Annotated in this window: 37 protein-coding genes; 18 read left to right on the top strand and 19 right to left on the bottom strand. The window is 65.1% G+C overall.

Annotated features, from left to right (window positions below):
• From D779_RS19835 to D779_RS19820, 4 genes are all read left to right on the top strand, one after another.
• A partial coding sequence (locus D779_RS19835) for a coiled-coil domain-containing protein (protein WP_043757793.1) occupies positions 1-934 on the top strand: 934 nt, incomplete at its 5' end.
• A gap of 84 nt (positions 935-1,018) precedes the next feature.
• Complete coding sequence (zipA, locus tag D779_RS19830) at positions 1,019-1,894, top strand: cell division protein ZipA (protein WP_043757790.1); 876 nt, start codon at positions 1,019-1,021, stop codon at positions 1,892-1,894.
• Positions 1,891-4,167, top strand: a complete 2,277-nt coding sequence (gene ligA, locus D779_RS19825) for an NAD-dependent DNA ligase LigA (protein WP_043757787.1) — start codon at positions 1,891-1,893, stop codon at positions 4,165-4,167. Before zipA ends, ligA begins: the two co-directional genes overlap by 4 nt.
• Entirely contained in the window at positions 4,164-4,436 is a 273-nt protein-coding gene (locus D779_RS19820; protein ID WP_043757786.1) for a hypothetical protein, read from the top strand. The genes ligA and D779_RS19820 overlap by 4 nt, the downstream gene beginning before the upstream one ends.
• Positions 4,437-4,504: 68 nt before the next feature.
• Here D779_RS19820 and D779_RS19815 read toward each other — a convergent pair whose 3' ends face one another.
• The 3 genes from D779_RS19815 to D779_RS19805 form a co-directional block, all read right to left on the bottom strand.
• The gene (locus D779_RS19815) at positions 4,505-5,359 is read right to left on the bottom strand and encodes a peptidylprolyl isomerase (RefSeq protein ID WP_043757783.1); all 855 of its coding nucleotides are present in this window, start codon (positions 5,357-5,359) and stop codon (positions 4,505-4,507) included.
• 78 nt (positions 5,360-5,437) lie between these two features.
• Positions 5,438-5,737, bottom strand: coding sequence for a YciI family protein (locus D779_RS19810; protein ID WP_043757780.1), 300 nt, complete (start codon positions 5,735-5,737; stop codon positions 5,438-5,440).
• Between the two features lies 1 nt (position 5,738).
• Positions 5,739-6,413, bottom strand: coding sequence for a septation protein A (locus D779_RS19805; protein WP_043757778.1), 675 nt, complete (start codon positions 6,411-6,413; stop codon positions 5,739-5,741).
• 212 nt (positions 6,414-6,625) lie between these two features.
• Between D779_RS19805 and D779_RS19800 the strand changes: the two genes are divergently transcribed.
• Complete coding sequence (locus tag D779_RS19800) at positions 6,626-7,969, top strand: alanine/glycine:cation symporter family protein (RefSeq protein WP_043757776.1); 1,344 nt, start codon at positions 6,626-6,628, stop codon at positions 7,967-7,969.
• Positions 7,970-8,032: 63 nt separating this feature from the next.
• Here the strand turns inward: D779_RS19800 and D779_RS19795 are convergent, their stop codons facing one another.
• The 6 genes from D779_RS19795 to D779_RS19770 all read right to left on the bottom strand — a co-directional run bounded on the left by D779_RS19795 (position 8,033) and on the right by D779_RS19770 (position 13,911).
• Positions 8,033-8,347: a BolA family protein gene (locus tag D779_RS19795; RefSeq protein WP_043757774.1), complete on the bottom strand. Its 315-nt coding sequence runs from the start codon at positions 8,345-8,347 to the stop codon at positions 8,033-8,035.
• Between the two features lie 136 nt (positions 8,348-8,483).
• Positions 8,484-9,332: a hypothetical protein gene (locus tag D779_RS19790; protein ID WP_043757771.1), complete on the bottom strand. Its 849-nt coding sequence runs from the start codon at positions 9,330-9,332 to the stop codon at positions 8,484-8,486.
• Between the two features lie 92 nt (positions 9,333-9,424).
• Positions 9,425-9,997 (bottom strand): ankyrin repeat domain-containing protein, encoded by a 573-nt coding sequence (locus D779_RS19785; RefSeq protein ID WP_043757769.1) that lies wholly within the window; start codon positions 9,995-9,997, stop codon positions 9,425-9,427.
• Between the two features lie 187 nt (positions 9,998-10,184).
• Entirely contained in the window at positions 10,185-11,867 is a 1,683-nt protein-coding gene (locus D779_RS19780) for a sensor domain-containing diguanylate cyclase (RefSeq protein WP_198295758.1), read from the bottom strand.
• Between the two features lie 353 nt (positions 11,868-12,220).
• Positions 12,221-12,955 carry a hypothetical protein gene (locus D779_RS19775; protein WP_232424252.1) on the bottom strand — a complete coding sequence of 245 codons (735 nt, stop codon included), beginning with the start codon at positions 12,953-12,955 and terminating at the stop codon, positions 12,221-12,223.
• A 20-nt stretch (positions 12,956-12,975) separates the two neighbouring features.
• Positions 12,976-13,911, bottom strand: a complete 936-nt coding sequence (locus tag D779_RS19770; protein ID WP_043757764.1) for a hypothetical protein — start codon at positions 13,909-13,911, stop codon at positions 12,976-12,978.
• A 319-nt stretch (positions 13,912-14,230) separates the two neighbouring features.
• Here D779_RS19770 and D779_RS19765 point away from each other — a divergent pair, with 319 nt between their 5' ends.
• From D779_RS19765 to D779_RS19750, 4 genes are read left to right on the top strand one after another with little or no spacing between them, the layout of a single operon-like run.
• Positions 14,231-14,698: a MarR family winged helix-turn-helix transcriptional regulator gene (locus D779_RS19765; protein WP_052348310.1), complete on the top strand. Its 468-nt coding sequence runs from the start codon at positions 14,231-14,233 to the stop codon at positions 14,696-14,698.
• A gap of 9 nt (positions 14,699-14,707) precedes the next feature.
• Positions 14,708-16,750 carry an FUSC family protein gene (locus D779_RS19760; RefSeq protein WP_043757809.1) on the top strand — a complete coding sequence of 681 codons (2,043 nt, stop codon included), beginning with the start codon at positions 14,708-14,710 and terminating at the stop codon, positions 16,748-16,750.
• Entirely contained in the window at positions 16,747-16,956 is a 210-nt protein-coding gene (locus D779_RS19755; RefSeq protein ID WP_043757762.1) for a DUF1656 domain-containing protein, read from the top strand. Before D779_RS19760 ends, D779_RS19755 begins: the two co-directional genes overlap by 4 nt.
• Before the next feature lie 16 nt (positions 16,957-16,972).
• Positions 16,973-17,860, top strand: a complete 888-nt coding sequence (locus tag D779_RS19750; RefSeq protein ID WP_043757806.1) for an efflux RND transporter periplasmic adaptor subunit — start codon at positions 16,973-16,975, stop codon at positions 17,858-17,860.
• Positions 17,861-17,875: 15 nt separating this feature from the next.
• Here the strand turns inward: D779_RS19750 and D779_RS19745 are convergent, their stop codons facing one another.
• The 4 genes from D779_RS19745 to D779_RS19730 all read right to left on the bottom strand — a co-directional run bounded on the left by D779_RS19745 (position 17,876) and on the right by D779_RS19730 (position 24,088).
• Complete coding sequence (locus D779_RS19745) at positions 17,876-19,345, bottom strand: hypothetical protein (protein ID WP_043757759.1); 1,470 nt, start codon at positions 19,343-19,345, stop codon at positions 17,876-17,878.
• Positions 19,346-19,348: 3 nt separating this feature from the next.
• Positions 19,349-20,689: a ParA family protein gene (locus D779_RS21355; RefSeq protein WP_052348307.1), complete on the bottom strand. Its 1,341-nt coding sequence runs from the start codon at positions 20,687-20,689 to the stop codon at positions 19,349-19,351.
• Positions 20,690-20,700: 11 nt separating this feature from the next.
• Positions 20,701-21,087, bottom strand: a complete 387-nt coding sequence (locus D779_RS19735) for a hypothetical protein (RefSeq protein ID WP_043757757.1) — start codon at positions 21,085-21,087, stop codon at positions 20,701-20,703.
• Between the two features lie 160 nt (positions 21,088-21,247).
• The gene (locus tag D779_RS19730; RefSeq protein ID WP_043757801.1) at positions 21,248-24,088 is read right to left on the bottom strand and encodes a valine--tRNA ligase; all 2,841 of its coding nucleotides are present in this window, start codon (positions 24,086-24,088) and stop codon (positions 21,248-21,250) included.
• A 422-nt stretch (positions 24,089-24,510) separates the two neighbouring features.
• Between D779_RS19730 and ppdK the strand changes: the two genes are divergently transcribed.
• The 4 genes from ppdK to D779_RS19710 all read left to right on the top strand — a co-directional run bounded on the left by ppdK (position 24,511) and on the right by D779_RS19710 (position 32,651).
• Positions 24,511-27,279: a pyruvate, phosphate dikinase gene (ppdK, locus tag D779_RS19725; protein ID WP_043757755.1), complete on the top strand. Its 2,769-nt coding sequence runs from the start codon at positions 24,511-24,513 to the stop codon at positions 27,277-27,279.
• A gap of 694 nt (positions 27,280-27,973) precedes the next feature.
• Positions 27,974-29,749 (top strand): N-acetylglutaminylglutamine amidotransferase, encoded by a 1,776-nt coding sequence (locus D779_RS19720; protein WP_043757753.1) that lies wholly within the window; start codon positions 27,974-27,976, stop codon positions 29,747-29,749.
• Between the two features lie 47 nt (positions 29,750-29,796).
• Positions 29,797-31,545: an N-acetylglutaminylglutamine synthetase gene (gene ngg / locus D779_RS19715; RefSeq protein WP_043757750.1), complete on the top strand. Its 1,749-nt coding sequence runs from the start codon at positions 29,797-29,799 to the stop codon at positions 31,543-31,545.
• On the top strand, positions 31,542-32,651 hold the full coding sequence (locus tag D779_RS19710) for an osmoprotectant NAGGN system M42 family peptidase (RefSeq protein WP_043757747.1): 1,110 nt from the start codon (positions 31,542-31,544) through the stop codon (positions 32,649-32,651). Before ngg ends, D779_RS19710 begins: the two co-directional genes overlap by 4 nt.
• 45 nt (positions 32,652-32,696) lie before the next feature.
• Here D779_RS19710 and D779_RS19705 read toward each other — a convergent pair whose 3' ends face one another.
• Positions 32,697-33,494, bottom strand: a complete 798-nt coding sequence (locus D779_RS19705) for an inositol monophosphatase family protein (RefSeq protein ID WP_043757744.1) — start codon at positions 33,492-33,494, stop codon at positions 32,697-32,699.
• An 88-nt stretch (positions 33,495-33,582) separates the two neighbouring features.
• Between D779_RS19705 and trmJ the strand changes: the two genes are divergently transcribed.
• The 4 genes from trmJ to D779_RS21350 all read left to right on the top strand — a co-directional run bounded on the left by trmJ (position 33,583) and on the right by D779_RS21350 (position 36,440).
• Entirely contained in the window at positions 33,583-34,392 is an 810-nt protein-coding gene (trmJ, locus tag D779_RS19700; protein WP_052348306.1) for a tRNA (cytosine(32)/uridine(32)-2'-O)-methyltransferase TrmJ, read from the top strand.
• Between the two features lie 5 nt (positions 34,393-34,397).
• Positions 34,398-35,195: a serine O-acetyltransferase gene (gene cysE, locus D779_RS19695; RefSeq protein WP_043757741.1), complete on the top strand. Its 798-nt coding sequence runs from the start codon at positions 34,398-34,400 to the stop codon at positions 35,193-35,195.
• A gap of 64 nt (positions 35,196-35,259) precedes the next feature.
• The gene (gene iscR, locus D779_RS19690) at positions 35,260-35,742 is read left to right on the top strand and encodes a Fe-S cluster assembly transcriptional regulator IscR (RefSeq protein ID WP_043757738.1); all 483 of its coding nucleotides are present in this window, start codon (positions 35,260-35,262) and stop codon (positions 35,740-35,742) included.
• Positions 35,743-35,882: 140 nt separating this feature from the next.
• A complete protein-coding gene (locus tag D779_RS21350) occupies positions 35,883-36,440 on the top strand; it encodes an iron-sulfur cluster co-chaperone HscB C-terminal domain-containing protein (protein ID WP_232424251.1) in 558 nt (185 codons plus the stop codon).
• Between the two features lie 50 nt (positions 36,441-36,490).
• On the opposite strand, the gene D779_RS19680 is transcribed toward D779_RS21350, so the two are convergent.
• Positions 36,491-36,919 carry a rhodanese-like domain-containing protein gene (locus tag D779_RS19680; RefSeq protein ID WP_043757735.1) on the bottom strand — a complete coding sequence of 143 codons (429 nt, stop codon included), beginning with the start codon at positions 36,917-36,919 and terminating at the stop codon, positions 36,491-36,493.
• Between the two features lie 239 nt (positions 36,920-37,158).
• Between D779_RS19680 and D779_RS19675 the strand changes: the two genes are divergently transcribed.
• Positions 37,159-38,160, top strand: coding sequence for a lysophospholipid acyltransferase family protein (locus D779_RS19675; protein WP_232424250.1), 1,002 nt, complete (start codon positions 37,159-37,161; stop codon positions 38,158-38,160).
• 75 nt (positions 38,161-38,235) lie between these two features.
• On the opposite strand, the gene soxZ is transcribed toward D779_RS19675, so the two are convergent.
• From soxZ to D779_RS19655, 4 genes are all read right to left on the bottom strand, one after another.
• The gene (gene soxZ, locus D779_RS19670) at positions 38,236-38,547 is read right to left on the bottom strand and encodes a thiosulfate oxidation carrier complex protein SoxZ (RefSeq protein WP_043757732.1); all 312 of its coding nucleotides are present in this window, start codon (positions 38,545-38,547) and stop codon (positions 38,236-38,238) included.
• Between the two features lie 56 nt (positions 38,548-38,603).
• Positions 38,604-39,077 carry a thiosulfate oxidation carrier protein SoxY gene (gene soxY, locus D779_RS19665; protein WP_043757729.1) on the bottom strand — a complete coding sequence of 158 codons (474 nt, stop codon included), beginning with the start codon at positions 39,075-39,077 and terminating at the stop codon, positions 38,604-38,606.
• 261 nt (positions 39,078-39,338) lie between these two features.
• Complete coding sequence (locus D779_RS19660; RefSeq protein ID WP_043757725.1) at positions 39,339-40,829, bottom strand: beta-barrel assembly-enhancing protease; 1,491 nt, start codon at positions 40,827-40,829, stop codon at positions 39,339-39,341.
• A 202-nt stretch (positions 40,830-41,031) separates the two neighbouring features.
• Positions 41,032-41,686, bottom strand: a 655-nt coding sequence (locus D779_RS19655) for a vWA domain-containing protein (protein WP_043757720.1), incomplete at its 5' end; no start/stop codon positions are given.

Genomic DNA, 41,686 nt, shown 5'->3' with positions numbered 1-41,686 from the left:
CGCGCAGCTGGCGCTGCGCGTCGAGGTCGAAGAGGCATTGGGCGAGGCACGCAACCGGCGCGAATCGCTGGATGCCGAGGTGCGGTCTCTGGAGCAGGAGCGCCAGAAGACGGAGCAGGCGCTGCAGGCCAGTCGCAGCGGGCTCGATGGTCTGCGTCTGGAACGCCAGGAGCGGCTGGTGCGGCGCCGGACCCTGGAGGAACAGCTGGCCGAGGCCGGGACGGTCCCGGCGGCCGTGCTGGAATCACTGGATCCGAATGCCTCGGAACCGGTCTGGCAGGAGGAACTGGTCAGGGTCGGGAATCGGATCCAGCGTCTCGGAGCGATCAACCTGGCGGCGATCGACGAGTTCAAGGAGCAATCTCAGCGCAAAGTCTATCTCGATACCCAGCATGACGACATCTCCCGCTCGCTGGAGACGCTGGAACAGGCCATTCGCAAGATCGACCGCGAGACCCGCACCCGCTTCAGGGAGACCTACGACCGGGTCGATCACGGCTTTCAGCAGCTCTTTCCGCGCCTCTTCGGCGGCGGTCACGCCTATCTGGATCTCACCGACGAAGATCTGCTGGAGACGGGCGTCAGCGTCATGGCGCGTCCCCCCGGCAAGCGCAACTCCAGTATCCATCTGCTCTCGGGCGGGGAGAAGGCCCTGACGGCCGTGGCCCTGGTGTTCGCCATCTTCGAACTCAATCCGGCACCCTTCTGCATGCTGGACGAGGTGGACGCGCCGCTGGACGACGCCAACGTCGGGCGTTTCTGCGAGATGGTGCGGTCCATGTCGGACCGGGTCCAGTTCATCTTCATCAGTCACAACAAGGTGACCATGGAGATCGCCGATCATCTGATCGGCGTGACCATGCACGAGCCCGGAGTCTCTCGCCTGGTCGCGGTCGATGTGGACGAGGCGGTACGGATGGCGGCCGCCTCCTAGTGCCGTCCGGGGCGATACAGTCATGGCGAGCGTTGATATACTCGCCCGACATTCTCCAAACCCATTTGCCAACCAGAATTCAGAATGGATGCCAGCACTATTCGTTTGATCCTGATCGTTGTCGGCGGCCTGCTGATTCTCCTGCTTTATCTGTGGGAGCGTTATCGAGAGAAGCGCGAGCAGGAAGGCGACGAATACGATGATGAGGATGTCACCGGAAGCGCGGGCGACGCCCCCTACGGCGTGCGTGCGGGCAAGCGGGATCCCGAGCTCGGCTTCTATGACGATGACGAGGATTCGCAGCAGAGCGACTGGTCCTATCTGACCCCCAGGTCCGCCAGGGATCGCGACTCCGATGCCTTCGACGAGGGGGCCGACCGCATCGACCAGGACGAGCCGCTGCGTGCCTCGGTCGCGGATTCCAAGACCTATGCGGAACCGGAACCGGAGCCGGAACCCGATCCGGAGCCCGAACGACCGGTGGCCGCGGACTCCGAGCCCGAGCCGCGCGAGTCGGCCGACTCGATCGAGCCCCTGCTGGTGCAGCTGAGCGTCAGCGCGCGTCGTTATCCCTTCAAGGGTCGGGACGTGCTGGAGGTGTCCGAGCGGTGCGGTCTCTATCCGGGAGACATGGACATCTTCCACTGTCTCGACGAATTCGACGACCAGACCCGCATCTATTTCAGCATGGCGAACATGGTGAAGCCCGGCACCTTCCCCCTCGACGCCATGGATACCTTCTCCACTCCGGGTCTGATGCTCTTCGCTCAGCTCGAGGGCCATCCGGAGGACATGACCATCCTCGACGAGATGATCGCCACCGCGCGCAAGCTCGCCCTCGCCCTCAACGGCGACGTGCTCGACGACCGGCGGCGTCCGCTGACGGTCGGCAAGGAGGAGGAGATGCGTCAGGCCGTGCTCGCCAACGAGGTGCGCTGGGCCAAGGTCGCCCTGAGGTGAGCGCGACGTCCGAGGACCGTCGGCGCGCCGAGTCCTTGCGCGAACGCATCCTCTATCACAACCACCGCTACTATGTGCTCGACGATCCGGAGGTTCCGGATGCCGAGTACGATCGTCTGGTCCGCGAGCTCAAACAGCTCGAATCCGAGCATCCGGATCTGGTCACGCCCGACTCGCCGACCCAAAGGGTTGGAGCGGCCCCGCGCCCGGAGTTCCGCGAGGTGCGTCACGCCATTCCCATGATCTCGCTCGACAATGCGATGAGCGACGAGGAACTGGTGGACTTCCATCGCCGCGTCCTGTCCGGACTGCCGGGGTCGGACGATCCGCTCTATGTCGCCGAGCCCAAGCTCGACGGTCTCGCCATCAGTCTGCGCTACGAGGGGGGCGTGCTGGTGCTGGCCGCCACCCGTGGCGACGGGACCCGCGGCGAGGACGTCACCCATACGGCGCGCACCATCCCCAGCATCCCGCTATCCCTGATCGGCGAGGATCGGCCCGAGGTGCTCGAGGTGCGCGGCGAGGTCTACATGACCCGCGCCGGGTTCGAGCGTCTCAACGCCGAGATCCTGCAGCGGGGCGAGCGACCCTTCGCCAATCCGCGCAACGCGGCCGCGGGCAGTCTGCGCCAGCTCGATCCCAGGGTGACCGCCAGGCGTCCGCTGAGATTCTGCTGCTATGGATGGGGCGAGCTGTCGGTGTCGCCCGAGGCGACTCAGCAGGCCATGCTCCAGCGTCTGGCGGCATGGGGCATCCCCATCTCGCGCGAGCTGAAGGTGGTGACGGGGCTGGACGGCTGCCGGGACTATTTCGAAGGGCTGGGACGACGACGCGAGTCGCTGGACTTCGAGATCGATGGGGTCGTATTCAAACTCGACCGGCTGGCGGATCAGGTCCGGCTCGGTGCGACCAGCCATCATCCGCGCTGGGCCATCGCCCGCAAGTTCCCCGCCCAGGAGGAGATGACCCGGGTCGAGGCTGTCGAATTCCAAGTCGGACGGACCGGTGCCGTGACCCCGGTGGCGCGTCTGCAGCCGGTCCAGGTCGGCGGCGTGACCGTCTCGAACGCGACCCTGCACAACATGGACGAGGTGGTGCGCAAGGACGTCCGGATCGGGGATACGGTGGTCGTGCGCCGTGCCGGAGACGTGATCCCGGAGGTGGTGCGTGTCGTCGCCGAGCGCCGTCCGGCGGACGCCCGCCAGGTGATGCTGCCGAGCCACTGTCCCGTTTGCGGATCGGACGTGATTCGTCCCGAGGGCGAGGCCGTCGCCCGCTGCACGGGCGGTCTCTTCTGTCCGGCCCAGCGCAAGGAGTCGCTCAAGCATTTCGCCTCGCGCAAGGCGATGGACATCGACGGGCTGGGCGACAAGCTGATCGAGCAGCTGGTCGATCTCGATTGGATCCACGAGCCGGCGGATCTCTATGGGTTGACCCGGGAGCGCCTGGTGCACCTGGAACGTATGGGCGAGAAATCGGCCGCGAACCTGGTCGCCGCGCTCGAGCGCAGCAAGGAGACCAGCTTCGCCCGCTTCATCCATGCCCTGGGGATCCGCGAGGTTGGGGAGACGACCGCACGGGCACTGGCCGAGCGCTTCGACGGCATCGAGCCGCTGATGCGGGCGCGGGTGGAGGATTTCGTCCAGACCCGAGGGGTCAAGGGGGTCGGTGTCGAGACGGCGAATGCATTGCACGCCTTCCTCGCCGAGCATCCGGACCTCGAGCTCTCGGGCGATCTGACCGAATGGCTCGCCGGGCTCGGTATCCGGGGGCTGACGCGCGCGCGCGCCGAGGCGCTGGCCGAGCGCTTCGGTGATCTGGACGCGTTGCGGGCGGCCGAATTGGAGGATCTCTATCTCAACAGCCGCCGTCTGGTGGAGGGCGTGGGGCCGGTGGTCGCGGCTCACATCGCAGGTTTCTTCGCCCAGGACCACAATCGCGAGGCGATCGGGCGTCTGCTGGCGGCCGGTGTCCGCTGGGACTCGGGTTCGGAGACCCGCGATCAGGCCCCCGCCCAGCCCTTGGAAGGGAAGACCATCGTCATCACCGGCAGCCTCAGCCAACCGCGCGATGCCATCAAGTCGAGGCTGCAGCAATTGGGCGCCAAGGTGACCTCCAGCGTCTCCAGGCAGACCGACTATCTCTTGGCTGGAGAGGATGCAGGCTCCAAGTTGGACAAGGCGCGCGGCCTGGGGGTCGAGATCCTGGACGAGACGGCCCTCTCCGCGCTCATCGACCGGCTTTCCCAGACCAACCCCGGGGTGACGTCATGACCGAACTGACCAAAGAGCAAGAGATCCTGATCGCCATGCGCAAGACGCTGACGTCCATCGTCAGGGACGTCACGCCGCCCCCCGGGATGCGGCATCCCTTGTCCGACGGCACCATCCAGGAGGTTCGGGAATGTCTGGGCATGATCGCGGCGCGCGAGAAGGAGTTGGCCGACGAGCAGGGGAGGGGCGGGGAGCGCCCACGTTACGCGGACGAGCCCCAGACGGTTCAGCTGGTCCCCCTCGACGGGCTCAAGCGGCGCGATAACTGACGCGATGACGGCTGTCGTCGCTCTGACTGGCCGGGAGACCGTGCGAAACGGCCTCCCGGCGGGTCGGATTACTTGTCTTTGGCCTCTTCGCCGTCGATCTCCTTGATCTTGACCACGTCCTCGTTGAGCTCGACCATCGCGTTGTTGCGCAGGTCGGCGATCTTCTCGGCGATCATCTGACGCTTGACGGCGGCGGTCAGGCGCGGCTTGGCCTCCTCGAAGGTCGGCGGCTTGGCCTTGCGGGTCTCCTGCAGATTGATGACGTGCCAGCCGAACTGGGTATGGACCGGCTCCTTCGAGTAGTCGCCCGGCTCCATCTCGGCGACCGCCTCGGCGAAGGGCGCGACCATCTGGCTCGGATCGAACCAGCCCAGTTCGCCGCCGTTCTTGGCGGTGGGGCCGAGCGAGTTCTTCTTGGCCAGTTCCTCGAAATCGTCGCCCTTGTCGAGCTTCTTGATGATCTTCTTGGCCTCGTCCTCTTCCTTCACCAGGATGTGGCGTGCCTTGAACTCGGTGCGGCTGGCCTGCTCCTTGAACTGCTCGTAAGCCTCCTTCAGCCGGTCTTCGCTGGGTTCCATCTCCTCCGCCATCTTGGTCAGGGCCGCATTCGACATGACCTTCATTCGGGCCAGCTGGAGCGCGGCGACCACGCTGCGATCGTCCTCCAGCTTGAGCTTCTCGCCCTGCTGCGAGGCGACGACCAGGCCCATGAATTCGTCGAAGGCCTGCTGCTGGAGCTGAGGCGAATTCTCGGCGCGGGTGCCCTGCATCCGCTCCATGTAGAAGATACGGAAGACGTCGAGCGTATAGGGGGTACCGTTGACGGTGGCGATCAGGGTATCGGGGGAATCGGTATCCTCCGCGAAGCAGGGTGCGGAGGCCAGCAGCGCGAGCGCTACCAGTGAGAAACGGGCAGTTTTCATGACTAGATCGTCCTTATCGGAAAATGACTAATGTATCGGAAAATTACGGGACCCGTGTCCCGGCGCGGGGCCGGGGCATCAGGGGAAGACTTGCCGGAAGGGCTTGACCGAGACCGTCCGGTAGACGCCGGCCGCCACATAGGGATCGGCGGCCGCCCAGGATTCGGCCGCGCTCAGGTCGGAAAATTCCGCGACGACCAGCGAGCCGGTGAAACCGGCATCGCCCGGATCCGGGCTGTCGATGGCCGGGTGCGGTCCGGCGAGTACCAGCCGGCCCGCGTCCTGCAATGCCTGCAGGCGCTCAAGATGGGCCGGGCGCGCCTGTCGGCGGGCGCCGAGGCTGTCCGGGTGATCGACTGCGATGATGGCGTAGAGCACGTCAATCGGTCTCCAGGGTCTGGGGTTCTTCCTTCACGTGGCGGGCCAGGTAGAACGCCTGGGCGATCACGAAGAGGATCGTCATGCCCATCATACCGAAGAGTTTGAAGTTCACCCAGGTCTCCTCGCGTGCCTGGGCGTCGTTGCAGAGTTCCAGCAGATGGCCGCTGTAGCTGGTCGCGCACTTGGTGAGGTCGACGGCGTCCTGCCCGCTGGCGCCGATCAGCGTCTGCTGGGCGGCGAAGAATCCGCTGCCGATGTAGACCACGAAGAGATTGGCCAGGCCGAGGAAGACGAAGAATAGGGTCCAGAGCAGATTGAGGCGCCTCCAGATGGGTGCGGGGATCTCGATGGCGTGTCCCATCATGCGCTGGATCAGCGGGCGTTCGCCGACGAACTGGCTCGCCAAGAAAGCGGTGGCGAACAGCCAGTTGACCAGGGTCGGCTTCCACATCACGAAGATGGGATCCTGGAGCGCGATGGTGAGTCCGCCGAAGACGACCAAGAGCCCCAGGGTCGCCAGATGCATCTTCTCGACCCTTCGATGCCGCCACCAGGACCAGCCGACCTGGACGGCGGAGGCCGCGATGGCGGTCCCGGTGGCCACATAGATGCCGGCCAGCTTGTAGGCGATGAAGAAGAGCAGGATGGGGAAGAAGTCGATCAGGAGTTTCATATTGGTGCCGTGTCCTCCGATGAGCTGGCGAGCTTAAGGTGTGCCGCTGACGAGGTAAAGGGCGGGCCGATCCGCGAGGACGGATGGATGGCGAAGGCGCGCTGCGCACGAACCGGGCGATTTCCGGCGCGGCGGGCAGGCTGTGAAGGTCTCGTTCCCCCTTGTATAGTGATTCGCGCTGCTATGACTCTCTCGAATCCTGGAGGATTTCAGTGGAATTGATTACCGCTTGGGTGAATATCTTGAACGGCATCGTCTGGGGGCCACCGATGTTGGTCCTCATCCTCGGTGTCGGTTTCTTCCTCATGCTGGGTCTGCGGCTGATGCCGCTGATCAAGCTGGGGTACGGTTTTCGCATGCTGTGGCGCGGTCGCGTCAAGCAGGGCGATGGGGACATCCCCTCCTATCAGGCGCTCATGACCGCGCTCTCCGCGACGGTGGGCACGGGCAACATCGCCGGCGTGGCGACCGCCATCTTCCTCGGCGGACCGGGCGCGCTCTTCTGGATGTGGTGCACGGCGCTGGTCGGCATGGCCACCAAATACGCCGAGGCCGTGCTGGCGGTGCACTATCGCGAGGTCGACGGCAAGGGCAGCCATCTCGGCGGCCCCATGTATTACATCAAGCAGGGGCTGGGCAGTAAATGGCTGTGGATGGCCACCGCCTTCGCGGTGTTCGGTCTGTTCGCCGGGTTCGGGATCGGCAACACGGTTCAGGCCAATTCGGTCGCGCATGTCGCCTCCGATACCTTCGGCATTCCCCTGTGGGGCACGGGTGTTGCGATGGCGGTCTTCGCCGGCCTGGTTCTGATCGGCGGCATCAAGCGGATCGGCGAGGTCGCGGGCGCCCTGGTGCCGCTCATGGCGGTCATCTATCTGGTGGGCGGTCTCACGATCCTGGCGATGCATCTCGATCAGATCGGGCCGGCCTTCGACCTTATCTTCACCCATGCCTTCACGCCGATCGCGGCGAGCGGCGGATTCGCCGGCGCGGCCGTGGCGGCGGCCATCCAGTTCGGCGTGGCGCGCGGCGTCTTCTCCAACGAGGCCGGTCTGGGAAGCGCCCCGATCGCCCATGCCGCCGCCCAGACCAGCGATCCGGTCGCCCAGGGCACGGTCGCCATGCTCGGCACCTTCATCGATACCATCGTCATCTGTTCCATCACCGGGCTGGTGATCCTGGTCTCGGGTGTCTGGGATTCGGGGGCGACGGGCGCGGTGCTGTCGAGCAGCGCCTTCGAGACGGCACTGCCCGGCTTCGGCGCCTATATCGTCGCCATCGGACTGATGCTCTTCGCCTATACGACGACGCTCGGCTGGAGCGTTTACGGCGAACGCTGCGCCCAGTATCTCTTCGGCGAGGGCGCCGTTCTGCCGTTCCGGGTGATCTGGGTCCTGGTGCTGCCGCTCGGGGCCATGGCCCAGCTGGATTTCGTCTGGCTGGTGGCGGATACGCTCAACGCGCTCATGGCGCTGCCGAACCTGGTCGCGCTGCTGCTCCTGAGTCCGGTGGTGTTCCGTCTGACGCGGGAATACTTCGCCGCCAAGCCCGCCTGATGCATGCCGGGCCGCCGCGACGGGCGGCGGCCCGGCCGTGCCGGAGGGGCGGGGCGGGCGGTGTCAGGCCGTCTGCGAGCCGCCGAGACAGGGTGGGGATTCGGGCACGCCTCCCTTGGCTTCCCATTCCTCGGGTGTCCAGGTGTGCATGGTCAGTGCGTGGAGTCCTTGGGCGAATTCCTCGTCCAGCAGCTGGTTGACGAGACGGTGGCGCTCGACCATTGCGATTCCCTCGAATGATTCGCTGACCACCAGCAGCTTGAAATGCGACTCCGCATCCGTCGGGACGGCATGCATGTAGCTCTCGTCGACGATGTCCAGATGCACGGGGGCGAACCCCTCCTGCAGCAGTTCCTCGATCCGTTCTTTCCGACTCATGGTGTGACGACCTCCGCTCGGTGTGCCCCCAGGGCATGAAATCGACGCCCGGTTCCGGTCCGCGCCGTCCGATACCCAAGGAATGAGTGCCTTGCCCGGCAACCCGGGCGATCGCCTCATCCGGGGGGATGGATTGTCATGACAGCTCGATGTGCTCCGTCACCAGCATCTGGTGTGCGATTCCGATCAAATCCTCCAGTGGGTCGACCAGCTCCTCGCTGGCGAGCCTGAGCCGGTCCATTCCCTCCGCCCGGCCGTAGAGAACGAGCCGCAGATGCTCGCTGGTGCGCACATGGCATTGTAGATCACTCAGGATATGGGCGAATTCGCTGAAGGTCGGGGTGGTGCCCAGTGCGCGGAACAGATGCGTGAAGGCGTCGAACAGCGGCTGGGTGTCGGCCTCCAGCCCGAACTGATCCGGTCGGTAGATGACCTCGCGCTCCGAGAGCCGGCTGACCCAGACGCGGAAGCTCGCCTTCTGGAGTGCGTGATAGAGCGGATCCTCCGAGATCAGGAACAGCAGCAGGTGGTGCGGATTGGCCTCGTAGCGGCCGTCGCGCACCTCCCAATAGGCGTTGCTGGCCAGACGATGGATGCGGATGTGCTCGCGGAAATCGGCGGCCTGGAGCTGATCCAGGATCAGGACGATGGGGTCGCCTTCGCTCTGGGCGCAGGCCTCGCTGACGATGGTGTCGAGCGGGTCGATCGGCGGCTCCTCGCGCCCCATCTCGTCCTTGCTCGGGGGGAGGATGACGGCCGGAAGCGGGGGCTTGCGGTCGGTGAAGTCGTGATAGAGCACCTGCCCGATGCCCAATGCGTGGGCCAGCGCGGTGGCGAAGGCGGTCTTGCGGCGCTCGCCGTCGCCCTCGACGTTCAGGGTGCGTATCCCCCGGGTCGGGCTTTCGAGCAGGCAGCGAACCTGGAATTCGTAGTCCTCGTTGGATTCGAACCCTTGCTCGGCCATGCGTTCGCGTAGGTTTGACATGCTCGAAGCATAACCCCGGCGACCCGCATGCGCAGCCATTCCTGGATGGAGGGCGTCGCTCTTGCCATCCTCCACCCCGGTCTAGCCTCGTCTCAGCCGGCCGATTCGAGCTGCTTCAGGATCTCCGAATGGCCGCCTTCACGGGCCCAGTCCGCCGCGGTCTTGCCCGAGAAGTCCTTGAGGGTGCGGTCGGGGTGATGGCGAAGCAGGGTCTCCACGGTCCTGGCATGACCCTGCTTGGCGGCCCAGATGAGCGCCGTCCAGCCCTTGGTCGATTCCTGATGATCGATCATGGCGCCGCGCTTCAGCAGCAGATCGACGATATCGGCATGGTTGTTCGAGGCGGCCAGCATCATGGCGGTATAGCCGCCCTTGTCCTGGGCGTCGATCTTGGCGCCGACCGAGATCAGCCGCTGGACCACGGGCATATGGCCATTGAGCGCGGCCTTCATCAGCGGGGTCCAGTTGCAGCTGTCGCGCACATCCGGCTTGCGGTGGCGTGCCAGCAGCTGATCCAGCGCATTGAGGTCGCCGCGCTCGGCGGTATCGAGCATGGCCTGGGTCGTTTCGTCCGGTGGGGCGAAGCTGCCTTGGTCGGACGAGCCGCAGGCATGGAGACAGGTGGCGACGAGGGTGATGAGTACGAGTTTGATGGGTGTGTTCATACGAAACATTCTCGGGGTCGTCACGAAGACCGCCAATGAGAATGCTCAAGATCTCAGTGTGCCGATCGCGAGGTCGCCGCGCTCTCGGTGCTGGGCAACCTTCATTGGTGCCGCTCCGATGGCGCTCCATCTCCACCGAGCGCATGCGGACCCTCTCTCCGGTGGAGAAGTAAGCTGAAGTAGGCGTTCAGCTGCGCACGACCTGATTTCTGCCTTGATTCTTGGCCCGATACAGGGACTCGTCGGCCGCCGCCACGAGCTGTTCGGCGGTGACGCCTTCATGGGGATTCGCCGCGGCGACTCCGAAGGACATGGTCAGACGATCGCTCGTCTCGGAATTTTCGTGTTCGATCGCCAGATCTTCGATGGCCGAACGGATTCTTTCGGCCGTGGTGAGGGCGCCCGCGGTATCGGTATTCGGGAGCAGGATCAAGAATTCTTCACCGCCATAGCGGCCGGCCAGGTCGCTCGGACGATGGAGGCACCGCTCGATGGTTCGTGCGACCTTGATCAGGCATTCGTCACCGCCCTGATGGCCATACTGATCGTTGAACTTCTTGAAATGGTCGATATCGCATAGGATAGCGGCCATGGAGCGGTTCTCCCGAGCGAGTCTTTTCCATTCATGGCGCAGACGCTCATTTAGAAGCCGCCGGTTCGCCAAGCCGGTCAAACCGTCCTTTTTCGCCATTCGTTCCAGTTCGGCATTGGCCTTGCGAAGTGCGTCCGTGCGTTCGGCGACAGCTCGTTCAAGCCGTTCTTTGGTTCGTCGTTCGGTTTCGATCAATTGTTGCTGGAAGAGCGTATTCTGATTTTGCAATAACCGGACCCGGTAGGCCAGCGCGAGCGAGAGCGTCGTGAATTCGGCCAGGGAGCCTGGCATATACAGATAGCGCAAGAGCTGGTTGTAGGGGATCAGGCCCATCAGCAGCAGGGCGAGCACGATGATTCCTGAGAAATAGAGCCCCATGCTCAAGAGGTAGTAGCCGGCGAGGGTGATGTTCTTCATCACCGCATAGATCCCGAGTAGCATGAAGAACAGATAGGCGGGAAACGCGAAGAAGGTAATATAGTGGTAGTAGCGGATATCGATATAGCTCGCAACCCCAAGAGCCGTTGCCGTGCCGGCGATAGCGACCAGTACTTTGTCGATTTTCGGGAGGTTGATCGGGGTTTGGAGGAGCTGTCTGGTGAATAGCGCGAGAAATACGATGACAAGGATGACGACCGGGTTGAGCTGGTAATGCGTGCTTTCGGTCGCGCCCAGGTAGAGGTCGAAGCCGCTATAAATGAAGACCCAGCTGATATAGGACGAGCCGTGCAGTACGTAATACAGATAGAGTTTTTCGCGCAATGCGAAGAATAAGAATAGGTTATAGGCGACTAGCGCGGACGTTGCGCCGAAGTAGAACATGTAGCAGGCTGTCTGCAGGAGTTCCCAGTTCAGAAATGCTTCCGGCTCGTCGCAATGAATGCTGATCGTGATCATTCCGTAGTTGGAATGAAGCTTCAGGTAAATGGTTTTTGTCTCGTTCGGTTCGATGTCGACCGGGAAGATTGGGTTGCGATTGTGGATCGGGCGGTTCTCGATCGGGGTCGAGAGCCCCGCCGACTGGGATCGCCATCCATCTCCCTCTCGATAGTAGATGCTGGCATCCTTCGCGAATGGTTCGTCAAAGCGCAGGATACGGTTGACGGGTTTGTCCGAACTGTTCCTGAGTCGAAAGATGAGCCAATAGTCGACGTTGGGGGATTTGATATATATACGAGAAGGTGTCAGGGTGCCGGCCGGCCCATCACCGCTGACTTGGTCGGACGCAATCTCGCCGATCGTCAGGCTTTCCGACGGATCCATAATGACGTAAACCATGAATCGGTCTGGTGCGATTCCCGCGGTCGACGCCTCATAAGTGGGTATCGGGCTGGTGCTCGAAATGTCCGTGCCGGCAATTCCTGTGCAAGCCATCAGAAACAGGAGGACCGATACGATGGATCGCGCGAAATGCAAAATCGGATTGCCTATTTTCGTTTCGAATATCTGCGCGGGTGGATCGCAGGTGACGTTGGGAAAATGTCGTCCTCGATCGGAATCGTCAATGGCACGAGACCGGTGGAGCGAGGGGCGCACGCGCGTGCGACGCTGCCGGGATGCCTTCGCCGGCCTGAAGACAGGCTGACGGCAAGTCGGGCATTTCTATTTCTGGGGTTCGCTCTGAGGCCGCATCAGCGGCTGCTGGTGCAGTCTCCGTGGCGGCATTCGACGCCGACCTGAGTGCCGTCGGCGCAGAAGACACCGTGTCTCTCCCAATCCGGACCCGAGGCCATGAGCTGGGTCGGGCGATCCGTGAGCTCGCAGCCGCGGCTGATCGCATAATGCTCCGCCGCGTAGGACCAGACGCCGGACGCGCCGGAACGGAGCGGTGCGGCCGAGACGACGCGTCCCGGATCCCGGGTCCCGGCCGGGGGCGCGATACCGTCTCCCTCACGCTGGGCGTCCCATTTGGCCCGCAGCGAGGCGAGGGCGCGCATGAGGTTGTCGCGGTAGCGGTCGGTGACGTCCGTCATGCGCTCCTCGTCCGTTTCCGGCCAATCCACTTCCTGGGCGCGCAGATAGACGCGCACCCCGGTCGATTCCTCACGGAATTCGGCGAAGATGCGCAGCAGCTGTTCGATGGTAAGGATGCCTTGGTCCTCGCTGCCGACCAGCGTCTGCTCGAAGATGGCCTGGGTGGGCGCGACGCTGCGGATCGTCCAGCCGCGGTCCGCCGCGCTCTCGACGGTGAAGCTGCGCGCCTCGCCCAGACTGGCGTCGAACAGCAGCATGTCGGGAGGTGAGAGTGCCAGGACGAGCGCTGCATGCCAGCCCAGGGTCGATAGGAGGATCGCCCGGCATGTCTTGATCCAGCTCCAGCGGGCGATCCGGGAGGGCGTTCGGCGGCGGAGAGAGGCGCATGGCATGGCCTGTTCCGCCGCGTCCCTCATAGCAGACTCTTGCAGATTCCGTCTTGGCATTTCACCAGGAAGCTGTCGCTGCCGGCACAGGGAACCTTGTGCACCTCTCCGTCCCGCCGGGACTCGATCAGCTGCGAGCCGCTGCCTTCGACCTCGCAGCCGTGCTCGCGGGCATAGTCCTCCGCGTTGGCGGCCATGGTCAGGCGGCGAGATCCTCGATTGCTGGATGGCAGCCGCATCATGTCGTTCGACGGCGCTGAATAGCTGTAATCCGGGGGGGGCGTGCCTCGATCCGAGCTGAGGGCCGCCGTTGCATCCACGACCGGCGCGGCACCCGCTGCCGAGCGGCGTGGCTCGGGCGTGGGGCGCGTCGCGGCCGCCGTCTCCGGGCTCGGAGAGGCTTCATAGGTGGTCGGTGGGGGGCTCCCGGCCTCCGTGGCTGCGACGGCCGATGCGGCGGCCCCATCGGGCGTGGCCGCCTCCGACGGCGAGGCGTTGTCCGTCTCTTGCTTGGACTTTCCCTCGTCCCAGGCGCTCTTCCAGCCCGATGCGGGCGGTGCGGCGCGGGCGAGACGCGCGCGGTGCTGCCTCCAGCTGTCGGCGAGCGAGTCGAGCGACTGGTCCAGGACGCCCCTGAAGTCGTCGGTGTAATCGTTTCGTGTCGATTGCGCCGCTCCGCTGACCGGCGAGACCAGCTCGGCCTTGGTGGCGACGGTCACCCCGCCCTGCTGCTCGACGAAATAGGAGGTGACCTCCAGGGTCGCTCCGGGCGGCAACGGCGCGCCAGTCGGCAGTGTCTGACCGTCCGTCGGGCGCTGCAGAATCAGCCGGCTGTCGTCGGATTCCGCGATCGTCCAGCCCTTGCTGCGGGCGGCCCCCATCGCGAGCGATTTCACCTCGGAGCGCGTGGCGCCGGGCAGCGTCTTCTGCGGCAGATCGCCGATCTCCAGCGTTGGCCCCATCGCGGCCTGTCCCGGAGTGGTCCGGGCGCCGGCGCACCCCTGCAGAAGCCAAGTCGTACATGCCATACAGCAGACTGTGGCGAATAAGCGCAGCTTCACCCTTGAGGTCCTCGAACAGTGAATTTGGATTGAGCGGCAGACGTCGTTCGGCGTCGAAAGCGGACGGATTCGGATCGGATGCCGATCCTAGCACAGAGCGGCATTCGCTGAAGCGGCGTTGCGTGACGACTTCGGGGCGTCGCCATCAGACGCATATTTGACAGATAGTTAGCAAGCTAATTATCATGTGTCCAACGCAATCATTTCGGGCTATGTCATTGTGAGTGAAGAAAGGCGGGAGCTGGAGCGTTTGCTGACCAGCGGGATCGTGAGGCTGTCGCGGGTCTATCGCAAAGAGGTCAACCGGCAGCTCGCCAGCTATGGGATTTCGGATGCCCAGGCGGTTCCGGTACTCACTATCGCGCGCTGCGGCGGCGGGATGCGCCAGAACGAACTTGCCGAGGAGATCGGGATCGTCGGACCCTCGCTGGTACGTCTGCTCGATCAGCTCTGCGCCCACGGGCTGGTCGAACGGCGCGACGACGTTAGCGACCGTCGCGCCAAGCGGCTGCATCTGACCTCTGACGGCGAGGCCCTGGCCGCTCGGGTCGAGGAGGCGCTGGCCGAGATACGCGGAAGTCTGCTGTCACCCGCATCCGATGCCGATCTGCAGGTCACGCTGAGGGTGCTGGCCGTCCTGAACGAAGAACTCGCCGCGCGGGCGGAGGATTCCAGGGCCGAGCGCTAGGTGTTCTCGATGCCCAAGATCTCCGCATCCAGTCTGCAGTTCGCCTTCAACACCTTCCTGGCGGCGATTCTCGCGCTCTATCTCGCCATGAGCATCGACCTGCCGCGTCCCTATTGGGCGATGATGACGGTCTATATCGTCAGCCATCCGCTGGCGGCGGCCGTGCGCTCCAAGGCGATCTACCGGTTCCTGGGGACCCTGCTCGGCGCCGTGGGTGCCGTGCTGCTCATCCCCGCCTTGGTGCAGGCGCCCGTGCTGCTCTCCCTGGCCATGTCGCTCTGGGTCGGTATCTGTCTGACGATTTCGGTGATGGACCGCTCGCCGCGCGCCTATGTGCTGATGCTGGCCGGCTACACCATCGCCCTGATCGGCTTTCCGGCGGTGACCGAGCCGACCGGGATCTTCGATGTCGCCGTCAATCGGGTTCAGGAGATCCTGCTCGGCATCGTCTGCGCGACCCTGGTCCACAGCCTGCTGTTCCCGCGCCCGGTCGGCGAGACCTTGCGCGCGCGCATCGGCGGCTGGCTCGGGGAGGCGGACGCCTGGGCGCTCGATCTGCTGCGCCAGGGGGCCGGATCGCCGGTCGAGGATTCCGCGGTCGAGCGGGATCGCGTGCGGCTGGCCGGTGCGGCCAGCGACATCCAGCTGATGGCGGTCCATCTGCCCTTCGATACCTCCAATCTGCGCGAGACCACCGCCGTGGTGAGTCTGCTGCGCGATCGTTTGCTGATCCTGATCCCCGTTCTATCGAGCCTGTCGGACCGGATCGCGGCGATGCGGCGGGTCGACCCGGAACTGGACCCCGAGATCCGGAGCCTGCTCGGCGAACTGGCCGATTGGGTCGAGTCCGGGGCCGGGCTCGCCGCCGCCCGTCCGCTGCTCGCGCGTCTCGAGTCCATGGCCGAGGCGACGGACGCCCATGACTGGCACCGGGCGACCCGTCTCGCGCTGATCGTGCGTCTCGGCGATCTGGTGAAGGCGCTGGGGGAGGGGCATGCGCTGCTGGCGCACCTGCATGCGCCGGACGGACCGCTGCCCCGGCCGCTCGGCGAGCAGGTCGCGGTCGCCGTCGACCGGCCGTTGCACCGCGATCCCGAACTGGCCCTGCTCTCCGGCGCGGCCGCCTTCATCAGCATCATGCTCGTCTGTCTGGTCTGGATCGGATCGGGCTGGGAGGACGGCAAATGGTCCGCGATGACGGCCGCCATCACCTGCTCGCTCTTCGCCGCCATGGACGATCCGGTGCCGGCCATCCGTGCCTTCGGGGTCTATCTGCTGGTCTCCCTGCTGCTCGCCGGTCTCTATCTGTTCGTGGTGATGCCGGCCATCGGCAGCTTCCCCATGCTGGCCCTGGCGCTGGCGCCCATGCTGCTCGGGATCGGGGTCATGATCCCGGATCCCAGGTTCGCCTTTCCGGCGCTCTCGACCATCCTCAACGTCGTCAACATGCTCGTCATTCAGGATCATTCAACGGCCGATTTCGGGCGCTTCCTCAATATCGGCCTGTCCCAGTTCTTCGGGGTCTTCGCCGCGGTCTTCGTCACCCGCTCGCTGCGCTCGATGAGCGCCGAGGTCAGCGCCAGGCGTCTGCTGCGCCAGACCTGGCGTCACCTCGCCCGTCTGGCCAGCGGGCGCGAGGAAGGAACGGCGATGGATTTCGCCTCGCGGATGCTGGATCGTCTCGGTCTGCTGGCGCCCAAGCTGGCGAGCGCCGGGAACACGGATCTCAAGGGCGTCGACATCCTCAGGGAACTGAGGGTGGGCATGGATGTGGCGGCCCTGCGCGGTCTCCGTCTTCCCGAGTCCGCGGCACGCGACCTGGACCATCTGCTCGACGCGGTGGGCGAGCGTTATCGGAGGCTCTGGCTGGATGGCCGGGCCGCGGACGAGGGGTCTCTGCTCGATCGGTTCGATCGGCTGCTGGAGCGCTCGGCACATGGGACCTCGGGGGGGCTCGGCACGCGGGGCGTCAGCGCCCTGGTCGGTCTGAGACGCAATCTGTTCCCGGATGCCTGCAATGCCCCCCTGGTTCATGCGGGAGGTGCCTCATGATCGGCGAGGTCGATGTCTTCGGCGTCTTCCTGAGGTCCGAGCTGGTGACCAGCACTGCCGCCCTGATCCTGACCTTCGGCGTCAACCGGATACTCATCCGGCTCGGGGCCTATCGCCATATCTGGCACCAGGCGCTGTTCGAGGTCGCGCTCTTCGTGATCCTCTGGTTCCTGGTGGTCGAACTCTCATCCTCCTGGATCCTATGACATGACGGAGCGTCGCGTGTTTTCGAAGCAGTTTTTTCTCAAATCGAGTCGCTATCTGGTGACGCTGTCCGTGGTGGCCCTGTCCCTGGTGGCCGGTTACAGGCTATGGGTCCATTACCAGATCGAACCCTGGACGCCGGATGGGCGCGTGCGGGCCGATATCGTCAAGATCGCGCCGGACGTTTCGGGTCTGGTGACCAAGGTCTTCGTCACCAACGATCAGCTGGTCCACTCCGGGCAGCCGCTGTTCCAGGTCGATCCGGATCGCTATGTCCTCGCCCTGCGCCAGGCGGCGGCCGAGATCATGGCGCGACAGGCGGCCCTGGATCAGGCCAGGCGCGACGCGTCGCGTGCCCAGGCGCTCGGCGAGATGGTCTCGAAGGAGGATCGCGAGGAGAGCCGCTCCAAGCAGACCCAGGCCGAGGCGGCCCTGACCCAGGCCCTGGTGGCGCGCGATCTGGCCGTGCTCGATGTGGACCGCACCCTGGTCAAGGCGCCGGTGGACGGCGTGCTGTCCGACCTGGGGCTGCGGATCGGAAACTATGTCACCGCCGGTCGGCCCGTGATGGCGCTGATCGATGCCAATTCCTACCGGGTCGAGGGCTATTTCGAGGAGACCAAGCTGAGCCGCATCTCGATCGGCCAGCCGGCGGAGGTCCGGTTGATGGGCGAGAGCCGTGTCCTGAAGGGACACGTCCAGAGCATCGCCACCGGGATCGAGGATCGGGATCGCGCCGCGAGCGACAACCTGCTCCCCAACGTCAACCCCACCTCCAGCTGGGTACGGCTGGCGCAGCGGGTTCCGGTGCGCATCAGCCTGGATGCGCTGCCGGATCCGATCACTGATCTGGTTGTCGGGCGCACGGCGACGGTGGTGGTGCTGGATGATGCTCAGCGCCCGTGAGTCGCTGGATGCTCCTCATCGGTTGGGCCTGACGCCACCCCTCCTCAGCAGCTTCGCCGCGACCCGATAGATATCGGGGACATTGATGCGTCCATCGGCGCGACGCTCTGCAACGCCGATGCGAATCAGGGCGCGAAGTAGCGCTGTCAGTCGGTCCTCGCCTGACTCGCTGAATTCGATCGGTTCCAGATAGGACTTGCTGGACTCGGACAATGCAGGGACCGTCTCCGCCTCTCGCCAGCGCGTTCGGATGTCGTCCTCCGGGCAAGGGACCCTCAGATCGGCCAAAGGCTCCAAGATCGTTTCGATCCATCTATAGTCCTCCTGGAGGTGCTGAAGACGTAGATCGGATGCGGCCTGTATCCCGGCTTGAATGCCCTTGTGATTGATGACCAGAGGAGAGTCTGCGGGCATGCCGCGATAGTTGGCGGCACTACGCAGCACCTCGAGAAAACTGCGTGGACTCACTCGGCCGAGCCCGTCAGCTAGATGTTTGTAGAGCCAAGTGTAGGTACGTCCCTTGGTTCTACTGGATCCCATGTAGTGCCCTGCCAGCGCGATGAAGATGGCCTCTTGTTTCGATTCCTGGTCCTTGAGTGGGGCGGGGAGTCCCATCCGATCGATATCGCCGAGGTCGACTCCGGTCGTGCGCTGTACGAGGTTCGCGAACGGGAGTTGGGCATCCGGGTCGTTGGCGAGCAGGGTGAAGAGCAGGCCATAGAGATCTCGGCATTCCCAGTTCAGATCGACCCTGGCGCCTTTGCTCAACAGCTTGGATGCGTCGGGAAAGACCACTAACCCTCGATCTTCGGCCTGATCGATTCGCATGAAGATCTTGGGCTTGATGGCGCGATAGGTCTGCATGGCCAAGGCGGTTTGCAAAAGGGCCTTGGTGCGCTCGCGGATGACCTCCCAGTTGTCACCGAGTCGATCCAATGCATCGAAGATGACGAGCACCTGGCGTCCCTGGGACAGGATCGCCTCGTCCGCGCGTCGCGTCATCTCTTGTGCCCGCTCGGCATCTGCATCCACCCAGGCGACCAATCCGTCTCTGCCGCCGAGGCTGGCGGGGATGTCCAGTTCGATGAAGCGCGAGAGGCCACGCAATATCACTGCCCGCCACACCTTGATGGGGGCGTATCCGTCGCGAAGGATCAGCTCGTCCAGTATCTCGCTGTTCGGGGCGCCGCCCGAGCCGGTGTCGACCCCGGCGAAACCCAGTGAGACGTCGCACCGATCCAGTCTCAGTCGGGGATAGCTTCGCGCGACGAATGCGCGTGTGCGTTCGTCGAGCAGGCTCGCCGACCAGAAGCTCTTTCCCGTTCCTCGCCCTCCGATCACCATGACACGCTCGGGGTCTAGGGCAGCTTCATGGCCCGCTGGCGTGTAGATCTGGGTCAGCTCCGGCGGGCGAGTGGCGTCATGGCTCGGTGCCGGAGTCAACCCGGCCAGCGCGGCGCGCAGGATGCGGGGGGCATCGTTCATGACTCAGCTCTCCGGAACGAGCAAAGAGTTGACCCCTTCGAGCAGAGCCCGGTAGGTTCGCTCATAGAGCGCAGGCGTCAATTGCGCGGGCTCGGAGAGCGGGTCGACGTCGAAATAATTCGAATCCCGCAGGACCGGCCAGGCGAAATGGGGCGCCTCCGGATCGTCGATGGATGCCTCTGGGAGGCTCGTCTCCGCAGAGGGGTTTCCATCCTCTCCCGGGAGAGGTATGTCCTGGTAGAGATAGTCCTGAAAGATGCTGTATGCCTGGTCTCTGAATGCCTGCTGTCTGTCGAGATCGGCGGATGCCTTGGCGTGGACGGTGCGCAGGCGATACAGCCAATCGTCTGCCTCGCTGCGCGGGAAGCGGGCGAGGTGGGCCAGCAGATAACGATAGCCGGCGAATGTCTGGGGCGTGTGCTCTCCGAACAGGAGGATTTGGGCTCCAAGGCCGAGGATGGCCGCCGCCGTGCTTTCGTTGAGTCCGGCGCGCGCGTCGATCAGGATCGCGTCGTAGCGCTTGAGATCAGACAGCGCGTCGATCAGACGTCGTGTCTGATCGAGAAAACTCAGGGTTCCGGTGCCTTCTTTCTCTGGCTGCTCGAGATAGGCACGCGCGATCTTGGCGAGGATGTTGGCCGGGTGTCGGTGACCGGTTTTGCCCACTGCTGGTGCGACGTCGATCAGCCCTCGCCCGGCCCCGAAATCGCTCGCGGCGATCATGTCGAGCAGGAAGTCCCGATCAGTCCCGTTGATCGCCTGCTCCACGTACCAGTCGAGCAGGCCGAAACGGGGCAGCGCCTCCTGCGTCAGCAGCATGGTGCCGATTCCAGGGGCTTCTAGGTCCAGGTCGACCACCAGGACCTTGCGGCCGCGTCTTGCCAGATCGGCTGCAACGACGGCGAGCGCGGTCGACCGCCCGACGCCGCCCTTGAGGCTGGCGAAGACGATGCGGGGGGCTGCGGGTGCATTGACCGAGGGCGCGGGGGCTTCGAGCCAGTCCTGACCGACGATGCGCTGCTCCATGACGCGGATCGGGAAACGCCCGCCTGGTGTCGTAACCTCTTCCAGATAGACACGGCCATGACGCGAGAGGGCGGCGACGCCCGGCAACTGGGGCGTGAGAACGACGCCTCCGCTGCGACAATAAGCCGGCAGGCGTTCGGCCAAGGTCTGTTCGGCGTGTCTTGCCGTTTCCTGGGGAAGCTCCGAGTCTGTGATGAAGGCGAGGTGCCCGGATGCATTCCGAAGCACTGTGCCGGCCTTGAGGACGTCCCCGCCAAGCGTGTCCAAAATGAGGGAGGCGAAGACATCGAGACTCTGGTCGAATCGAATGGTTTCCATGGGTGACGCGCTCATAGACGGTAGAGGCATCCGATGGCCGCGTCGGCATCTCCGCGCCAACGCTCCACCTTGTCGGCCTCGATCGATCCGTTTGGGGCGTAACGCATGCGTACGTCCCAGAGCTGCATGAAATTCTCCCGTTCGAGCAGGGTGCGCAACGGACCGGCCATGCGTCCCGAGATGGACTGGAGCGCGAGAACCCGAAGCCCGGGGAAATGAGCCCAGATCGCGGGATCATCGGTCATGACGCCGGCTTCTCGCATGAGGTGCTTGATCGCGCATTCAGCCGCGAATCCGAAATGGTATCCGGCGGCATCGAGGCGACGATTGTCCATCAGGAGCTTGCCATCCTGGTAATGACGCGTGGCGGATTGCTCGAGATGGACATCGTAGGCCATGTTTCGTCGCTCCTGTTACCGCGAAACGGTCGGTCTGTCGGTTGGGTCGAGGTACGAGGCCCAACATGAGTCAGCATGTCGGGCCTCCTCGCGTCGGCCCAACCTACCGCTCGTTTCTTGCTTCGGAGGTGTCTTCCATGAGCCTTGGTGTCGCGCCCCTTTACAGCGCCGCGATCTTCTCACGCTGGGCGCGCAGGTTGTCGATCGCCGCGGCGTGCTGGGCGAGCTTGTCGCGCTCTTTCCGGACCACGGCCTCGGGCGCCTTGTCGACGAAGCTGGGGTTCTCCAGCTTCTTCTCGGTGCGGGCGATGTCGTCGGTCAGACGGGCGATCTCCTTGTCGAGCCGCTTGAGTTCGGCCTCCTTGTCGATGAGTCCGGCCATGGGGATGAGCAGCTTCATGCCACCGACCAGGGCGATGGCCGACTCGGGGGCCTCGGATTCGTCGTCGAGGACGGTGATGGACTCGGTGCGGGCCAGGAAGTCGAGATAGGGTCGGGCGGTCTCGAGCCAGATCCGGTCCTGATCGGAGGCATTGGCCACCAGGACGGGCAGGGGCTTGCCGGGGGCGATGTTCATCTCGCCCTTGATGCGGCGAATGCCCAGGATGCACTGCTTGACCCAGTCGATCTCGGCGACGGCCTGCGGATCCGCCGATTCGGGGTCCGTTTTCGGGAAGGGGGCGAGCATGATGGTGTCCCCTTCGGCGCCGGCGAGGGGCCTGACCTTCTGCCAGATCTCCTCGGTGATGAATGGCATGATGGGGTGTGCCAGACGCAGCAGGCCCTCGAGCGTCCGTACCAGCGTGCGGCGGGTGCCGCGCTTGGCCGCGTCGCTGGCGCTGTCGCCGGTGAGCACCGGCTTCGAGAGCTCCAGGTACCAGTCGCAGAACTCGTTCCAGGTGAACTCGTAGATGGCCTGGGCCGCGAGGTCGAAGCGATAGGTCTCGATGGACTCGGTCACCGTGTCCGTGGTGGCGTCGAGGCGCGCGCGGATCCAGCGGTCGGCGGCGCTTAGTTCGATCGGCTCCGACCCCAGTCCGCAGTCCTGGTCCTGGGTGTTCATGAGGACGTAGCGCGAGGCGTTCCACAGCTTGTTGCAGAAGTTGCGGTAGCCCTCGGTCCGCCCGAGGTCGAACTTGACGTCGCGTCCGGTCGAGGCGAGCGCGGCGAAGGTGAAGCGCAGGGCGTCGGTGCCGAAGCCGGGGATGCCGTCGGGGAACTCCTTGCGCGTGGCCCTGGTGATCTTGTCCGCGAGGTGCGGCTGCATCATGCCCTCGGTGCGCTTCTTGACCAGCGACTCCAGGTCGATGCCGTCGATCAGATCGATGGGGTCGAGGACATTGCCCTTGGACTTGGACATCTTGTCGCCGTGGGTGTCGCGCACCAGGCCGTGGATGTAGACCTCGCGGAAGGGGACCTCGCCCATGAACTTGAGGCCCATCATGATCATGCGGGCGACCCAGAAGAAGATGATGTCGAAGCCGGTGACCAGGACCGAGGTCGGATAGAAGGTCTTCAGACGCTCGGTCTCCTCGGGCCAGCCCAGGGTACTGAAGGGCCAGAGTGCCGAGCTGAACCAGGTGTCCAGCACGTCGTCGTCCTGACGCAGCGCGACCTCGGGTCCGAAGCCGTGCCTCTCGCGCACCTCGGCCTCGGAGCGGGCGACGTAGACGTTGCCCTCGCTGTCGTACCAGGCAGGGATGCGGTGTCCCCACCAGATCTGGCGGCTGATGCACCAGTCCTGGATGTTGCGCATCCACTCGAAGTAGGTGTTCTTCCAGTTGTCCGGAACGAAGCGGATGTCGCCCTTCTCGACCGCCTCGATGGCGGGATCGGCGAGCGGCTGCACCCGGACGTACCATTGGTCGGTCAGATAGGGCTCGATGACGGCGTGGGAGCGGTCGCCGCGCGGCTGCTGGAGTTTGTGGTCCTTGACGTTGGCGAGCAGACCGAGTTCTTCGAGGTCGGCGAGGATGCGCTTGCGCGCGGCGTAGCGGTCCAGACCGATATAGGCGGCCGGGATGAGCTGACCCTCTTCAGGCTCGTTGTCGCGGATGGCGGCATCCGGGGTGAAGATGTTGATGAGTCCGCCGTGCGGCTGGTCGGCGATCGCGGTCTCGTCGCGATGGCGCAGCCACACCTGATGGTCGTTGAAGTCGTGCGCCGGGGTGATCTTGACGCAGCCGGTGCCGAGCTCGGGATCGGCGTGCTCGTCGGCGACGATGGGGATGCGCCGCCCGGTCAGCGGCAGCTCGACGAACTCGCCGATCAGGTGGCTGTAGCGCGCGTCCTCGGGATTCACCGCCACCGCGCAGTCGCCGAGCATGGTCTCGGGACGGGTGGTGGAGACCACCATGTAGAGCGGCTCCTTGGCGCCCTCGGGCTGGACCAGGGGATAGCGCAGATCCCACATGTGGCCGTTCTCCTCCTCGGAGAGCACCTCCAGGTCTGACACGGCGGTGTGCAGCACCGGGTCCCAGTTCACCAGCCGCTTGCCGCGATAGATGAGCCCTTCCTCGTAGAGCCGCACGAAGACCTCGCGCACCGCCTCCGAGAGTCCATTGTCCATGGTGAAGCGCTCGTGCTCCCAGTCGAGCGAGGAGCCCATGCGCCGCAGCTGGCGGGTGATGGTGCCGCCGGACTCGGCCTTCCATTCCCAGACCCGCTCCAGGAACTTCTCGCGCCCGTAGTCGTGGCGCGTCTTGCCCTCGGCGTCGATGAGTCGCTCGACCACCATCTGGGTCGCGATGCCGGCATGATCCGAGCCGGCCTGCCACAATGTGGACTCGCCATTCATCCGGTGATAGCGGACGAGTGCGTCCATGATGGTGTCCTGGAAGGCATGACCCATGTGCAGGCTGCCGGTGACGTTCGGCGGCGGGATCATGATGCAATAGGATCCGTCCCCTTCGGTCTGCGAGGGGACGAAATAGCCCTGTTCTTCCCAGAAGCGGTACCAGTTCTTTTCCAGGGTCTGTGGGTCGTAGTTCTTGTCCAGCATGGTGCTCGGGCTCGTGGTCAGGCGCATGAGAAAACAACCGAGTATAACCGAAGGGTCAGCCAGGGAAATGCCATCATGATTCCGGCCTTGCCTCGGGGCCCGAGATGACGTACGAAGGGTGCCGGAGTGGATATCCGCCGATCGGCCTCAATCATGAGGGGCAGCAATAAAGAGGCCGATTGAAGGGTACGGTCCGGCGTCAGGTTTGCCAGAATAGCCTGCGTTCGATCCTCCGTTGCGCCCTGAGGGAGTCGTAGGGGACCGTCCATGGTCTATGTCGATTCGGAACAGGAAGAGTGAGGTTTCCCGGTTCCTCCGTTTTCAGCGGCTTGCGGCCGTCGAAGGCGGCGATGCATCCCGCATCGCGCAGGGGGTCTCGTTTCCCCGTCAACCACAACGATGAGAGAGGCTTAGCTCGAAATATGGACAGCACCAAGCAATACGTCTTTGCGTTCGAGGAAGGGGATGGTAAGAACAAGAAGCTGCTGGGGGGCAAAGGGGCCAATCTGTGCGAGATGACGCAGATCGGTCTGAATGTGCCTCCCGGATTCGTGATCTCGACCGAGGCATGTCTGGAATATCTGGACACCAGCGAGCACGCCCTGCCCGCCGGCCTGATCGACGACGTTCATGCGCAGATGCGTGCCCTGGAGGAGAAGACCGGCAAGGGATTCGGCGATCCGGAAAATCCGTTGCTGGTCTCTGTGCGCTCGGGCTCGGCCATGTCCATGCCCGGGATGATGGATACCATCCTCAACCTGGGCCTGAACGCCGAGACCCTGCAGGGCGTGATCGCCGCCACCGGCGATGCGCGCTTCGGCTACGACGCCTACCGCCGCTTCATCCAGCTCTTCGGCAAGGTCGCGCTGAGCGTGTCCGACGAGGCGTTCGACAAGGAGTTCGAGGCGATCAAGGAGGCGGCCCACGCCAAGCAGGACGTCGACCTCTCCGCCAACGATCTCAAAGAGGTCAGCGAGCGTTTCCTCAAGGTGGTCGAGGAGGCGACCGGGCACCCCTTCCCCTCGGATCCCTACAAGCAGCTGGAGATCGCCATCAAGGCGGTCTTCAACTCCTGGATGGGCCGTCGCGCGGTCGACTACCGCAAGCAGTTCCACATCACCCCGGAGATGGCCGACGGCACCGCGGTCAATGTGGTGACCATGGTCTTCGGCAACCGCGGTGACGACTCGGCTACGGGCGTGGCCTTCACCCGCAACCCCGCGACCGGTGAGAACAAGCTCTATGGCGAATATCTGATCAACGCCCAGGGCGAGGACGTGGTCGCCGGTATCCGCACGCCTAAGCCGATCGATCGGCTCAAGGTCGAGATGCCGGACCTGGCGGTCCAGCTCGACGAGCTGCGCGACAAGCTCGAGAGCCACTATCGCGAGGTGCAGGACTTCGAGTTCACCATCGAGCGCGGCCAGCTCTATTGTCTGCAGACCCGCAACGGCAAGATGAACACCGTGGCCATGGTGCGCTCCTCGGTCGAGATGGAGGCCGAGGGGCTCATCTCCAAGGAAGAGGCCCTGCTGCGCATCCAGCCGGACTCGCTCGAGCAGATGCTCTTCCCGCGTCTGGACCCGACGGTCAAGGCCGAGGCGGTCGCCCAGGGTCTGCCGGCGTCGCCGGGCGCGGCCTCGGGCATCGCGGTCTTCGACGCGGATCGTGCCGAGCAGTTCGGCAAGGAGCTGGGGCGCAAGGTCATCCTGGTGCGCGAGGAGACCAAGCCCGAGGACATCCACGGCTTCTTCGCCTCCGAGGGCATCCTCACCTCGCGCGGCGGCAAGACCTCGCACGCTGCCGTGGTGGCGCGCGGCATGGGCAAGCCCTGCGTCGCCGGCGCCGAGGGCATCAGCGTCGACGTCAACCGGCGCGAGGCGCGGGTCGGCATCACCAGCTTCAAGGAAGGCGACGTCATCACCATCGACGGCACCTCGGGCAAGGTCTATCTGGGCGCCATCCCGACCGTCGAGCCGGACTTCACCTCGGAGCTGAATACACTGCTCGGCTGGGCCGACGAGGCGGCCAAGCTCAAGGTCATGGCCAACGCGGACACGCCCAACGATGCCCGCAAGGCCCGCCGCTACGGCGCGGTCGGCATCGGTCTGGCGCGTACCGAGCGCATGTTCAACGACGTCGAGCGGCTGCCTATCGTCATCGAGATGATCGTCGCCGAGACCCCGGAGCAGCGCCAGGAGGCACTGGACAAGCTGCTGCCGCTGCAGCGCAACGACTTCCGCGATCTCTTCGAGGTGATGTCGCCGAACCCGGTCACCATCCGTCTGCTCGACCCGCCGATCCACGAGTTCCTGCCCGACGAGCACGTGCTCGAGCGCGAGCTGTCCGAGCTGCGCGTCCTGGCGCAGAGCGCGCGCGGGGTCAGCGTCCTGGCTGGTGCCATGGGTCTGCTGCACGCCTCGGAGAGCCTGAGGCACGAGGTGGACACGGCCCGGCGCATGGTCGATCCGGCCGTGGTCGAGGAGGCGATCGCCAAGAAGGAGGCCATGCTCCGCAAGGTGCGGGCGCTCTACGAGACCAACCCCATGCTGGGGCATCGCGGCGTGCGGCTCGGCATGACCTTCCCCGAGATCTATCAGATGCAGGTGCGTGCCATCCTCGAGGCGGCGGCCGAGTGCGTGAAGGCGGGCATCGAGGTGCATCCCCAGATCAAGGTGCCCCAGGTCTGTACCGCGCAGGAGCTGCGCAAGGTGAAGGCCTTCGTCGACAGCATCCATGCCGAGGTCGCCGAGCGTTACGGAAAGCCGGTGGCGTTCAAGTTCGGCACCATGATCGAGGTGGTGCGGGCCTGCATGCGGGCCGAGTCGCTGGCGGAGGAGGCGGAGTTCTTCTCCTTCGGGACCAACGACCTGACCCAGGCGGCCTTCTCCTTCTCGCGCGAGGATGCCGAGAACAAGTTCCTGCCGCTCTACAACCAGTCGGGGATCCTGCAGGACAACCCCTTCGAGGTGCTGGACGTCAAAGGCGTCGGCAAGCTGATGCGTCTCGCGGTCGAGTGGGGACGCGAGGTCAAGCCCAACCTGCATGTCGGCATCTGCGGCGAGCACGGCGGCCATCCTGCGTCCATCGCCTTCTGTCACACGGCCGGGCTCGACTACGTCAGCTGCTCCGGACCGCGCGTGCCCGTGGCGCGCCTGGCCGCGGCCCATGCCGCTCTGAAGGCCGATTGATCCAGCTGATCGGCACGGATGTCGCGGGAGGCGCCGAGTGACGGTGTTTCCCGGATGCGCCATGGATGGCGGTTCGTCGGAATTCTCCCGACTCCCTCGTCTCCCGCAATAGGCCGCTCGGCTCGATCCGGAGCCATAGTGGAGTGCGGTAAGTCGGACTCCCTTCCTCTCGACACCTTCGGCAGACCCTTTGTTCGAAGCGTTTTCGTTTCGTGTTTTCTGGCGTCTTCATTCGGCCGAGCCGCCGGTTCCGAACGGGCGTTTCCGGGATGCTTGGTCGTCAGTCGAGTACTTGTTCCTCGGTGCTCGAACCCCATCTGCTTCGAGCTGAAACGAGGCGTTTATTCTGGCCCCGCTGTTCGACGCATTCTGGACCCATTCGCCAGGGTCGGTTAGTATCTATAGAAAATATTTAGCGAAATCTTGAATTGCGGACGAAAGGCCCTGCGCTGTCAGCCGATCGGTCCAGCCATCTCTCTCGTGTCTTGCGTCGTTCACCCTGTTTGCGGCGCGGCCCGAATCGGCGATTCGGGTCCTTGAGGCCGCGCGACCTCGATGCCTCGTCCGTCGAGTGCATGCGAGCTTTGCATCGATGATTGGCCGTTCATCCGAGCTCCGGTTTTACACCGATCGGTTGCCGTGGAACGCTTCGCCCGACCAGCTCTTCGCCCCACTCCAAGCAGGAGAAGCAGTCATGTGCGGTTTTTGCGGTGAGATCCGCTTCGACGACAACCCGGTCGACCTGGGCGCCCTGAGCGCCATGAACGCGTCCATGACGCCACGCGGACCGGATGGTCACGGCATCTGGCAGCAGGGGGGCATCGCACTGGCGCATCGGCGTCTCTCGATCATCGACCTCAGCAACCATGCTGCCCAGCCGATGGTCGACAGCGAGCTGGGGCTCTCCGTCGCCTTCAACGGCTGCATCTACAACTACAAGGAACTGCGTGTCGAGCTCGAGGGACGGGGCTACCGCTTCTTCTCCCACGGCGATACCGAGGTGGTGCTCAAGGCCTTCCATGCCTGGGGCTCCAGCTGTGTCGACCGTTTCCACGGCATGTTCGCCTTTGCCGTCGCCGAGCGCGACAGCGGCCGTCTGACCCTGGTCCGCGACCGGCTCGGCATCAAGCCCCTCTACTGCGCCGAGGTGTCCGGCGGACTGCGCTTCGCCTCGACCCTCCCGGCCCTGCTGGCGGGCGGTGGGGTCTCGACCGACATCGACCCGGTCGCGCTCCATCACTACATGCACTTCCATGCCGTGGTGCCGGCTCCGCACACCATCCTGTCCGGGGTGCGCAAGCTGCCGCCGGCGACCATCCGCACCATCGAGCCCAATGGCCGCCGGAGCGATCGGCTCTATTGGGATCCGCGCTTCGCGACCGGCTCCGATGAGAAGAATCTCTCCTACGAGGACTGGCAGGAACGTGTCCTGGACGCGCTGCGCACCGCGGTGAAGCGGCGTCTGGTCGCCGACGTGGACGTCGGCGTGCTGCTCTCGGGCGGTCTGGACTCCAGCCTCATCGTCGGGCTTCTTGCAGAGCAGGGTCAGAGCGGATTGAACACCTTTTCGGTGGGGTTCGAGACCGTGGGCGAGGAGGTCGGCGACGAGTTCCAGTATTCCGACATCATCGCGGCGCACTACGGCACGCGTCACCACAAGATCCGGGTCGACTCGGCCTCGCGTCTGCTGCCCGAGCTGCCCAACTGCGTGCGCGCCATGGCCGAGCCCATGGTGAGCCACGACGTCATCGGCTTCTATCTGCTGTCCGAGGAGGTCTCCAGGCACGTCAAGGTGGTCCAGAGCGGTCAGGGCGCCGACGAGGTCTTCGCCGGCTATCACTGGTATCCGCCCATGGTCGGCAGTCAGGATCCGGCGGGCGACTATGCCCGCGCCTTCTGCGACCGTTCCCACGAGGAATTTCTGCGCGCGGTCGATCCGCGTTTCCACGGCGCCGATCACAGCCGTGCCTTCATCGCCGAGCAGTTCGCCCGCGCCGGGGCCGAGGCGCCGGTCGACAAGGCGCTGCGCCTGGATCAGGGCGTCATGCTGGTCGACGATCCGGTCAAGCGCGTGGACAACATGACCATGGCCTGGGGGCTGGAGGCGCGGGTGCCCTTCCTGGATCACAAGCTGGTCGAGCTGGCCGCGCGCATCCCGGATCGCTTCAAGCTCTGCGACGATGGCAAGGGCGTCCTCAAGGCGATCGGCCGGCGCATAATCCCGAGCGAGGTCATCGATCGGCCCAAGGGCTATTTCCCCGTCCCGGCACTGAAATACCTGCGTGGTAAGGTGCTGGAGACCGTCACGGATCTGGTCCATTCGTCCCGCGCCCGCGAGCGCGGACTCTTCCAGCCGGCCTATGTCGACGAGCTGCTGGCCGCGCCGGACGATCACATCACGCCGCTGCGGGGCTCCAAGCTGTGGCAGGTCGCGCTCCTCGAGATGTGGCTGCAGGAGCACGGGGTCTGAGGCCTGAGGGTTATCCGATCAATGCGAGCGACACAGGACAGGCGATCATGATTATGAAAGACCGCATCCATCACCGTCTCGAACGGAGCAGCGCGCCCTCGGTCAAGAACTGGGACCGGAAGCCGCGACCGGACCAGGAGACGGGTCATGCGGCGACGGTGGATTGCGGCTGGGGCAGGCTGCTCTTCGGTCAGACCTTCTCCGACCCCATGAGCCTGGCCACGGCCCTGCAGGACGAGCGTCCGGGCAAGCGCGACGTCGCGCTCTACCTCAACGATCCGCACGTGGTGCTCTCCTATGCGCCTCAGGATCTCTTTCTCGATCCGTCGCACACCTTCCGGCTCTGGTTCGAGCGCTATCAGTCCTGTCAGCGCCGGCCCAAGGGCTTCCATATCCGCCTGCTCAACAGCCATGACGATGCCGAGGCCATCCAGCGTCTCTACATCAGCCGGCGGATGGTGCCGCCCGGCGCCGACTTCATCTGGTCGCAGCGGACATCGAAGGTGCTGACCTACTGGGTGGCCGAGGACGAGCAGGACGGGAGCCTGCTCGGCGTGGTCAATGGAGTCGATCATGCGGCGGCCTTCGGCGATCCCGAGAACGGCGCCAGCCTCTGGGCGCTGGCGGTCGACGCCCAGGCGACCTATCCCGGGATCGGCGAGTCGCTGGTGCGCCAGGTGATCGAGTTCTTCCTCGCGCGCGGCCGTTCCTTCCTGGACCTTTCGGTCATGCACGACAATACCAACGCGATCCGGCTCTACCAGAAGCTCGGCTTCGAGCGGATCCCGGCATTCGCCCTCAAGAACAAGAACGCCTTCAACGAACCGCTCTTCATGGGGCGCCAGCCGGAGGGCGATCTCAACCCCTATGCCAGCATCATCGTCAACGAGGCGCGTCGGCGCGGGATCGGCATCGAGGTGATCGACGCCCCGGCCGGCTATTTCGCCTTGGTGCTCGGCGGGCGTCGGATCGTCTGTCGCGAGAGTCTGACCGAATTGACCAGCGCGGTCGCCATGAGTCGCTGCGACGACAAGTCGGTGACCCATCGTCTGCTCCGGCGTGCCGGCCTGAGGGTGCCCGAGCAGGCCCGTTTCGAGGCGCTCGATCAGGCGGAAGCCTTTCTCTCCAAGCTCACACGTCTGGTGGTCAAGCCGGCCCGAGGCGAGCAAGGTGCCGGCATCAGTGTCGACGTTCGCGATCCCGAGACGCTGGAGGAGGCGATCGCCGCGGCCAAGCGGATCTGCGATACCGTCATCCTGGAGGAGTTCGTCGAGGGTGACGATCTGCGCGTCGTGGTGATCGATTTCCAGGTCGTGGCGGCCGCCATCCGGCGCCCGGCCCATGTCGTGGGCACGGGTCAGCACAGCATCCACGACCTCATCCAGGCCCAGAGCCGGCGCCGACGGGCGGCGACCGGCGGCGAGAGCTCGATCCCCCTGGACAGCGAGACCGAGCGCTGCGTCAAGCAGGCGGGCTACGAGATGAGCGACGTGTTGCCCGAGGGCGAACAGCTGCAGGTGCGCAAGACGGCCAATCTGCACACCGGCGGCACCATTCACGACGTGACCGACGCGCTGCATCCGCGTCTCGTCGAGGCGGCCGTCGCCGCGGCACGGGCGATCGACATCCCGGTGACCGGCCTGGATTTCATCGTCCCTTCGGTCGGCGGCCCGGAGTATGTCATCATCGAGGCCAACGAGCGGCCCGGGTTGGCCAACCACGAGCCGCAGCCGACGGCGGAGCGCTTCGTCGATCTGCTCTTTCCACTCACTGCCGCCCGTGAGGACGACGCGTGAAGCTACCCCACATCGACTCCGAATATCTGGTCGACATCCTGCTCCGGCTGTTGTTCACCCCGAGCCCGTCGGGCTATACCGATCGGGTCGTGCACCTGGTGAGCGAGGAGCTGGAGCGTCTGAGCGTTCCCTTCGAGCTGACCCGACGGGGCGCCATTCGCGCGACCCTGAAGGGCCGGGTCTCGGAGCCGGACCGGGCCGTGGTGGCCCACATCGACACGCTCGGCGCCATGGTCAAGTCGCTCAAGGAGAACGGTCGGCTCGAACTGGTGCCGGTCGGGCATTGGAACGCACGCTTCGCCGAGGGCGCACGCGCCACCCTGTTCACCGATCACTGTCAGTGGCGCGGCACCATCCTGCCGCTCAAGGCCTCAGGCCATACCTTCGCCCCGGAGATCGACAATCAGCCCGGCGGCTGGGAGCACGTCGAGCTTCGCATCGATGCCAAGGTGCGCACGCTCGAGGATCTGCTGCGTCTCGGCGTCCATGTGGGCGATTTCATCGCCATCGACACCGCGCCCGAGATCACGGATACAGGCTTCATCAACTCGCGCCATCTCGACGACAAGGCCGGTGCCGCCGTGCTCCTCGCCGCGATCGAATCGGTCCATCGCGAGGGGCTCGACCTGCCGGTCGACTGTCACCCCCTGTTCACCATCTCGGAGGAGGTGGGTTCGGGCGCCTCGGCCGCGCTGCATCAGGACGTCGCCGAGATGCTCACCATCGACAACGGCACCACGGCGCCGGGACAGAACTCGAGCGAATTCGGGGTCACCATCGCCATGGCCGACCAGAGCGGCCCCTTCGATTACCACCTGACCCACCGCATCATCCAGCTGTGTCAGGAATTCGCCATCCCGCACCAGCGCGACGTCTTCAAATACTACCGTTCGGACAGCGCGGCCGCGCTGGAGGCGGGCAACGACGTGCGTACCGCCCTGGTGACCTTCGGCGTCGACGCCTCGCACGGCTACGAGCGCATCCATCTGGACGCGCTCGAATCCCTGGCGCGACTGGTCGGGATCTACATGCAGGGGCCTCCGCTCTACAGCCGCGACCGCTACGGCATCGGACCGCGCGCCGGCTTCCCGACCCAGCCGGGCTGATTCGCGCCGGTTCGGCGCCGGACCCGCTGGGTGTTCGGGGCTGGATCAGGCGCTCAACTTCTCGTTGAGGAAGGGCTTGATCAGGTCGAGGATGTCGCGGTGGACCCGCAGGTTGCCCGCGACCAGATTGCCCGTCTCCAGGAAGCGCTCGCCGCCGCTCAGGTCGGTGACCGTACCGCCCGCTTCCTTCACCAGCAGTGCGCCCGCGGCGCAGTCCCAGGGCGAGAGCCCGATCTCCCAGAATCCGTCGGTGCGTCCGGCCGCGGCATAGGCCAGATCGAGCGCGGCCGAGCCCGGACGACGCAGTCCGGCGGTGATCTGGGTCATGGCCTTGAACATGCCGAGATAGGCGTCGATGTAGCGCTGATCGCGGAAGGGGAAGCCGGTGCCGACGAGCGCTCCGTCGAGCGTCTGGCGGCTGCTGACCCGGATCTTGCGGTCGTTGAGCTGGGCGCCCTGGCCGCGCGCGGCGGTGAACATCTCCTCGCGCAGCGGGTCGTAGACCACCCCGCATTCGAGCTGGCCCTTGTATTTGAGCGCGATGGAGACCGAGTACTGTGGAAAGCCGTGGAGATAGTTGGTGGTTCCGTCCAGCGGGTCGATGATCCACTGATAGTCGCCGCTGCCCTGCTCGCCGCTCTCCTCGGCCAGGATGGCGTGGTTGGGGAAGCGTCCGCGCAATTCCTGGATGATGGCGGCCTCCGCGGCGCGGTCGACGTCGCTGACGAAGTCGTGGCGGCTCTTGGATTCGAAGCGGATCTGGTCGACGCGGTCGGAGAAGCGAAGCAGCAGCTTGCCGGCACTGCGGGCGGCGCGGATGGCGATGTTGAGACTTGGATGCATGTCGTGAAGGATATCCGGGGCGGCCGCTGTATCATGGTTCGACGATACAGCGATAATCTTGATGAACTGATCCCCCATGATAGACCAAATGACCGACTCGCTCGCGCGAATCCGCTTCGTGCTGGTCGAAACGACCCATGCCGGCAACATCGGGGCCGTCGCCAGGGCGATGAAGACCATGGGTCTTTCGCGCATGGAGCTGGTGGCGCCCAAGGCCAGACCGGATGCCGAGGCCATGGCCCGAGCCTCGGGCGCCGACGATCTGCTCGAGGGCGCCGGAATCCACGAGAATCTGGTCGATGCGCTGGCCGGCTGCCGCCTGGTGATCGGTGCGAGCGCGCGTCTGCGCAGCATCGAATGGCCGGTGCTGGAGCCCCTCGAGTGTGCCCACCGTCTGCTGGATGAGTCCGCCGAGGGCGAGGTCGCACTGGTCTTCGGGCGCGAGAGCTCCGGTCTCACGAACGAGGAACTGGCCCGCTGTCATTATCTGGTCCATATCCCGACCAATCCCGATTTCAGCTCGCTGAACATCGCCGCCGCCGCCCAGGTGCTGGCCTACGAGGTCCGCCGCGGGTTTCTGGAGACCGGAGGGCGGACCGCTGCGGCTTCGTCCGACGAAGCGCGCCGGGATCTGGCCACGGCCGACGAGATGGAGGGGCTCTACGGGCATCTGCGCGAGACGCTGATCCAGATCGGTTTCAGCGATCCGGATCAGTCGCGGACCCTGATGAAACGTTTGAGGCGTCTGTTCAACCGGGCGCGTCCCGACCGTATCGAGCTCAATATCCTGCGTGGCATCCTGAGCGCGGCCCAGGGCCGTAAGACGGCCGGCCGTTTCAAACGGCAGGAGTCTCAGGCCGAAGATTCCTCCCAATCCCCATCCACCCAACACGAGTGAGGTCCATGTTCGCCCGACTGAAGGAAGATATTCGCTGCGTCTTCGATCGCGACCCGGCGGCCCGAAACGGCTTCGAGGTGCTGACCACTTATCCCGGCCTGCATGCGGTGATGGCGCATCGTCTGGCGCACTGGCTGTGGCATCGGGACTCCAAGTGGCTGGCGCGGGTGCTGTCGAACGTGGCGCGCCTCCTGACCGGCATCGAGATCCATCCCGGCGCCGTTATCGGGCGGCGCTTCTTCATCGATCACGGGATGGGCGTGGTGATCGGCGAGACCGCGGTGATCGGCGACGACTGCACCCTCTACCATGGCGTGACCCTGGGCGGAACCAGCTGGCAGAAGGGCAAGCGCCATCCGACGCTCGGGCACGACGTGGTGGTGGGAGCGGGAGCCAAGGTGCTGGGGCCGATCGAGATCGGCGACGGTGCCCGGATCGGCTCCAACGCGGTGGTGGTCAAGTCCGTTCCGTCGGGGGCGACCGCGGTGGGCGTGCCGGGGCGCATCATCGAGCCGGTCGGCGATGCGCGGGCGCAGCGTCGCGCCGATACCGCCAAGCGCATCGGCTTCGACGCCTATGGCGCTACCCGCGATGCGCCCGATCCGGTCGCCAACGCCATCAACCGCATGCTCGATCATATCCATCAGATGGATCGGCGCATGGAGGCCATGTCGCTGACGCTGGAATCGCATGGCATCATGACGCGCTTCGAGCATGACGGCGATCTCGACTCCATGACCATCGAGCCGGCGACCGAGCCCGACGCAGCCGATTCGGACGACCCCAAGGGGCGTGGGGCTTAATTGATCGTTCTGGTCGGGTAACGTATCATTCCATGCTGCAAAACGAGGCTGGAGGAAGCTGCACGTGAGATTGACGACCAAGGGCCGCTATGCCGTGACCGCCATGCTGGATCTGGCCATTCATCAGGGTCAGGGTCCCATCGCGCTCGCCGATATCGCGCAACGGCAGGGAATCTCTCTGTCCTATCTGGAACAGCTGTTCGCCAAGCTGCGCAAGCGCGCCCTGGTGACCAGCGTCCGGGGGCCGGGGGGCGGCTACAATCTCGCGCGTGCCGCCGCCGACATCCATGTCGCCGAGGTCATCTCGGCGGTGGACGAGAGCGTCGATACCACCCGTTGCGGCGGTGCCCACAACTGCCAGGACAACGGCCCCTGTCTCACCCACGATCTCTGGAACGATCTGAGCGATCTCATCTACGAGCATCTGAACAAGATCGATCTCCAGCAGCTGGTCGATCGCCGCGACGCCTCCGGTCAGCGTCCCCCGACGAGCTGCGCCGCCGTCGACGTCAAGCTCGACGTGCAGCGCGTCGTCGCCAACGTCTGAATCCGCCGATGGCATCCGCGGGTGCTCCGATGCAGATAGGCACTTGCCTTCGCCGCCAATCCGGCTAGCATGGGGGGATGAGGCCAGTCTTGGGTCGTCTCGATTGCAGCCGGGTGAGGGTCCCGTCCATTCCCTTCGTAGTGTTGAATTCCGCCAAGAATTATTTCGAGCTGTTCGACCTGCCGATGAGCTTCGCGATCGACGCGAGCCTGTTGGCGGAGCGCTATCGCGCCCTGCTTCGCAGCGCCCAGCGCATCTGCTATGGTGTCGACAACGATGTGGATTCGGCTGGGAACGTGCAGGCGCTGAACCAGGTCGAGGAGGCCTACCGGACACTGACCGATCCGCTCGCCAGGGCGGAGTATCTCTTCAGTCTCTATCCCGAGGGCGGCTCGGCCGATTCCGGTCGGGCCGAGATTCCCGGCAGCCAGGGGGCCTCCCTGATGGAGCGGATGGAGCTGCAGGAGATCCTCGCCGAGGCGACGAACCGCTCCGATCCCGCGACCGCGGTGGCCGAGGTGCTGACCCAGCTGGCCGAGCGCTGCGCCGCGCTCGACAAGGAGCTGCATGCCCTCTTGGCCGATCCCTGTCCGTCCAACCTGCAGGCCGCGCGCGAGATCGTGCGCCAGCTCCAGTTCCTGGGTCGCTGTCGGCGCGACGCCGAGTACCGGAGGATGGAGCTGGGCATTCGCGACTGAATGCGGACGCCCAGCCGGAAGGCCGCCGATCCCCCGGCGGCCTCCGCGTCTCAGCATTGTTCCCAGGGAAGCCCATGGAAGCGCCATCCGCCGGTGCTGCTGCGATGATGCTGCTCGTCGAGATCGCCCTCGAAACCCTCCTCGACATGGTAGACGGTCTTGAAGCCCTCGTTGATCAGGGCCTTGCCGGCCTCGAGCGACCGTTTGCCGCTGCGGCAGATGAGGATGACCGGGGCGCAGCCGGTATCCTGGTCGCAGACGGCGCCTCCCAATAGGAGTTTGCGGATCTCGGTGACGAAGTGCGGGTTGACGACCCAGTCGGGCTCGTCGATCCAGGGGATGTGGACCGAGCCCTTGGGGTGGCCGACGAAGAGATATTCCATGGAGGAACGGATGTCCACCAGGACCGCCTGCGGATGGCCTTCGAGCAGCTCGATGGCCTCTTGGGGGCTGAGTCCTTTGGGTTGATCGTCTTGCATATGGGGTCTTCCTCCATATTCGATGGGTCTGCGATGGTGGTGGTGTGCCGCAGTCGTCCCGGGCGGGCCGGTCCCTGTCCCGCCGAGGGGATGCCGCGATCTCTCGGAGCCTCGGGCTCGTTTTATGAATTCGCCTAATTGTGGGCGGTTGGTTCGAATTTCACCGGCGGCCTCCACGGGCATGTCGGGTTGCCTCCGCCCCGACGGGGCGGGTGGATGGCGTTTGCGAGGAGAATCGAGTGACGAAATCGTCTCTGCCGAAACAGCCCGCGCCGAAGCGACCGGCGAAGGATCGCCGTGCCTTGGGACTGGTCTTGAAGGATGGTCTGGCGCATCTGGTGGTACACCTGATCTCACGTCTGCCCTTGTCGATGAATCATCGGCTGGGTGCTGCTGTCGGAGCCCTGGTGGCGCGCTGGCCGAACCGGCAGCGCCGCAATGCATTGCTGAACATCGCACTCTGTCTGCCGCATCTGTCCGAGCGCGAGCAGATCCGGCTGCGCGACCGCAACCTCAGGGAGTTCGGCAAGACCTATGCGGAGATCGGCTATCTCTGGCTGCGTCCGGTCGAGCAGGTCCTGGGTCTGATCAAGGAGGTGAGAGGCGGCGAATGGCTGCGGCGCGAGAATGGCAAGGGGCTGATCGTGCTCTCCCCCCATATCGGTGCCTGGGAGCTGGCCGGACTCTATCTGGCCGCTCAGGGGCCCACGGCCATCTTCTACAAGCCTCAGCGCTATCTCGACGACCTGATTCGCGACTCGCGGGCACGGACCGGCGGCGAGCTCGCGCCCATCACGCCCAAGGGCATTCGGGTGCTGATCCAGGCGCTGGAACGCGGCGAGTTCGTCGGCATCCTGCCCGACCAGGAGCCCAAGGCCGACAAGGGGGCCGTCTTCGCGCCATTCTTCGGCGAGCCGGCATTCACCATGCTGCTGGTCAACCGTCTGGCCAAACGCACGGGTGCCCCGGTCGTCTTCCTGTTCGCCGAGCGGCTTCGAGACGTCTGCGGATTCAGGCTGCATTGCATCCCGGCCCCGGAGGGCATCGCGAGCGACGACGATGCGATCGCCGCGCGCGCGCTCAACGAAGGCATCGAGCGCTGCGTCCTGACCTGTCCCGAGCAGTATCTCTGGCCCTACAAAAGGTTCCGTCGGCGCCCCGAGGGTTCGCTCAAGATCTATACGGGTCCCCTCGACGACGCGCATGCCTTGCGCCATGTCGGCCGTCTGCGCGAGGGCTGACGGAAGGCGGGCCGGGCATCGCATCGATTCCGGCGTCCCCCACTGCGGGTCGCCGGAATCGACCTCGACACGTCCTTAGGAGATGGTATCCGAGGCGCTGCTGGATTCTCCCTTGTTGTCGGTCCAGGCGATCTCGATCGGATCCCCGGACGCCCCGCCCTTGAACTTGAAGGAGAGGTAGGGATTCTTGGAGACGCCGCCGCTCCAGGACGCGGTCATCACGACCTGGTCCTTGTGCTTGCAGACGACCTCCTGAATGAAGTGGGCGGGCACCAGTTCGCCGGTTTTGCTGTCCTTGCGCAGTCCGGTCTCCATGGGATGGCTCATGAGGCATTTGACGGTGGTTTCGTCACCGCTCAGCTTCGCGCGAATCTTGATGTCTGGCATCGGTTGCATTCCTCCAATATCGGCTTTTTATTCGGTATAGGCGTGGCCGCCGGCGATCAGCCGCCGCATCCGCCGATGGTGACCTTGACGTTCTTGGCGTTCTTGTAGAGTGTGCCGCCCGCCTTGACGACGGCGACCACGTCCGCGGTCTTGGCCATCTTGATGCGGGTGGCGACGAATGGAATCGAGGCAGGGGTCAGGTCGAAGGAGGCGATCAGGGGCGTCTGGTTCTCGGAGGCGATGATGGCGATCGAGGTGACGTCCTCCAGATCCGTTTCGACGGTGACGGGGACCACGGCGCCGTTCTCGGCGATGTCCGGTGCCTTGATCTTGATCCGCTCGCTGACCTCGGCGCCGTCGGCTCCCATCAGGTTGTCCAGAGCGCTCGGGATGTCCTTGGCGCGGAAGGCGGCCTCGTTCCATTCCGCGAGCACCTGTCCGGGTGCGAGCAGTCCGGTGCCGGCCGCGACGCCGACCGAGCCGGCCGCGAGTGAGCCTTTCAGCAGGATTCTACGTTTCGCATCGATCATGCAGGAATCTCCTGTCGAGCATCAGTGGTGAAATGAAGGGTGCGAGCCTTCGTTCGTTGCGTCCTGACTCGCCAAAGGACGGTCTTGCCGTGATGAGTTCGAACCGGTCGGCGCGATGGCGCGACACCGTGACATCGACGGTTTCCGGGTGAGCGTCGGTCGGATGCGCCGGGCATGGCCCAGTCCTGAGCCGGGCGACCCTCGCAGGTCTCGAAGGCGCCGGCATGGTGGCTGAGGCGTCGGCCGATCTTCGGCCCGGGTCTACCGGCGGTTTTGGCCTCCTTTGTCCTGGCGCTTCTGATCGCGCTCTTCTTCTTTCCAGGCGTCGAGTCTCGCCTGGATCTGGGCTGCGTCGTGATAGGGAATATCGCGTCCGCGCAATGCAATCTCAAGTTGTCGGATGGCGGGTTCGAGATCGCCCTCGGCATAGAGCTTTTCGGCGCGGAAACGGTGGGTCGCGGCGCGGTTGCCCGCCTTCATGGCCGCCCGCTCCAGCATCTCGTAGAGGAAGGCGTTGCCCGGGCGCAGTCTGGCGACCGCCATGAGCTCGTCCATCGCCTTGTTCGGCCTGCCAGCGTCCAGCAGGGCCTCGGCATAGGCGACCCTCAGCGGCCACTGGTCCGATGACAGACTGACGGCTTGGCGCAGGTGCTCCACGGCCTGATTGGCCTTGCCCAGTTTGCGGTCGAGACGCGCGTCCAGAATGACGAATTCCATCTGACTCGGCTGGGCCGAGAGCAGCTTGGCCGTCATCTCCTTGGCCCGTGAGAGCTGGCCGGCACGTTCCAGCGCCAGGGCGTAGCCGTAGCGCTCGGCCGTCTCGCTGCGCAGCCGGCCCTCGCGCAGCGTGTCGCGGAAATGGGCCACCGAGAGTTCGGCGCGCGAATAGGAACGCTGGCGCAGATTGGCGCGCGTCAGCTGGAAGCGCAGGCTGTCCGGGCGCTGTCGGGCACCATGATCGTCGGCGCGGCCCAGGGCGTCGGCGATGCGGTTGCTGTTGACCGGGTGGGTGCGCAGGAATTCGGGGGCATTGTTTTCGTAGAGCCGACTGGATTTGCTCAACTTTTCGAAGAAGCCGGGCATGGCATAGGGGTCGAAGCCCGCGTTCGCGAGGGTGGCGATGCCTAGGCGGTCGGCCTCCTTTTCGTTGTCGCGGGTGAAGTTGATCTGGCTCTGCAGCGCGGCGGCCTGAACGCCGACGATGGCGGCGGCTCCGGCGTCGGCCGAGACCTGTGCGCCCAGGATGGCCGCCGCGACCAGCAATGCCATGGCCGGGACCGTCATCTTGCTCTGGGCCTCGATGCCGCGCATCAGGTGGCGCTGGGTGACGTGGGCGATCTCGTGGGCCATGACCGCGGCCAGTTCGCTCTCGGTCTCGGCGGCCAGGACGAGCCCGGCGAAGACGCCGATATAGCCGCCGGGTCCGGCGAAGGCGTTGATCACCGGCTCGTCGATCAGGAAGAAGGTGAAATTCCCCGAGGCCTCCGGGTCGGCGGCCACCAGGGTCTGTCCGAGGCTCTCGATGTAGCTGGTCAGGGTCGGGTCGTCGACCACCTTCAGGGATTCGCGCACGCTGCGCATGAAGGCCTTGCCGAGTCGCTGCTCGGCCCCGGTCGACATGACCGCGTCCGCGGAGCTGCCCATGTCGGGCAGACGGTATGCCTGGGCGGGTGGGGATGCGAGCCCGACGGCGGCGAGGGCGCCGGCGGCGAATAGGAGTCTTCGGATTCGGGGGCGCGGTTTGGTCGTCATGATTCCTAGCTCAGAGGGCACCTCGTCCGCTGAGTTCCCATCGCGAAGGTAACGCCGGACCGAGGGTGCCTCAATATGCTCGATGGCGCGTGGAGAGAGGATGAAAACACAATGAAGCCGGCATTGACCACCGGTGGAGGAGCCGGGACGGCCGAACGGGTCCGAGTTTGTCCGCTGTGCGTTCGAGGCTGGATCGGCGGGGTCAGTTGAGCTGGATCCGCTGTCCCCAGGGCACGGCGGTACGGCCCTTCACCAGCCAGATGACCGGATAGGGCGGCTCGCGCTCGGGGAAGACCCCGTTGGCGTCGGTGAAATAGACAAGGAGGTCGGGGGATCGGTCCTGTGCGGCGAGCCACTCGAAGACCGGCAGGAAGCTGGTTCCTCCGCCCCCGCCGATCCGGACCGGTTTCCGGAACGGGTCCCAGGGCTCGAACCGGAAGGGCGCGTCCGGGGAGAGCCGCGCATCGCAGGGCAGCAGTGTGACTCGGGCGCTGACCTGCCCCTTGATGGCGTCGATCTCGGCGATGAAGTCGTCGAGCTCGGCATCGCGGATCGAGCCCGAGGTATCGATCGCCACGGCCAGATCCATCTGATGGCTGTGCAGTCGCGGCAGGATGAAGTCGCCCTCGCGGCGCGAGGGGCGGTGATAGTCGTAGTCGTCCCGGGCGTGGGAGGTGAGATAGCGCGCCAGCAGCATGCGCCAGGGCAGCTGGGGCTGGAGCAGGTGTTCGATCGTGCGGGCCAGTTCGCCCCCGAGCTTGCCGGCCTGCAGCGCCTGCTGGGCGGCCCCGGCGAGGCGTTGCCGCCATTGCACCGCGAGCGTTTCGCGCTCGCTCGCCGAGAGCGGCCGCGGCCCG

The organism is Imhoffiella purpurea (genome assembly GCF_000585215.1).
Classification (GTDB): Bacteria; Pseudomonadota; Gammaproteobacteria; order Chromatiales; family Chromatiaceae; genus Imhoffiella; species Imhoffiella purpurea.
Note: the sequence above shows the minus strand (reverse complement) of the source record. Positions and strands in the feature narration are given on the sequence as shown.

Excerpts from the sequence above, each read along its gene's own strand:
- ppdK (WP_043757755.1), top strand. The coding sequence starts at position 24,511 with ATGGACAGCACCAAGCAATACGTCTTTGCGTTCGAGGAAGGGGATGGT.
- D779_RS19780 (WP_198295758.1), bottom strand. The coding sequence starts at position 11,867 with ATGGTTTACGTCATTATGGATCCGTCGGAAAGCCTGACGATCGGCGAG.
- D779_RS19820 (WP_043757786.1), top strand. The coding sequence starts at position 4,164 with ATGACCGAACTGACCAAAGAGCAAGAGATCCTGATCGCCATGCGCAAG.
- D779_RS19775 (WP_232424252.1), bottom strand. The coding sequence starts at position 12,955 with ATGCCATGCGCCTCTCTCCGCCGCCGAACGCCCTCCCGGATCGCCCGC.
- D779_RS19755 (WP_043757762.1), top strand. The coding sequence starts at position 16,747 with ATGATCGGCGAGGTCGATGTCTTCGGCGTCTTCCTGAGGTCCGAGCTG.
- D779_RS19805 (WP_043757778.1), bottom strand. The coding sequence starts at position 6,413 with ATGAAACTCCTGATCGACTTCTTCCCCATCCTGCTCTTCTTCATCGCC.
- D779_RS19720 (WP_043757753.1), top strand. The coding sequence starts at position 27,974 with ATGTGCGGTTTTTGCGGTGAGATCCGCTTCGACGACAACCCGGTCGAC.
- D779_RS19760 (WP_043757809.1), top strand. The coding sequence starts at position 14,708 with ATGCCCAAGATCTCCGCATCCAGTCTGCAGTTCGCCTTCAACACCTTC.
- D779_RS21355 (WP_052348307.1), bottom strand. The coding sequence starts at position 20,689 with ATGGAAACCATTCGATTCGACCAGAGTCTCGATGTCTTCGCCTCCCTC.
- D779_RS19785 (WP_043757769.1), bottom strand. The coding sequence starts at position 9,997 with ATGAACACACCCATCAAACTCGTACTCATCACCCTCGTCGCCACCTGT.
- D779_RS19815 (WP_043757783.1), bottom strand. The coding sequence starts at position 5,359 with ATGAAAACTGCCCGTTTCTCACTGGTAGCGCTCGCGCTGCTGGCCTCC.
- D779_RS19790 (WP_043757771.1), bottom strand. The coding sequence starts at position 9,332 with ATGTCAAACCTACGCGAACGCATGGCCGAGCAAGGGTTCGAATCCAAC.
- soxY (WP_043757729.1), bottom strand. The coding sequence starts at position 39,077 with ATGATCGATGCGAAACGTAGAATCCTGCTGAAAGGCTCACTCGCGGCC.
- soxZ (WP_043757732.1), bottom strand. The coding sequence starts at position 38,547 with ATGCCAGACATCAAGATTCGCGCGAAGCTGAGCGGTGACGAAACCACC.
- zipA (WP_043757790.1), top strand. The coding sequence starts at position 1,019 with ATGGATGCCAGCACTATTCGTTTGATCCTGATCGTTGTCGGCGGCCTG.
- trmJ (WP_052348306.1), top strand. The coding sequence starts at position 33,583 with ATGACCGACTCGCTCGCGCGAATCCGCTTCGTGCTGGTCGAAACGACC.
- D779_RS19730 (WP_043757801.1), bottom strand. The coding sequence starts at position 24,088 with ATGCTGGACAAGAACTACGACCCACAGACCCTGGAAAAGAACTGGTAC.
- D779_RS19705 (WP_043757744.1), bottom strand. The coding sequence starts at position 33,494 with ATGCATCCAAGTCTCAACATCGCCATCCGCGCCGCCCGCAGTGCCGGC.
- D779_RS19735 (WP_043757757.1), bottom strand. The coding sequence starts at position 21,087 with ATGGCCTACGATGTCCATCTCGAGCAATCCGCCACGCGTCATTACCAG.
- D779_RS19680 (WP_043757735.1), bottom strand. The coding sequence starts at position 36,919 with ATGCAAGACGATCAACCCAAAGGACTCAGCCCCCAAGAGGCCATCGAG.
- ngg (WP_043757750.1), top strand. The coding sequence starts at position 29,797 with ATGATTATGAAAGACCGCATCCATCACCGTCTCGAACGGAGCAGCGCG.
- D779_RS19660 (WP_043757725.1), bottom strand. The coding sequence starts at position 40,829 with ATGACGACCAAACCGCGCCCCCGAATCCGAAGACTCCTATTCGCCGCC.
- D779_RS19745 (WP_043757759.1), bottom strand. The coding sequence starts at position 19,345 with ATGAACGATGCCCCCCGCATCCTGCGCGCCGCGCTGGCCGGGTTGACT.
- D779_RS19770 (WP_043757764.1), bottom strand. The coding sequence starts at position 13,911 with ATGGGGCCAACGCTGGAGATCGGCGATCTGCCGCAGAAGACGCTGCCC.
- D779_RS19795 (WP_043757774.1), bottom strand. The coding sequence starts at position 8,347 with ATGAGTCGGAAAGAACGGATCGAGGAACTGCTGCAGGAGGGGTTCGCC.
- cysE (WP_043757741.1), top strand. The coding sequence starts at position 34,398 with ATGTTCGCCCGACTGAAGGAAGATATTCGCTGCGTCTTCGATCGCGAC.